At 45.0% G+C, this 57,671-nt stretch carries 48 protein-coding genes and 2 tRNA genes; 31 read left to right on the forward strand and 19 right to left on the reverse strand.

What is annotated here, in order from left to right:
* Nucleotides 1-123: 123 nt before the first annotated feature.
* The 11 genes from R7O03_RS10280 (at nucleotide 124) to luxS (ending at nucleotide 11,443) form a co-directional block, all read left to right on the forward strand.
* Nucleotides 124-200: transfer RNA gene (locus R7O03_RS10280), tRNA-Arg, on the forward strand.
* Nucleotides 201-252: 52 nt separating this feature from the next.
* A tRNA-Arg gene (locus R7O03_RS10285) sits at nucleotides 253-329 on the forward strand.
* A gap of 561 nt (nucleotides 330-890) precedes the next feature.
* On the forward strand, nucleotides 891-1,148 hold the full coding sequence (locus R7O03_RS10290; RefSeq protein WP_005379932.1) for an oxaloacetate decarboxylase subunit gamma: 258 nt from the start codon (nucleotides 891-893) through the stop codon (nucleotides 1,146-1,148).
* A gap of 31 nt (nucleotides 1,149-1,179) precedes the next feature.
* Nucleotides 1,180-2,964, forward strand: coding sequence for a sodium-extruding oxaloacetate decarboxylase subunit alpha (gene oadA, locus R7O03_RS10295; protein ID WP_053349862.1), 1,785 nt, complete (start codon nucleotides 1,180-1,182; stop codon nucleotides 2,962-2,964).
* Between the two features lie 9 nt (nucleotides 2,965-2,973).
* The gene (locus R7O03_RS10300) at nucleotides 2,974-4,104 is read left to right on the forward strand and encodes a sodium ion-translocating decarboxylase subunit beta (protein WP_005379935.1); all 1,131 of its coding nucleotides are present in this window, start codon (nucleotides 2,974-2,976) and stop codon (nucleotides 4,102-4,104) included.
* A gap of 123 nt (nucleotides 4,105-4,227) precedes the next feature.
* On the forward strand, nucleotides 4,228-5,178 hold the full coding sequence (locus tag R7O03_RS10305; RefSeq protein ID WP_137282360.1) for an NADP-dependent oxidoreductase: 951 nt from the start codon (nucleotides 4,228-4,230) through the stop codon (nucleotides 5,176-5,178).
* On the forward strand, nucleotides 5,172-5,633 hold the full coding sequence (locus R7O03_RS10310; protein ID WP_005379938.1) for a YqaA family protein: 462 nt from the start codon (nucleotides 5,172-5,174) through the stop codon (nucleotides 5,631-5,633). Before R7O03_RS10305 ends, R7O03_RS10310 begins: the two co-directional genes overlap by 7 nt.
* 9 nt (nucleotides 5,634-5,642) lie before the next feature.
* Nucleotides 5,643-8,486 carry a M16 family metallopeptidase gene (locus R7O03_RS10315; protein ID WP_047102663.1) on the forward strand — a complete coding sequence of 948 codons (2,844 nt, stop codon included), beginning with the start codon at nucleotides 5,643-5,645 and terminating at the stop codon, nucleotides 8,484-8,486.
* A 156-nt stretch (nucleotides 8,487-8,642) separates the two neighbouring features.
* Entirely contained in the window at nucleotides 8,643-10,211 is a 1,569-nt protein-coding gene (gene gshA, locus R7O03_RS10320) for a glutamate--cysteine ligase (protein WP_025768181.1), read from the forward strand.
* 23 nt (nucleotides 10,212-10,234) lie between these two features.
* Nucleotides 10,235-10,840 carry a hypothetical protein gene (locus tag R7O03_RS10325; protein WP_005379943.1) on the forward strand — a complete coding sequence of 202 codons (606 nt, stop codon included), beginning with the start codon at nucleotides 10,235-10,237 and terminating at the stop codon, nucleotides 10,838-10,840.
* 84 nt (nucleotides 10,841-10,924) lie between these two features.
* The gene (gene luxS, locus R7O03_RS10330; RefSeq protein WP_017820391.1) at nucleotides 10,925-11,443 is read left to right on the forward strand and encodes an S-ribosylhomocysteine lyase; all 519 of its coding nucleotides are present in this window, start codon (nucleotides 10,925-10,927) and stop codon (nucleotides 11,441-11,443) included.
* A gap of 67 nt (nucleotides 11,444-11,510) precedes the next feature.
* Here the strand turns inward: luxS and R7O03_RS10335 are convergent, their stop codons facing one another.
* Both R7O03_RS10335 and R7O03_RS10340 read right to left on the reverse strand, forming a co-directional pair.
* Nucleotides 11,511-12,791: an HlyC/CorC family transporter gene (locus R7O03_RS10335; RefSeq protein ID WP_005379948.1), complete on the reverse strand. Its 1,281-nt coding sequence runs from the start codon at nucleotides 12,789-12,791 to the stop codon at nucleotides 11,511-11,513.
* 124 nt (nucleotides 12,792-12,915) lie between these two features.
* On the reverse strand, nucleotides 12,916-13,710 hold the full coding sequence (locus tag R7O03_RS10340) for an inner membrane protein YpjD (protein ID WP_005379950.1): 795 nt from the start codon (nucleotides 13,708-13,710) through the stop codon (nucleotides 12,916-12,918).
* A 224-nt stretch (nucleotides 13,711-13,934) separates the two neighbouring features.
* On the opposite strand from R7O03_RS10340, the gene ffh reads away from it, so the two are divergent.
* The 5 genes from ffh to rplS all read left to right on the forward strand — a co-directional run bounded on the left by ffh (nucleotide 13,935) and on the right by rplS (nucleotide 17,537).
* Complete coding sequence (gene ffh, locus R7O03_RS10345; protein WP_005385423.1) at nucleotides 13,935-15,317, forward strand: signal recognition particle protein; 1,383 nt, start codon at nucleotides 13,935-13,937, stop codon at nucleotides 15,315-15,317.
* A gap of 209 nt (nucleotides 15,318-15,526) precedes the next feature.
* Entirely contained in the window at nucleotides 15,527-15,775 is a 249-nt protein-coding gene (gene rpsP, locus R7O03_RS10350) for a 30S ribosomal protein S16 (RefSeq protein WP_005379962.1), read from the forward strand.
* Between the two features lie 29 nt (nucleotides 15,776-15,804).
* Nucleotides 15,805-16,353 (forward strand): ribosome maturation factor RimM, encoded by a 549-nt coding sequence (gene rimM, locus R7O03_RS10355; protein WP_005379964.1) that lies wholly within the window; start codon nucleotides 15,805-15,807, stop codon nucleotides 16,351-16,353.
* A 27-nt stretch (nucleotides 16,354-16,380) separates the two neighbouring features.
* On the forward strand, nucleotides 16,381-17,142 hold the full coding sequence (gene trmD, locus R7O03_RS10360; protein ID WP_318131696.1) for a tRNA (guanosine(37)-N1)-methyltransferase TrmD: 762 nt from the start codon (nucleotides 16,381-16,383) through the stop codon (nucleotides 17,140-17,142).
* Between the two features lie 41 nt (nucleotides 17,143-17,183).
* Nucleotides 17,184-17,537 (forward strand): 50S ribosomal protein L19, encoded by a 354-nt coding sequence (gene rplS, locus R7O03_RS10365; RefSeq protein WP_005379971.1) that lies wholly within the window; start codon nucleotides 17,184-17,186, stop codon nucleotides 17,535-17,537.
* A gap of 655 nt (nucleotides 17,538-18,192) precedes the next feature.
* Here rplS and yacG read toward each other — a convergent pair.
* The 8 genes from yacG to nadC all read right to left on the reverse strand — a co-directional run bounded on the left by yacG (nucleotide 18,193) and on the right by nadC (nucleotide 25,406).
* Complete coding sequence (gene yacG / locus R7O03_RS10370) at nucleotides 18,193-18,387, reverse strand: DNA gyrase inhibitor YacG (RefSeq protein ID WP_017635922.1); 195 nt, start codon at nucleotides 18,385-18,387, stop codon at nucleotides 18,193-18,195.
* 158 nt (nucleotides 18,388-18,545) lie between these two features.
* Nucleotides 18,546-19,286, reverse strand: a complete 741-nt coding sequence (zapD, locus tag R7O03_RS10375) for a cell division protein ZapD (RefSeq protein WP_005373086.1) — start codon at nucleotides 19,284-19,286, stop codon at nucleotides 18,546-18,548.
* Nucleotides 19,287-19,313: 27 nt separating this feature from the next.
* Nucleotides 19,314-19,928, reverse strand: coding sequence for a dephospho-CoA kinase (coaE, locus tag R7O03_RS10380; RefSeq protein WP_017635920.1), 615 nt, complete (start codon nucleotides 19,926-19,928; stop codon nucleotides 19,314-19,316).
* Nucleotides 19,929-20,798, reverse strand: coding sequence for a prepilin peptidase (locus tag R7O03_RS10385; RefSeq protein WP_012841418.1), 870 nt, complete (start codon nucleotides 20,796-20,798; stop codon nucleotides 19,929-19,931). It lies immediately after the preceding gene.
* 63 nt (nucleotides 20,799-20,861) lie between these two features.
* Entirely contained in the window at nucleotides 20,862-22,085 is a 1,224-nt protein-coding gene (locus R7O03_RS10390; RefSeq protein WP_062730449.1) for a type II secretion system F family protein, read from the reverse strand.
* A 23-nt stretch (nucleotides 22,086-22,108) separates the two neighbouring features.
* Entirely contained in the window at nucleotides 22,109-23,794 is a 1,686-nt protein-coding gene (gene pilB, locus R7O03_RS10395; RefSeq protein WP_318131697.1) for a type IV-A pilus assembly ATPase PilB, read from the reverse strand.
* Nucleotides 23,794-24,255, reverse strand: a complete 462-nt coding sequence (locus tag R7O03_RS10400; protein ID WP_318131698.1) for a prepilin-type N-terminal cleavage/methylation domain-containing protein — start codon at nucleotides 24,253-24,255, stop codon at nucleotides 23,794-23,796. The genes pilB and R7O03_RS10400 overlap by 1 nt, the downstream gene beginning before the upstream one ends.
* A gap of 263 nt (nucleotides 24,256-24,518) precedes the next feature.
* Entirely contained in the window at nucleotides 24,519-25,406 is an 888-nt protein-coding gene (gene nadC, locus R7O03_RS10405; RefSeq protein WP_318131699.1) for a carboxylating nicotinate-nucleotide diphosphorylase, read from the reverse strand.
* Nucleotides 25,407-25,498: 92 nt separating this feature from the next.
* Here nadC and ampD point away from each other — a divergent pair, with 92 nt between their 5' ends.
* The 5 genes from ampD (at nucleotide 25,499) to lpdA (ending at nucleotide 33,542) form a co-directional block, all read left to right on the forward strand.
* Nucleotides 25,499-26,050 (forward strand): 1,6-anhydro-N-acetylmuramyl-L-alanine amidase AmpD, encoded by a 552-nt coding sequence (ampD, locus tag R7O03_RS10410; protein WP_042521337.1) that lies wholly within the window; start codon nucleotides 25,499-25,501, stop codon nucleotides 26,048-26,050.
* 405 nt (nucleotides 26,051-26,455) lie between these two features.
* The gene (gene pdhR, locus R7O03_RS10415; protein ID WP_005379989.1) at nucleotides 26,456-27,223 is read left to right on the forward strand and encodes a pyruvate dehydrogenase complex transcriptional repressor PdhR; all 768 of its coding nucleotides are present in this window, start codon (nucleotides 26,456-26,458) and stop codon (nucleotides 27,221-27,223) included.
* Nucleotides 27,224-27,271: 48 nt separating this feature from the next.
* Nucleotides 27,272-29,935, forward strand: coding sequence for a pyruvate dehydrogenase (acetyl-transferring), homodimeric type (gene aceE, locus R7O03_RS10420; protein WP_005386612.1), 2,664 nt, complete (start codon nucleotides 27,272-27,274; stop codon nucleotides 29,933-29,935).
* Nucleotides 29,936-29,954: 19 nt separating this feature from the next.
* Nucleotides 29,955-31,847 (forward strand): pyruvate dehydrogenase complex dihydrolipoyllysine-residue acetyltransferase, encoded by a 1,893-nt coding sequence (aceF, locus tag R7O03_RS10425; RefSeq protein WP_005396678.1) that lies wholly within the window; start codon nucleotides 29,955-29,957, stop codon nucleotides 31,845-31,847.
* Between the two features lie 267 nt (nucleotides 31,848-32,114).
* On the forward strand, nucleotides 32,115-33,542 hold the full coding sequence (lpdA, locus tag R7O03_RS10430) for a dihydrolipoyl dehydrogenase (RefSeq protein ID WP_005379993.1): 1,428 nt from the start codon (nucleotides 32,115-32,117) through the stop codon (nucleotides 33,540-33,542).
* Nucleotides 33,543-33,687: 145 nt separating this feature from the next.
* Here lpdA and opaR read toward each other — a convergent pair whose 3' ends face one another.
* Nucleotides 33,688-34,302, reverse strand: coding sequence for a transcriptional regulator OpaR (gene opaR, locus R7O03_RS10435; RefSeq protein WP_005379994.1), 615 nt, complete (start codon nucleotides 34,300-34,302; stop codon nucleotides 33,688-33,690).
* 320 nt (nucleotides 34,303-34,622) lie between these two features.
* Between opaR and hpt the strand changes: the two genes are divergently transcribed.
* Nucleotides 34,623-35,153 carry a hypoxanthine phosphoribosyltransferase gene (hpt, locus tag R7O03_RS10440; RefSeq protein ID WP_005379995.1) on the forward strand — a complete coding sequence of 177 codons (531 nt, stop codon included), beginning with the start codon at nucleotides 34,623-34,625 and terminating at the stop codon, nucleotides 35,151-35,153.
* A 78-nt stretch (nucleotides 35,154-35,231) separates the two neighbouring features.
* Here hpt and can read toward each other — a convergent pair whose 3' ends face one another.
* Nucleotides 35,232-35,900, reverse strand: a complete 669-nt coding sequence (can, locus tag R7O03_RS10445; protein ID WP_005379996.1) for a carbonate dehydratase — start codon at nucleotides 35,898-35,900, stop codon at nucleotides 35,232-35,234.
* A gap of 281 nt (nucleotides 35,901-36,181) precedes the next feature.
* Between can and R7O03_RS10450 the strand changes: the two genes are divergently transcribed.
* From R7O03_RS10450 to R7O03_RS10465, 4 genes are all read left to right on the forward strand, one after another.
* The gene (locus R7O03_RS10450; RefSeq protein WP_005379997.1) at nucleotides 36,182-37,852 is read left to right on the forward strand and encodes a SulP family inorganic anion transporter; all 1,671 of its coding nucleotides are present in this window, start codon (nucleotides 36,182-36,184) and stop codon (nucleotides 37,850-37,852) included.
* A gap of 250 nt (nucleotides 37,853-38,102) precedes the next feature.
* Nucleotides 38,103-39,020, forward strand: coding sequence for an ABC transporter ATP-binding protein (locus R7O03_RS10455; RefSeq protein ID WP_005380000.1), 918 nt, complete (start codon nucleotides 38,103-38,105; stop codon nucleotides 39,018-39,020).
* On the forward strand, nucleotides 39,021-39,791 hold the full coding sequence (locus tag R7O03_RS10460; protein ID WP_005386598.1) for an ABC transporter permease: 771 nt from the start codon (nucleotides 39,021-39,023) through the stop codon (nucleotides 39,789-39,791). It abuts the gene before it with no gap.
* Between the two features lie 127 nt (nucleotides 39,792-39,918).
* Complete coding sequence (locus R7O03_RS10465; RefSeq protein ID WP_053304122.1) at nucleotides 39,919-40,848, forward strand: Kdo(2)-lipid IV(A) acyltransferase; 930 nt, start codon at nucleotides 39,919-39,921, stop codon at nucleotides 40,846-40,848.
* A 53-nt stretch (nucleotides 40,849-40,901) separates the two neighbouring features.
* Here R7O03_RS10465 and panC read toward each other — a convergent pair whose 3' ends face one another.
* From panC to sfsA, 7 genes are all read right to left on the reverse strand, one after another.
* The gene (gene panC / locus R7O03_RS10470; protein WP_318131700.1) at nucleotides 40,902-41,807 is read right to left on the reverse strand and encodes a pantoate--beta-alanine ligase; all 906 of its coding nucleotides are present in this window, start codon (nucleotides 41,805-41,807) and stop codon (nucleotides 40,902-40,904) included.
* Nucleotides 41,808-41,818: 11 nt separating this feature from the next.
* Nucleotides 41,819-42,613, reverse strand: a complete 795-nt coding sequence (gene panB, locus R7O03_RS10475; protein ID WP_005386592.1) for a 3-methyl-2-oxobutanoate hydroxymethyltransferase — start codon at nucleotides 42,611-42,613, stop codon at nucleotides 41,819-41,821.
* A 24-nt stretch (nucleotides 42,614-42,637) separates the two neighbouring features.
* Nucleotides 42,638-43,123 carry a 2-amino-4-hydroxy-6-hydroxymethyldihydropteridine diphosphokinase gene (gene folK, locus R7O03_RS10480; protein WP_017635910.1) on the reverse strand — a complete coding sequence of 162 codons (486 nt, stop codon included), beginning with the start codon at nucleotides 43,121-43,123 and terminating at the stop codon, nucleotides 42,638-42,640.
* Nucleotides 43,120-44,487, reverse strand: a complete 1,368-nt coding sequence (pcnB, locus tag R7O03_RS10485) for a polynucleotide adenylyltransferase PcnB (RefSeq protein WP_005386589.1) — start codon at nucleotides 44,485-44,487, stop codon at nucleotides 43,120-43,122. The genes folK and pcnB overlap by 4 nt, the downstream gene beginning before the upstream one ends.
* A gap of 102 nt (nucleotides 44,488-44,589) precedes the next feature.
* Entirely contained in the window at nucleotides 44,590-45,453 is an 864-nt protein-coding gene (gene gluQRS, locus R7O03_RS10490) for a tRNA glutamyl-Q(34) synthetase GluQRS (protein ID WP_005386586.1), read from the reverse strand.
* A 95-nt stretch (nucleotides 45,454-45,548) separates the two neighbouring features.
* The gene (gene dksA / locus R7O03_RS10495; RefSeq protein WP_005386584.1) at nucleotides 45,549-45,995 is read right to left on the reverse strand and encodes an RNA polymerase-binding protein DksA; all 447 of its coding nucleotides are present in this window, start codon (nucleotides 45,993-45,995) and stop codon (nucleotides 45,549-45,551) included.
* A gap of 136 nt (nucleotides 45,996-46,131) precedes the next feature.
* Nucleotides 46,132-46,848, reverse strand: coding sequence for a DNA/RNA nuclease SfsA (gene sfsA, locus R7O03_RS10500; protein ID WP_017635909.1), 717 nt, complete (start codon nucleotides 46,846-46,848; stop codon nucleotides 46,132-46,134).
* 66 nt (nucleotides 46,849-46,914) lie between these two features.
* Here sfsA and hrpB point away from each other — a divergent pair, with 66 nt between their 5' ends.
* From hrpB to R7O03_RS10525, 5 genes are all read left to right on the forward strand, one after another.
* Nucleotides 46,915-49,383: an ATP-dependent helicase HrpB gene (gene hrpB / locus R7O03_RS10505; protein ID WP_318131701.1), complete on the forward strand. Its 2,469-nt coding sequence runs from the start codon at nucleotides 46,915-46,917 to the stop codon at nucleotides 49,381-49,383.
* A complete protein-coding gene (mrcB, locus tag R7O03_RS10510; protein ID WP_005380020.1) occupies nucleotides 49,376-51,748 on the forward strand; it encodes a penicillin-binding protein 1B in 2,373 nt (790 codons plus the stop codon). The genes hrpB and mrcB overlap by 8 nt, the downstream gene beginning before the upstream one ends.
* A 122-nt stretch (nucleotides 51,749-51,870) precedes the next feature.
* Complete coding sequence (locus tag R7O03_RS10515) at nucleotides 51,871-54,201, forward strand: patatin-like phospholipase family protein (RefSeq protein ID WP_005380018.1); 2,331 nt, start codon at nucleotides 51,871-51,873, stop codon at nucleotides 54,199-54,201.
* Between the two features lie 268 nt (nucleotides 54,202-54,469).
* Nucleotides 54,470-57,067 (forward strand): bifunctional aconitate hydratase 2/2-methylisocitrate dehydratase, encoded by a 2,598-nt coding sequence (gene acnB, locus R7O03_RS10520; protein WP_047102649.1) that lies wholly within the window; start codon nucleotides 54,470-54,472, stop codon nucleotides 57,065-57,067.
* Nucleotides 57,068-57,166: 99 nt separating this feature from the next.
* Nucleotides 57,167-57,535, forward strand: coding sequence for a YacL family protein (locus R7O03_RS10525; protein WP_054579081.1), 369 nt, complete (start codon nucleotides 57,167-57,169; stop codon nucleotides 57,533-57,535).
* Nucleotides 57,536-57,671: the final 136 nt, after the last annotated feature.

A 57,671-nucleotide genomic window follows, 5' to 3' on the forward strand; every position in this document is an offset into this window, starting at 1 on the left:
TTAGCTCAGCTGGATAGAGTACCTGGCTACGAACCAGGCGGTCGGAGGTTCGAATCCTCCAGGACGCGCCACTTATTAAAGGGTAATGCCCTGATGTTGACGAAAGTCGATATCGAAAACTGCGCGTCCTTAGCTCAGCTGGATAGAGTACCTGGCTACGAACCAGGCGGTCGGAGGTTCGAATCCTCCAGGACGCGCCACTTATTAAAGGGTAATGCCCTGATGTTGACGAAAGTCGATATCGAAAACTGCGCGTCCTTAGCTCAGCTGGATAGAGTACCTGGCTACGAACCAGGCGGTCGGAGGTTCGAATCCTCCAGGACGCGCCACTTATTGAAAAGCCTCGCAATTGCGAGGCTTTTTTGTATCTAGACATCTGGAATATGGCGTAGGATCACTAGAGCCTATGTTCCTCTTTTTAAAAGCGAATATGTGCGTATCTAAGCAATTTGCTATCAAGCTTCTGTCGCATCGTGTGAATCATCCTGATTATCCCTCCTATACACTGACTTCCATTTTTCATTTCAATTACTATCATGTAGTTACTTTGTTTGTTATTTGTTTGTTATTTGTTTATTGATTGTTAATTTTGTTCATCTTTTTGTTTTTGTTGGTTTTTACTGCGTGAGTCCCGATTTGATTTTGAAATCTAAATCGCAGTTTTTATTTATGTCCTCCTTTACTCTGTTCGTAAGGTGATAGCGATTTGAAGTGATTATTTTGTCATGAACTGTGATCTGGGTAGTGAATAAATAATCATTTATCAGGATTACTACAAACCTTCCTTAAACAAAATTGACAAAATTTAACCAATCGAGATAATCCATGGGTCGGGATTTGACACTATTAAAGTCCTGCACGTTGTCAGGATGACAAAGAAAGGAAGCAACATGACTAATATAGGAAGCCTGCTAGTAGATGCGGCCACCCTGATGCTAACGGGGATGGCGGTCGTATTTATTTTCCTCACTATTCTTGTTTATCTCGTTCGGTTAATGTCGAAATTGGTACCAGAAGAAGTACCAGAGCCGATCGCAGCACCAAAAACAAACACTAATATTCAATCAACCTCTTCAGCTGTTAGTCCACAAGTAGTGGCGGCGATCTCGGCTGCGATTCATAAACATCGCGCCTCATTCGCGAAGTAGCCGAACTAGGATTAAAAAGGAGTTTAAGAGCATGTCTAAACCACTAGCTATTACTGATGTGGTCCTTCGTGATGCCCATCAATCACTATTTGCTACGCGTATGCGTATTGAGGATATGCTGCCTATCGCAGCTGAGTTGGATAAGGTTGGTTACTGGTCTCTAGAGACTTGGGGTGGTGCAACATTTGATTCTTGTATTCGATTCTTAGGGGAAGACCCTTGGGAGCGTTTACGTGAACTAAAAAAAGCGATGCCTAATACACCAATGCAAATGCTACTGCGTGGTCAAAACCTTTTAGGATACCGCCATTATGCCGACGACGTAGTAGAGAAGTTTGTGGAACGCGCGCATGCTAACGGCATGGATGTATTCCGTATTTTTGATGCAATGAATGACGTGCGAAACTTCCAGAAAGCCGTTAAAGCAACGGTTGATGTTGGTGCGCATGCTCAAGGTACGTTGTCTTACACAACGAGCCCAGTGCATAACGCAGACACTTGGGTTGACTTGGCAAAACGCCTAGAGGATTTAGGTTGTCACTCGCTGTGTATTAAAGATATGTCTGGCTTACTTAAGCCTTATGAAGCGGAAGAGCTTATCACGCGTATCAAAGCGTCTTGTGATGTGCCATTGGCACTTCATTGTCATGCAACAACGGGGCTGTCTACAGCAACAGCGGTAAAAGCAGTGGAAGCGGGTATTGATATTCTCGATACTGCGATTTCTTCAATGAGTTGTACTTACGGTCATACACCGACTGAAACGGTAGTCGCTATGCTAGAAGGCACCGAGCGAGATACCAATTTAAAACTCGAGCAACTGGAACCTATCGCCGCATATTTCCGTGAGGTACGTAAGAAGTATGCGAAGTGGGAAGGCCAGTTAAAAGGAGTCGATTCACGCATCCTGATTGCTCAAGTGCCTGGTGGTATGCTGACCAATATGGAAGGCCAGTTGAAAGAGCAGGGCGCTGCGGATCGCATTGATGAAGTATTAGAAGAGATCCCTCGTGTACGTGAAGATCTTGGTTTCATTCCATTGGTGACTCCAACTTCACAGATCGTCGGTACGCAAGCGGTGATTAACGTTCTTACTGGCGAGCGCTATAAGAGTATTACCAAGGAAACCGCTGGTCTATTGAAAGGTGAGTACGGTCAAGCGCCAGCCGAGTTAAATGCAGAACTGCAAGCGAAAGTACTTGATGGTAAAGAGCCAATTACCTGTCGTCCTGCCGATTTACTTGAGCCTGAAATGGAGACGCTTACGGTTGATCTGATGGAGAAAGCGAAATCAGAAGGCATTAAGCTAGCAAGTGAGCGTGTTGATGACGTACTCACTTATGCACTTTTCCCTCAAGTTGGGCTTAAGTTCCTTAAGAATCGTGAAAACCCAGAAGCATTTGAGCCTGCACCAACGCTAGAAGCTGCGAAGCCTGCTGTACCTGTAGCTCAACCGGCAACTGGTGGTGTAGAAACTTATAGTGTACGTGTTGACGGGCAGGTGTATGAGGTGGAAGTTGGCCCTCAAGGTGAACTGACATCTGTTGCTCCTTCTAATGCACCGGCAAAATCGGCTACACCTAGCGCACCTTCTAATGCTTCAGCAGAAGCGGTACCTGCTCCTCTTGCAGGTAACATCTTCAAAGTGAATGTTCAACCTGGTGCTGAGGTAGCTGAAGGCGATGTATTGCTCATCCTTGAAGCGATGAAAATGGAAACTGAAGTACGAGCGGCGCGTGGTGGTGTGGTTCAAGAGCTGAACGTTAAAGAAGGCGATGCTGTCACAGTAGGTGCGCCTCTGTTGAGCCTGGCGTAAGGGAGTATCATGGACGGATTGTTAACCCTTTGGGCAGAAACAGGGATCGCTAACTTCGAGTTCGGCCAAATCTGTATGATGCTGGTTGGTTGTACCTTGCTGTTTTTGGCAATTAAAAAAGGATTTGAACCTTTACTGTTATTGCCGATTGGTTTCGGTGCTATTTTGGCGAATATTCCAAATGCTGGCTTTACTGAGCCTGGTGGCTTGCTCTACTACGTTTACTACATTGGGATTGAATCGGGTGTGTTCCCGCTATTGATCTTCATGGGTGTGGGCGCGATGACCGACTTTGGTGCTTTGATCGCAAACCCAAAAACGTTGTGGTTAGGTGCGGCTGCGCAGTTTGGTATTTTTGCAACACTGTTTGGCGCTATTTTACTCAACTATGTACCTGGCATGGAGTTTTCCATGGCGGATGCATCGTCTATCGCGATCATCGGTGGTGCTGATGGGCCAACAGCGATTTTCTTAGCGAGTAAGCTCTCTCCAGATCTGCTAGGTGCGATTGCAGTCGCGGCATACAGCTATATGGCATTGGTGCCGATCATCCAGCCACCAATCATGAAAGCACTGACAACCAAGGAAGAGCGTCAAATCAAGATGGCTCAGCTTCGTCATGTTGGTAAATGGGAGAAAGTCATCTTCCCGCTTGCTGTATTACTGATGACGATTCTGTTCTTACCTTCAGCTACGCCATTGGTTGGTATGTTCTGTTTGGGTAACTTGATGCGTGAAGCTGGTGTGGTCGATCGTTTATCGAAAACTGCTCAAAATGAATTGATCAACATAGTGACTATCTTTTTAGGTCTTGGTGTTGGTTCTAAGCTGCAAGCTGAGCAGTTCTTGAACCTAGAAACGTTAGGTATCTTGGGGTTAGGCGCAGTTGCATTTAGTATCGGTACTGGTGCGGGCGTCCTGATGGCGAAACTGCTTAACAAGTTCTCGAAAGAAGACATCAACCCACTTATTGGTGCGGCTGGCGTTTCTGCGGTACCAATGGCCGCGCGAGTCGTAAACAAAGTTGGTTTACAAGCTAACCCGCAAAACTTCTTGTTAATGCATGCGATGGGACCAAACGTTGCTGGTGTGCTGGGTTCAGCCGTTGCGGCAGGTATATTGTTAGCACTTGTTGGTTAGACATTATTGAAAATGGAATGATCAACCAATTTACAAAATCACGATTAACTTAGGTTAACAAAATGGTTTATAGTCAAAGGGATGCTTTCGCATCCCTTTTTGTTTTCTTGCAGGGAATGGTTTATGGAACACAAACAGATCGTTATCACTGAGTTTGGTGATGCCAACGTACTCGCGATTCAACATGCTTCTACACCATCACCACAGCCTGGTGAAGTCTTAGTAAAAGTCGCTTTTTCAGGCGTAAATCCTATTGATGTCAAAACTCGAGCTGGGCTCGGTTGGGCGGCAGCGCAGAATAAGGATAATTTACCTTGGGTGCCAGGTTACGACATCTCAGGAAAAGTGATGTCTTGTGGAGAGGGGGTATCACGTTTTAATGAAGGTGATGAGGTGGCTGGATTTATTGGTTTCCCAGTTCGAGGCGGTGGTTACAGTCAATACATATGTGTTCCAGAAACTGAGTTAAGTCATGTTCCTAGCTCTGTCACTTTGGAGGCAGCTGCTGCATTACCGTTGGCGGGACAAACTGCGGCACAAGCTCTCAGTAAGGCTAATGTGAATGAAAACGATCGCGTACTTATCCTCGCTGGTGCCGGTGGTGTTGGACACCTCGCGGTACAAATTGCGATCGCGACGAAAGCGGAAGTCTTTACAACCTGCAGTGAACGAAATTTAGATTACCTTGCGACGCTCGGTGCTCATGCAGTGAACTATCAATTTGCACCAGTGTCAGAACGTGTTGAAGATGTTGATGTTTTGATTGATTTAGTAGGCGGAGATGCTGCGTTAGATGCGCTTAAATGCCTGAAAGACAATGCGAGAGTCATCACCGTTCCAACCATAACTGCTGAGCTGATTTGTGAAAAAGCCAAACTCCTAGGCTTTGAGGCTAGTGGCATGTTGGTTGAACCAGACCCTGCGCAGTTAGATACCTTGTTGTACATGGTGGGCGTTGGCTTACTGAAGACTGAAATTCAACAGGTTTATCCTATGAGTGATGTCATTGGTGCTCACCAGCAGGTCGAATCAGGAAGAACCAGAGGCAAGGTGTTGCTTGATATGACATGCTAGAAGCATTTAACACGAGTTTTGAAAGTTTAGCGCTTTGGTTTTCAGATTCAGCATTATGGGTGCTTTTCATGACCGGTTTTCTCAGTGCCACGTTGTTGCCTGGTGGTTCTGAGGCGGGCTTAGTTGCCACTCTCTCATTAAATCAATACTCCGTTTCTTCAATTGTTATGGTCGCTACTATCGGTAATACGCTTGGTGGCTTAACAAATTATTGGCTTGGCTTGTGGATTCCCAACAAAGCACAAGAGGAAAAGCACGGTCATACCGCATTAAAGTGGCTCTCTAAGTATGGCTATTGGGGGTTGTTTTTTAGCTGGTTACCTGTAATAGGAGACCCGCTGTGTTTAGCCGCAGGGTGGCTAAGAATGAAGTTTCTGCCTTGCGTGATTTTAATATTTTTAGGAAAGGCTGCTAGGTATAGCTTACTTGCGGCCATCTATCTCGGATTATTTTAAGGAAAGTACATGAAGATGTTTTGGGTTGGCGCGTGTTCACTGTTGGTGATCACGGGCTGTGCATCAAATACGCCAGTTTCATCACTGCCGAAAGGGGTAACTTTCGTTGAGTCATCGAAAGCTGAAGAAGGCAAAGTTAAGATTCCATACCAAAAGTACAAACTCGATAATGGTTTAACGGTGATCTTAGCTCCTGAAGATTCTGACCCATTGGTCCATGTGGATGTGACTTACCATGTTGGTTCAGCTCGTGAAGAAGTGGGTAAGTCTGGTTTTGCGCATTTCTTTGAGCACATGATGTTCCAAGGCTCAGAGAACGTTGGTGACCAAGAGCACTTCAGAATCATCACAGAGGCTGGCGGCACGTTAAATGGTACAACAAACCGCGATCGTACTAACTACTTTGAAACTGTCCCTGCTAACCAGCTCGAGAAAATGCTGTGGTTAGAGTCTGACCGTATGGGCTTTTTGCTGGATGCGGTTTCTCAACGCAAATTTGAAATTCAGCGTTCGACTGTAAAAAATGAGCGAGCTCAGCGTTACGATAATCGTCCTTATGGCTTGATTTGGGAGCGCATGTCCGAAGCGCTATATCCTGAAGGTCATCCGTATTCGTGGCAAACCATTGGTTATGTTGAAGATCTTGATCGTGTTGATGTGAACGACCTCAAAGCGTTTTTCTTGCGTTGGTATGGCCCAAACAATGCGACTATCACGATCGGTGGTGACTTAGACGTTGAACAGACTCTAGAGTGGGTAAATAAGTACTTCGGTTCGATTCCTCGTGGTCCTGAGGTTGAAAATGCGCCGAAACAACCTGCAAAACTGCAAGAAGACAAATACATCACGCTAGAAGATCGTATTCAACAACCTATGGTGATGATCGCGTGGCCAACAACCTACAACGGCGAAGAAAGCCAAGCGTCTCTCGACACGTTATCAGAAGTATTGGGTGGCGGTACCAACAGCGTGCTCTATCAAGACCTAGTGAAGACTCAAAAAGCGGTCGATGCTGGTTCATTCCATGACTGTGCTGAACTGGCGTGTAACTTTTACGTTTACGCAATGGGTGATTCTGGAGACAAAGGCGACCTATCAAAACTGTACGACGAGCTTTTACAATCACTGAATCAGTTTGCGGAAAAAGGCGTGACAGAAGATCGCCTTGAGCAGTTGAAGGGTAAAGCGGAAGCGGATGCTATTTTTGCGCTAGAAAGCGTTAAAGGTAAAGTGACTCAGTTGGCTTCCAACGAGACATTTTTCGGCGATCCTGATCGTCTTGAGCAACAGCTTGAACAAATCCGTGCAGTTACGCCGACTTCGGTAGAAAAAGCGTATACGGACTTTATCCAAGGTAAGAACAAAGTGACCCTAAGCGTGGTCCCAAAAGGAAAAACAGACCTTGTCGTAAAACCTGCGACCTTTGTGACACCAAAGCGTACGCTGCCAGAATATGAGAAGATTTCCGATGACCAATTGGCGTATCGTCGTGCGACCGATAACTTCGATCGCTCAGTGCAACCGCCAGTAGGAGAACCAGTGAAAGCGACGATGCCAGAGCTGTACGAGTTACATTTCAAGAATGGCTCAGAGCTGCTTGGTGCAGTTAGCGATGAAACGCCGACGGTGATGATGCAATTTAGTCTACCTGCAGGGACACGTTTTGTTGAAAAGGGTAAAGAAGGTCTTGCCCAATTGACCGCTGCGATGTTGCAAGAAGGTACAACGAAACGCAGTGTCGAAGAGATTCAAGCTGAGCTTGATAAACTGGGTAGTGTTATCTCTGTTAATGCCACAGGTTATACAACAAACATCAGTGTTTCTGCTCTAGAAAAGAACTTAGAGCCGACGTTAAAAATTGTCGAAGAGATGTTGCTGTCTCCTGCATTTAATCAAGATGATTTCGAGCGTGTAAAAATGCAAGCTCTAGAAGGCCTGGTATATGAGCACCAAAATCCAAGTTGGATGGCGTCACAAGCGAGTCGCCAGGTGCTCTATGGGGATTCGGTTTTTGCTCGACCAAAAGACGGCACGCAAGCAGGTGTCAGTGCATTAACGTTGGATGATGTCCGTGAATTCTACTCGAAGCATTACACGCCACAAAGTGCGCAAATCGTCGTTGTTGGTGACATTGATCAACAGGAAATTGAGCAGCAACTGACGTTCTGGAAAAACTGGCAAGATGAAGCTGCGCCATTGTATGCACCGCAAAGCATTGCTGCATTAGGTGAGCAAAAGATCCATCTTGTTGATAAACCAGGAGCGCCGCAAAGTGTGGTCATGATGGTTCGTCAAGGTATGCCTTACGACGCAACGGGCGATTTTTACCTAAGCCAACTGGCAAACTTCAACTTAGCTGGGAACTTCAATAGCCGCATTAACCAAAATCTACGTGAAGACAAGGGTTACACATACGGTGCTTACGGATATTTCTCTGGTAATCCAGAAACAGGCTCGGTGGTTTTCACCGCGCAAGTACGAGCGGATGCAACGGTTGCTTCGATCATTGAGATGGAAAATGAGCTAAATGAATACTCGCAGTCAGGTATTACTGATGAAGAGATGAAATTTATGCGTCAAGCGGTCGGTCAAAAAGATGCACTGAAATATGAAACGCCAACACAAAAAGCGGAGCTCATCAGTGATATTCTTAAGTACAACCTCGATCATGATTACTTGCAGCAAAGAAACGCTATCGTAGAAAAAGTCGATAAGCAGACGTTGAATGCGCTGGCTCAGAAATGGTTTGATCCAAATGACTATCAAATTATCGTCGTTGGTGATGCTAAATCGTTGCGTCCTCAATTAGAAAAGTTGGGGAAAGACGTAGAAGAGCTTGAAATCATTCGATAGAGTACACATTTAATAGCGGAGAAACGTTTCTCCGCTATTCATCTAGATAAGCAACTTTTCGTGGGTTATTTATCTAGATGCATTAACTATCAATAACTTAGCTTACACTTGTGTTATGTAACAAGTGTCCTGCTCCCAATATAAGCGAACCTCATTTTGACTGATTTTGCTGCGCGACTAAAAAAAGTTGCATCAAACCCCGAAGTATTTAAGCAGTTTGGACGCGGTGTTGAGCGAGAAACTTTGCGCTATCGTCAGGATGGACATCTAGCTACAACTCCTCATCCTGAAGGGTTAGGCTCTGCGTTCACAAATCAATGGATCACAACGGATTTTTCGGAATCATTGTTAGAGTTCATTACGCCTGTGTCACATGAAATTCCAGAACTGATGGCACAGCTGAAAGATATCCATCATTTCACTCAAACCAAAATGGGTGAAGAGAAAATGTGGCCACTATCAATGCCTTGCTACGTAGGCTCAGAGGATGATATTCAGTTAGCCCAGTATGGCTCTTCGAATGCAGCGAAAATGAAAACGCTGTACCGAGAAGGTCTAAAGCGTCGCTATGGCAGCCTGATGCAAATTATTTCAGGTGTCCATTTTAACTTCTCGTTTCCTGAAACATTTTGGGATGCGCTCTATGGCGAGCAAGATGAACAAGCCCGCCAAGATGCTAAGTCTGATGCGTACTTTGCGTTGATCCGTAATTACTACCGCTTTGGCTGGATGATTCCCTACTTCTTTGGTGCATCACCAGCGTTATGTGGCTCTTTTATTCAAGGTCGTGAAACCGATCTGCCATTCGAGAAGATTGGCGGGACATTATATTTGCCGAAGTCGACGTCTTTGCGTTTGAGCGATCTTGGCTATACCAATAGTGCTCAAAGTGTGCTGAAAATTGGTTTTAACAGCATTGACCAATACCTCGATGGTTTGAGTGATGCGATTCGCCACCCATCAGAAGAGTTTGCGAAAATTGGGGTAAAAGTGGATGGTGAATACCGCCAGCTTAATTCCAATATCTTACAAATTGAGAATGAACTGTACGCTCCGATTCGTCCAAAACGTGTATCGAAAAGTGGTGAGAAGCCTTCAGATGCGTTACGACGCGGTGGTGTCGAATACATTGAAGTTCGTTCTCTAGATGTTAACCCATTCAGCGCAGTGGGCTTAAATGAAGATCAAGTACGATTCTTGGATCTCTTCCTTACCTGGGCGGCCTTGTCAGACTCAGACCCTATGGATAACTGTGAATTAGAGTGTTGGCGCGATAACTGGAATAAAGTCATTGTTTCTGGCCGTGAAAAAGGTCTAATGCTGCAAATTGGTTGTCAAGGTGAACGTCTATCTCTACAAGATTGGGCACACCGAGTTTTCGTCGAGTTACGTCAAATAGCACAGCAAATGGATATGACCGCTGGTGGCAGTGCATACCAAGATGTGTGTAATCAACTCGAGACATGGATTGATAACCCAGAACTAACGATCTCTGGTCAACTATTAGAGCTAACGAAAGAGCTGGGTGGGCTAGGTAAAGTTGGTTGTACTCTTGGTATGAAGTACCGTGATGAAAACCTAGCTCACGGTTATCAGTACTATTCACAAGATACGATGGAAACGGAAGTAGCGTCGTCCGTGGAAAAACAAAAGCAAGCAGAGCAGAGTGACACGCTTTCTTTTGATGATTTTTTGGAAGATTACTTTGCTTACCTGAAGCAGTAATGACTAACTAAGGATTGGTGTGGTTGAACATTAAGTCGTCAGTAGTAGCGGTACTTGGAAGCGTGTTACTTGCAGGTTGTGCTACGGCACCGCCAAAGCAGCAGAATAACTTATGCGAGATATTCCGAGAGAAATCCGGTTGGTACGATGATGCCAAAGATATGGAAGATGAATGGGGGACCCCTATTCATGTCGCTATGGCCATCATTAAACAAGAAAGCAGCTTTCGGCACGATGCAAAACCACCTAAAGATTATTTGCTAGGGTTTATTCCTTGGGGACGAGTCAGCAGTGCGTATGGTTACGCTCAAGCTCAAGACCCTGCTTGGGAAGACTTCCAAGATGCCACAGGCCAGGGTGGCTCTCGTACCAACTTCGATGATTCTATGATGTTTGTCGGTTGGTACACTCATGAAACACGGCGTCAGCTAGGGATTTCATTATGGGATCCCTATAACCAGTATCTGGCTTATCATGAAGGGCGAGGTGGGTATAAGCGAGGCACTTATAATCGAAAACCTAGTTTAATCAAAGTCGCTCGACGTGTTGAACAAACAGCGAAAACTTATGGCTGGCAGCTGAAGCAATGTCGTCAGGAATTAGAAGACAACAGCAGCTGGTTCTTTTAGCCCACAGTCAGTTCATGTGCTGTAGGGATGAATGACATTTATCCATTACCGAAAGGTACTGGAGTTACAATCAGGAGAGATGTAATGCCTTTACTCGATAGTTTTACCGTGGACCACACTCGTATGAATGCACCCGCTGTACGAGTGGCGAAAACCATGCAGACCCCAAAAGGGGATACGATTACTGTTTTCGACTTACGCTTTACTGCGCCAAACAAAGACATTCTTTCTGAAAAAGGTATTCACACCCTAGAGCACCTTTATGCAGGCTTTATGCGTAATCACCTAAACGGTGATTCTGTTGAGATCATCGATATTTCGCCTATGGGTTGCCGCACAGGTTTTTACATGAGCCTGATTGGCACACCATCAGAGCAGCAAGTCGCAGATGCTTGGATTGCAGCAATGGAAGATGTGCTGAAGGTAGAAAGTCAGAATAAGATCCCTGAACTTAACGAATACCAATGCGGCACGGCAGCAATGCACTCTTTAAAAGAAGCACAACAGATCGCAAAGAACATTTTGGATGCTGGTGTTTCGGTGAACAAAAATGATGAACTTGCTTTGCCTGAGTCGATGTTAAAAGAGTTGCGCATCGACTAGGTGCTCATTAAGAAGCATATTGCCCCAATAAGTAAAAAGCCTGACATGAGTCAGGCTTTTCTTTTGGTTATTTGGATGTCGACTTTTTCTTCTTCGGATAAACACGAACGAGCTTGATTCGGTTCTCTTCAATCTCAACAAGTTCCATTGGGTGACCCGCTACTCTCACACTTAGATGGCTCTCAGGAATATCTTCCAAGTGTTCTAAAATGAGCCCGTTTAGCGTTCTCGGGCCATCCGTTGGTAAATCCCATTTCAGGCCTTTGTTGATATCTCGGATATTGGTGCTGCCTTCAATAAGAAAGCTTCCGTCACCTTGAGGACTGATTTCATCAGAGAGGCTTGGAGAAATGGATGTCGTGAACTCACCAATGATCTCTTCCAGAATATCTTCAAGAGTGATTAGACCGATGATATCACCGTACTCATCCACGATCAGACCGATACGTTGCTTGTTACGTTGGAATTTCAACATTTGCACGTTCAGTGGTGTGCCTTCTGGGATGTAATAGACCTCATCAGCAGCACGTAATAGCGTTTCTTTGTTGAATTCGTTCTTTTCCAACATCAGACGATAAGCCTCGCGCAAGCGCAGCATGCCAACCACTTCATCAATTTGGTCACGATAGAAAACTATGCGTCCATGTGGCGAGTGGGTTAGCTGGCGAACAATGGATTTCCAGTCGTCGTTAATATCGATACCAGTAATTTCATTGCGTGGGACCATAATGTCGTTCACGGTGACGTGCTCAAGATCCAAAATCGACACCAGCATGTCTTGGTGTCGGCGAGGAATCAAACCGCCAGCTTCATTTACCACCGTACGCAGCTCATCGGAGCTAAGATGATCTTCTGCTGAGTGATCCGCTCTTACGCCAAGTAAGCGGATAAAGCCATTCGTAATAAAGTTAACAAGCATCACTAAAGGCGACAGTAACTTCATCAGTATGGTCAATAATATACTGCTCGCGTAGGACACGCGTTCAGGGTAAAGCGCTGCAATTGTTTTAGGGGTAACCTCGGCAAAAACCAGTACAACCATAGTTAGTGCACCGGTTGCGATAGCGACACCTAAATCACCATACAAACGCATACCAATAATGGTCGCGATAGCAGACGCGAGAATATTAACGAGGTTGTTGCCGATAAGAATAAGACCAATCAAACGATCTGGACGGTCTAATAGTCTTTCGACTCGCTTAGCACCCTTATGCCCGTTTTTGGCTAAGTGTTTTAAGCGATAACGATTCAGAGACATCATCCCTGTTTCTGAACCGGAAAAGTAACCTGATATGACGATAAGACACGCGAGTAGCGCAAACAAGATACCCGTAGAGATGTCGTCCAAAACGTTGCTGTTCCTTGTAAGTATTGGGTTATATAACGGTTGAGTAAGTCCGTTAAGTCAAAGAGTTAAGGCGTACTGTATTTTATCTAGCCTAAAATATAAAGGATAGGAGCCCTAGAGCTCCTTAATTCAAGATGATTTCTTTTACAAAGCGACTGCCAAAATATGCCAGAGTCAACAGTGTTGCTCCTGCAACAGCGAACCATGTGACTTTTCTACCACGCCAGCCTTTTTGATAGTGACCCCAAAGTAGTATTGAGTACACCACCCAAGCGATGAAAGAAAGAATGCCCTTATGTGCCTTACCTTGGGCAAACATATCCTGCACAAAGACAAAGCCAGTAATGAGCGTGGCAGTTAACAATAAGTTACCGATCAAAATAATTTTGAAGAGTTGACGCTCCACCATTAATAGAGGCGGCAGGTTTGGGTTAATCGCCAAAGATTTTTTTGCTTTCAGTTTGTGATCCAGCCAAGCCAACTGAAGCGCATAGAGTGCCCCGATAGTTAAAGTCGCGTATGAGAAGAGCGCAAATGAAATATGAATGAGTAGCTTAGGGTCATTCTCTAGGTGCTTTATAAACGTGCTTGGCAAAAATGTGGCAGCAGATAAATTGATGGCAGCAAAGCTATAAACGACAGGCAATAAAAACCACAGTCGGTTTTTCAACATAGCAAGGCTCATGACCAGAGAAATAATAAAACTGATCAAAGAAGCCACGTTGAGAATACTCAGGTTTTGACCTGAACCATCAAAAATCAGATCACTCAAAATCCACGCATGAAAAACAAGCGCACAGGCAGCACTAGCAAACACTGTTTTTGCTTTGATTCCTGACTGTTGTGAGAGTCCGGGTATGATGGTCGCAATCGCCAAGACATAAAGTATGGCGGCCGCGATGGCTATTAAGCTATCCATGAATCCTAAATATTATTGTGCACGATGGAGAAATTATACCTTGCATTACACTTTGGGGCTACGTTATATCCGACATCAATCGTGAGAGATGAGATATTGAAATTAATAAGTTACCGCACCATATATAAATAGAGACAAGAATAGGACAGCGGTACGGGTATGACTCAGACCTTGGCTAATGTATACTCACACTAATTAATCGCCATTTTAGCGAAGAGACAAAGATGTTTGAGAATTTAACGGATCGATTATCCAAAACGCTGAAAAATATCAGTGGCAAAGGTCGTCTGACCGAAGACAACATTAAAGAAACCCTACGTGAAGTCCGAATGGCTCTACTTGAAGCTGACGTTGCGCTTCCGGTCGTTCGTGAATTTGTGAACCGCGTTAAAGAAAAAGCGGTGGGCGTAGAAGTTTCTAAATCTCTGACTCCAGGTCAGGAATTTATCAAGATCGTTCAAACAGAACTTGAAGCCGTAATGGGTGAGTCGAATGAGGCGCTAAACCTTGCAGCTCAACCACCTGCTGTGCTTCTTATGGCAGGTCTACAAGGTGCGGGTAAAACCACATCGGTAGGTAAGTTATCTAAGCTTCTAAAAGAACGTGACAAGAAGAAAGTTTTGGTTGTGTCTGCCGACGTTTACCGTCCTGCGGCAATCAAGCAGCTTGAAACACTGGCATCAGACATCGGTGTTGACTTCTTCCCATCATCACCAGACCAAAAGCCTATTGATATCGCCAATGCAGCGATTGACCATGCGAAGAAAAAATTCTACGACGTACTTATTGTCGATACCGCAGGTCGTTTGGCAATTGATGAAGAGATGATGGGGGAGATCAAAGATCTTCACGCAGCTATCAACCCAGTAGAAACGCTATTTGTTGTTGACGCCATGACGGGTCAAGACGCAGCAAATACAGCAAAAGCCTTTGGCGATGCGCTACCTCTTACCGGTGTAGTTCTAACTAAGGTTGATGGTGATGCTCGTGGTGGTGCGGCACTTTCAGTACGCCATGTCACGGGCAAGCCAATCAAATTCTTGGGTGTCGGTGAAAAAACTGACGCGCTAGAACCGTTCCACCCAGATCGTGTTGCTTCACGTATTCTTGGCATGGGTGACGTTTTGTCTTTGATTGAAGACCTACAACGCAACGTTGACCAAGAAAAGGCAGAAAAGTTAGCGAAGAAGTTCAAAGAGAAGAAAGGTTTCGACCTTGAAGATTTCCGTGAACAGCTAGGCCAGATGCAAAACATGGGCGGCATGATGGGGATGATGGATAAGCTTCCAGGAATGTCCCAGCTACCAGACAATGTAAAAGACAAAGTCGATGACAAGATGTTCAAACAGATGGAAGCGATCATCAGCTCCATGACAATGAAAGAACGTCAACGCCCAGAAATTATCAAGGGCTCGCGCAAGAAGCGTATCGCGGCTGGTTCTGGTGTGCAGGTTCAAGATGTAAACCGCTTACTAAAACAGTTCACCCAAATGCAGAAAATGATGAAAAAGATGCAAAAAGGTGGAATGAAAGGCATGATGCGCAATATGCAAGGCATGATGGGCGGCATGGGTGGTGGCGGTGGCTTCAATCCATTTGGTCGTTAATTAATCGATCACGCATAGATTCAGGGTGTTAGGTACGTCACAAACTTTAAATTCAATTTATGTTGGTGAAAAAGTAACTAAACTCCTTGCATTGCTCCGGGAGAAGAGTAAAATTCTGGAGCTTTATTTTGGCACGAGACCCCAAACTGTTTAATTTCTTGAATGGTTTTTGGGGTTAATTTTATTTTTGAGAAAGCAAAGAGGACGACATGGTAACCATTCGTTTGGCACGTCACGGCGCTAAAAAGCGTCCATTTTATCAAATCGTAGTAGCGGACAGCCGCAACGCTGCAACTGGCCGTTTCATCGAGAAAGTTGGTTTCTTCAACCCAACTGCTAAAGGTCAAGAAGAAGGTCTACGTCTAGACCTAGACCGCGTTAACCACTGGGTTGGTCAAGGCGCGTCAGTATCTGACCGTGTTGCTAAGCTAGTTAAAGACGCTCAAAAAGCGGCTTAATTTTTTACTTGAAAAGTAGAAACTAGTTTATGTCGATGAAAGGTAAAGAAACAATGAGCAACGAAAAGATTGTTGTAGGCAAGTTTGGTGCTACTTACGGCATTCGTGGTTGGCTTAAGGTTTTTTCCTACACAGACAATGCTGAAAGCATTTTCGATTACAGCCCTTGGTACATTAACCAAAAGGGCAAGTGGGTTGAGTACAAAGTAGAAAGCTGGAAGCGCCATAACAAAGGTATGGTGGCTAAGCTGGAAGGCATGGATGTTCGTGAAGACGCGCATCTAATGACGAACTTTGAAATTGCTATTGACCCTGCGGTACTTCCTGAATTGTCAGAAGATGAGTTCTACTGGCGCGAATTGTTTGGGATGCAAGTTGTAACTACTAAAGGTTACGATCTAGGTGTCGTTACTGACATGCTAGAAACTGGCTCAAACGATGTTCTGGTTGTTAAAGCAAATCTTAAAGATGCTTTCGGGCAGAAGGAACGATTAATCCCGTTCCTTGAAGAGCAAGTGATCATTAATGTTGATCGCGAAGCTCAACGGATCGAAGTTGACTGGGATCCTGGATTCTAATCTCCAAAATTACAGAGCGAGATAAACATGTGGGTTGGCGTTATTAGCCTTTTTCCAGAAATGTTCCGTTCTGTTACTGATTTTGGAGTAACAGGTCAAGCGGTTAAAAAAGGTCTTTTGTCGATTGAGACTTGGAATCCTAGAGATTTCACTCACGACAAACATCGCACAGTCGATGACCGACCTTACGGTGGTGGCCCTGGTATGTTAATGATGGTTCAGCCTTTGCGCGATGCCATTCATATCGCGAAAGCAGCCTCACCGGGCAAGACGAAAGTCATCTACCTTTCTCCTCAAGGTCGCAAGCTCGACCAGAAAGGAGTGGAAGAACTGGCAACGAATGAGAACTTGCTTCTGATTTGTGGTCGTTATGAAGGGGTAGATGAGCGCATCATTCAATCTGAAGTCGACGAAGAATGGTCGATTGGTGATTTTGTGATGACGGGTGGTGAGATACCAGCCATGACGTTAATCGACGCTGTCTCTCGGTTTGTTCCGGGTGTACTAGGGGATTTCGCGTCAGCAGAAGAAGACTCTTTTGCAAATGGCTTGTTAGATTGCCCTCACTATACGCGTCCAGAAGTATTGGATGACAAAGAGGTACCAGCGGTACTGATGTCAGGCAATCACAAGGACATTCGTCAATGGCGACTCAAGCAGTCGTTGGGCCGTACTTGGCTTAGAAGACCAGAGCTCCTGGAAAACCTAGCTCTGACTGACGAACAGGAACAATTACTTGCTGAGTTTGTTAATGAGCATAAAGCCATTAAAGAACATAACGCAAAGTAACCTAATTTATTTAGTATCAGTTTATTCTAGGAATTTAAAAAATGAGTAACATCATCAAAGCTCTTGAAGAAGAGCAAATGAAATCAGACCTACCTAAATTTGCACCAGGTGACACTGTTGTAGTTCAAGTTAAGGTAAAAGAAGGTGACCGTGAGCGTCTACAGGCTTTCGAAGGCGTTGTAATCGCAATCCGTAACCGTGGTCTACACTCTGCTTTCACTGTACGTAAGATCTCTAACGGTGAAGGTGTTGAGCGTACGTTCCAAACACACTCTCCAATCGTTGATAGCATCGAAGTTAAACGCCGTGGTGCAGTACGTCGTGCCAAGTTGTACTACCTACGTGAGCGTTCTGGTAAGTCTGCTCGTATCAAAGAGAAACTTGCTAAGAAGTAATGCTATAACTAGCGTTCTCATCTTAAACGGAGTCCTTTTAGGGCTCCGTTTTTTTATTTGTGTAATTAGCTTGCTCGTTTCTTTTCACCCGACCTGCACTGTCGATGCTCATGCACTGACGTACACTCCACGCCTCTGTCTTGTTGTGAATAGATTCCTGATGTCGCTATGGCTCCTCGGAATGACGGGAAATGATGATCAAATATTACTGGGTACTGTGGTTAAAATTCGTCATTCTGGATAGCGACGAAGGACCGTGATTCAGAATCTACTAGTTGAGAATGTAAGTGTTTAAGTTGTTAGCTTCATCCTTGCTGTTAGTTGATTCTTAATGTCGCTATAGCTTCTCTGAATGATGGGAATTGATAGCCAAAGATTACAGGGTACCGCGGTTGAAATTCGTCATTCTGGACAGCGACGAAGGAGCGTGGTTAAAAATCTACTCGCTGAGAATGCTAGTTTTTAAGTTGTTAGCTTCAATCCTTGCTGTTAGTAGATTCCTGATGTCGCTATGGCTCCTCGGAATGACAGGAAATGATGGTCAAAGATTACAGAGTACCGTGGTTAAAATTCGTCATTCTGGACAGCGACGAAGGAGCGTGATTCAGATTCCCCAAGAAGGAACCTAGGATCTTCCTTTACCCTAGGTCTCAATTTAATACTGATCTTCAGACCAGCCATCACTATCGGACATATCGGGTGCGCCTGGGATGGTGTTTTCTTCATCTGCCCATTCACCAAAATCAATCATTTGGCATTGTTTACTGCAGAAAGGGCGATGAGGACTTTGTTCTCCCCATTCTACGTCGGCGCCACATTGTGGACATTGAACGATGGTAACTTTAGACATAGTTGAGCGTCCCATTACTAATTGGTGTTAAAGGGTAGTATACCTAAACGAATTAAAGATGGCTTATTCAACGCGCTATTGCTGCTACGAAATTTTATCAAATATAAGCGCAATAAAGCGTTGAATTTTAGATTATGGAGGCGAGGCGTAGTGTCGTCTTAGCTGCACACAGCAAGTTCAAATTCAATATCTTGTGTGCACGCTTGACCGTTTTCAAACGACATGAACTTGATCGCAAAGCGGTTTTTATGGCCTGAAATCATAGGATACACGCCATATTCCATTGGGATGTGAAGTCTTAGAATGTTGGCTTCATCAGCGTCACTTTGGAAGAAACCTGCACGACCGATTTGAGCTTTGAAATGTCCGGTCTCTCTAGTGAGCTTTAACCATAACGAAAGCGCATCAGATAAGGGCTTTAAGCTTGCTTGCCACTGTTGTGCATCACGCTTTTTACGTTCAATAGGTAGATGAAGCCAGTAGTGTAATGCTGGCAGATCAAAACAGCATGAACCACCCGGTAGATTAAAGCGTTGGCGGATAGAGCTTAGGAAGCGATCTTCTTTTAATGCTTGGCCAAAACGTTCAGCACCCATTAGTTGGCTATGAACGACATCTATCTCTTGTAGTAGGGTATTTAATGCGTCTTGATCGACACCATCAACATTTAGCCAATGGCGGTACGACAGCCGTTGCTTCTCAAGATCTTTAGCCAGTTCACTTTTCAGTTGGATTTGTTCGAAGATCTCAACCATATCGAATAACGCACGGAAAAACAGTTGATACTGATGATTTTCGCTAAACCCAGAGGCCAAGTGAGCCTGACGCAGCAGAGACTCCACTCTTAGATAAATACGAGTTTTCTCATTTAACGGATGTTCAAATTTGTGCGTGGTCATCGACATAAGCCTTTGTGAGTTTCGTTCCTATTTTCGCAGATTTTTCTTACACATGGCTAGGTACTTTTCGTGCAAATCTGTGATTTGAAGCAAAAGATCAGGGTCACTTGGATTATTCTTAACCACATCGTCTGCAAGCGCGAGCCTTTGCTCTCTTGATGCTTGAGAGGCAAGGATGGCGCGAACTTGATCTTCACTCACATTGTCTCGTTTCATCGTGCGAGATATCTGTGTATTCGGTTCTACATCGACGACAAGAACGCGATCACACAAACTATCTAGCTTGTTTTCTACGAGCAACGGCACCACAAGTAACGCATACTCTGAAGTGACTTGCTGCAAATCTTCGATCATCTTTTCACGAATTATCGGGTGCAACAGTGCGTTGAGCCATGCTTTTTCATCTGAATTCGAAAAGATTTTTTCTCTCAGCTTTGCGCGATCTAAAGTTTGGTCTTCACGAACTATATCGTGACCAAAATGTTCAATAATCGCGTTTAGGCCGGGAGTACCTGGTTCGACAACTTCTCTTGCTACAATGTCGGCATCGACGATATCGATTTTAAATTGTTGTTTGAACAGATTCGCGACGGTTGTTTTTCCACTAGCGATACCACCTGTTAAACCAATAACCAAAGCCATTTACACTCCTAGAACTGAAGTAAAGTACCAGTTTAAAATCTGGTCGCCCCAAATTAAGCTTATCCAACCAGCAATTGCTAAGTAAGGACCGAAAGGGAAAGCTTTTTCAATTCCCTGCTTTTGCAAGCGTAGTTGAATGATGCCAAATACGATGCCAACCACAGAAGAAAGTAGAATGATCATCGGCAGTGACTGCCAACCTAGCCAAGCTCCTAGTGCCGCTAGTAGTTTAAAATCACCATACCCCATTCCTTCTTTACCAGTAAGTAACTTAAAGCCCCAGTAAACGGACCAGAGACATAGGTAACCAGCAATAGCACCAATGACAGAATCTTGTAGAGTAACAGGACTTATTTCGACTAATGCTAAGGCAATGCCAGCCCAAGTTAATGGTAATGTTAATTGGTCAGGTAACAACATAGTATCGAGATCGATAAATGTTGCGGCGATTAAGATAAAAGTGAAAAAGAGTAGGGCAACGGTAAAGTAACTAAAACCAAAGTGGTAAGCGACAAAGCCTGAGCAGAACGCAGTGAGCAGTTCAATCAGTGGATAGCGTGCGCTAATGGCTGTCTGACAGTTGTGGCATTTGCCTTTTAAAAGCAGCCAGCTAATCACAGGAATGTTGTCGCGAATACGTATCGGTGTTGCGCATTTCTGGCAGGAGGAGCGTGGGACGCTCAAGGTCAGCACTTCTTTAGGAGGTTCTATTTTGTATTCAGGAAATGACTCGGCACATTCGCGTCGCCATTCTAGTTCCATGATTTTAGGTAGTCGATAAATAACCACATTGAGGAAGCTACCCACGATCAGACCGAAGATGGTGGCAAACACAACGAATAGCCAAGGGTAGTACTGGAATACTTCCATATTTGTCTCTTGAGCGATGAGTGAAATCAGCAAGTGCTGTTTTAAAGGAGTTAACAGCTCATTCTAGCCCAATACACTCATTAAGTTAAAGATTGGCAAGTACATTGCTGTCACTAATCCGCCAACAACGATACCTAAAAAAACGATAATTAGTGGCTCTAGAATTTTACTAAGGTTGTCGACGGTGTTGTCGACTTCAAACTCGTAGATCGTTGCAACTTTATTGAGCATATCGTCAAGTCGACCAGACTCTTCACCGATCATAACCATTTGTAACACCAATTCAGGGAACACATTACAATTACGCATGGCAACATACATTGGCATACCTGCGGCGGTATCACGGTAAACTTCTTCTATAGCGAGTTGATAGTGTAAGTTTCCTGAGGTTTTTGATGTGGTTTTTAAACTGGTTAGAATTGGAATACCCGCTGTAAAGCTTGTGGCGAGTGTTCGACTAAATTTGGCGATAGCGGCTTTTGATAATACAGGGCCCAGAACAGGAAATTTAAGCACAGAGCGGTTGAGCATTAAGCGAAAAGAATCTGAACGCTTAGAGAGGATTCTCGCCGAGATGAATAAACTAATGGAGCCTAGTGCGATAAACGGACTCCAGTTTTGTGTCCAGGCGGAAAGATCTAATACTTGCCTGGTAAACCACGGTAAGTCAGCACCAAAACCAACAAACATTTTTTCAAACTCGGGAATGACTTTGGTGAGCATGATAAACGACACGCCTAACGCTACTAGAACTACCATGGCTGGGTAGATCAGTGCTTTGATCACTTTCGCACGAAGCTGCTCATTTTTTTCTCGGTAGGTGGCTAAGCGCTCGAACACTTCTGCTAAGTTACCGGATTGCTCACCTGTTGCGATAAGGTCGGTATAGAGTGGGTCAAAGTGTTCACTTGCAGTGCGCATGGCTTTTGACATAGGCGTACCCGCTTCGACGGCGCGTGTTACGCTCATCAAAATGGATTTCATCTCTGCTTTTTTGTGATTTTCTGATACCAATTTTAAAGCCTGAACTAAGGGGACACCGGTTATCAACATCGTCGAAATTTGACGGGTAAACACCGTGATGTCTCTGCCTTTTACGCGATGGCTGAGTTTAGTGAGAAACGAGATACTGCTTTTCTTTAACTTCTTGATCTTGATATGCTGTGCGTTTAGGCGTTCGCGTACTTCAATTTCTGTCATCGCGAGGGTTTGTCCAGACGTCTTTTTGCCTGAACTGTTGATGCCTTTCCAGCGGAAGTTTTTAAGTTGTGGTGTAGTGCTTTTCATAGAGGTGACTGCTGATTAAAGGATTAAAAATAAAGTACGCGCTGTAGTTCACTAAAACTTGTGATCCCTTGTTTGAGTTTTTCTATGCCCGACATTTGTAACGTGCTCATCCCGTTTGCGATGGCGAGTTTTTCTAGTTCATGTACCGAGGCGCCTTTAATAAGCGCTTCGGAAAGAAATTCATCAAAGCGCATCACTTCATAAATCCCCGTTCGGCCGGAATAACCATGGGTACACTCATTGCATCCATCGGGATTGGCTTTAAAAATGTTGTCGCTTGCTTGAATTCCAAGATGTTGTAGCTGAACGGTAAGCTCTTGTGATTGTTTGCAGTGCGAGCACAGTTTACGGGCTAAGCGCTGGGCAATAATCAAACTAAGAGATGAGGCCAAGTTAAAGCTTTCTACGCCCATGTTTGATAAACGAATAACCGTTTCAGCCGCAGAATTGGTATGCAAGGTTGAAAGTACTAAGTGACCGGTTTGCGATGCTTTTATGGCGATTTCCGCAGTGTCTAAGTCACGAATCTCACCGACCATGACCACATCGGGGTCTTGACGAAGAAAAGAGCGCAGGGCTTCGGCAAAACCAAAACCAATCTTAGGCTGAACTTGAACTTGGTTAATGCCCGATAAGTTAATTTCTACTGGGTCTTCTGCCGTGGAAATGTTAATTTCTGGTTTATTGAGAATACTCAGCCCAGTGTACAGAGAAACGGTTTTCCCGCTCCCAGTTGGGCCTGTCATCAGAATCATGCCTTGTGGGCGACGCAGCGCATCCAAGTACAATTGTTTTTGTTGTTCGCTATAACCAAGCTTGTCGATATCCAGTGACGCAGAGCTGCTGTCGAGCAGTCGTAATACAATTTTCTCTCCGAATAGAGTAGGTAGCGTGGATACACGCATATCAATCGCGGTGTCTTGATTCAACTTGAGCTTAATACGCCCATCTTGTGGTAAACGTCGCTCTGCAATATCAAGCTTAGAGAGGATTTTGATACGAGCGGATAAGCGGCGACTTAAGTGGCTTGGCGGCTGCTGTGTTTCAATTAAGATGCCATCGCAACGTAGGCGCACGCGGTACATCTTTTCATAAGGTTCAAAGTGGATATCGGATGCGCCTTTGCGCACAGCGTCCAACAGAATTTGGTTTATGTAACGGCTAACAGGAGACTCATCTTGGCTCAAGTCTTCAATGTTGTCGATTTCATCTGCGCCCACGTCAACCAGATTGGCTAACTCTTCTTGGTTGATCTCTTTTAACCCGGACTTCTCATGACTCAATGAACGACCATATAAGCGCCGAATCGCAGCGGTCAGCTCGCGAAAATCAACGAGAACAAGTTCTACTTGCAACCCTGTCGCAAAACGAAAGTCGTCTTCTGCTTGAAGGTTGGTTGGATCTGCAACAGCAAGAATTAAAGTTGAAGACGTACGCTGGAGTGGGAGTGCGTTATGTCGTGTGATTAATTCACGTAGACCGAGTTGTTGACAAAGCGAAGCGTACTCGTACTGAGATAACTCGGGCTGATTTAAACCAAAGAGAGAACTTAAGTGATCAGCGAGCTCACTTGACGTGAAGAATCCAGAACTGAGTAAAGCTTCCGGCATCGAAACGCCAGAAGCTTTGACTTGCTCTATTAACGATTCTTCTTGGGAAAATGTTAGTAACCCTTTTTGGCGAAGAACGGTGGAGAGGTTGGTGTGCATTAGTTTTTCGGGCACCAATCAGCAACGTTAGCTGTCTGACTACCGCCATTAGCGCAATCTACAGTCCAAGTTACTCCAGCCGTTGTCAAGGACGGGGTGATTTCAATTGTATCACCTGCAACTAGTTTTCCTTTTGTTTTACCTGTATCTACAATTGCTTTTATCGTAGGCAGAGCACTACTAGTACCACCATCAGCTTTAACAGTGAAGCTGCCTAGGTTTTGGGCTAAAGGTACACCACCATTACCTGAGTTACAGTTTGAACTGCCATTTATAATACAGATACCTAACGATGTTTTCATCGCTGAGGAAGCGCTTAGCATTTCACTAGCATGCGCTTTCATGGTGTAATTTTGATATGCAGGCACGGCAAATGCGGCCAAAATACCGATAATCGCCACCACAATCATCAATTCAATCAAGGTAAAACCTTGCTGTTTTTTCTGTTTACTGTGTTTCATTTTCTTTCCTTCTTAATGAAATAAATAATGCCCTTGCATTAGCGAAGGATTATGGAGACTTCATAAAGGTTGAAAATGGGGAAGATATGGGGTCTCGAGTGAGGTAAAACTCTTTGGTAGAAAGTTGCATATCGTATGCAGAGTTTTGCGAGTAGTACTATTTTTTTAGTGGATAAAAAGAAAGGGCCAATTGGCCCTTTTAAATGATGAGTTACTCACAACTCACTGAGTTAGTTGAAGTAATTGAGATTGTGTTGCTTTTATTATTTGAAGCGCATCGAAAGATCCATCGCTTTTAAATGCTTAGTCAACGCGCCTACCGAAATGTAATCGACACCGGTTTCTGCGTATTCTGCGATAGTCTCTAGCGTAATGTTGCCGGAGTTCTCTAAAGCGGCACGACCTGCGTTAATCGCTACGGCTTCACGCATCATTTCTTTTGTGAAGTTATCGAGCATGATGATGTCGGCACCAGCCTCTATCGCTTGTTTCAACTCTTCTAAGCTTTCCGTTTCTACTTCTACCGGTTTGCCTGGGTTAAGCTCTTTCGCTTTTTGGATGGCTTGAGTGATGCCACCACAAGCAATAATGTGGTTTTCTTTAATGAGGTAAGCGTCGAACACGCCGATGCGATGGTTAAAGCCACCACCACACGTCACGGCGTATTTTAGTGCGCTACGCAGACCAGGAATGGTTTTGCGTGTGTCTAGTAGACGACACTCAGTATGCGCGATTTTTTCAGCGTACTCTGCGGTAACTGTTGCGCAGCCAGACAACGTTTGGATGAAATTCATTGCGTTACGCTCACCAGTTAACAAGTCACGAGCAGGGCCTGTCAGCGTGCAAAGGGTTTGGTTAGGTTCGACTTTATCTCCGTCCTTTACGTGCCATTCAATGCTGACCTTGCCACTGAGCTGTTTAAAAACTTCATCAGCCCATGCTTGACCACAGAACACACCATGCTCACGAGTAATAATCGTTGCGGCATTAACCGCATCGGCAGGGATCAAAGATGCAGTAATGTCGTTATCTGCGTCGACACTGCCACCTAGATCTTCTTTTAAGGTATCAGCGACAGAGCGAGTGATCTCTAAAGGGAGTTGTTGTTTAAGGTATTCTAGGCGTTCTTGAATGTTGTGTGTGTTCTTCATCGCAAATCTTGTCTTGAAAGGGAGATGGCAACGAATGATACTCTCCGGTGTCAATAATTTCAGCAGTTAATTTGCAAAGTAGAGAGGTTGATATGCGCCCAATTATCGAGAATGGCTGGCTGACACAGGCAAAGCATGTTCCGTCACCATTTTTTGATGCCCGCTCTGATATAAACGACATCTCTCTGCTGGTGGTACACAACATCAGTTTGCCTCCTGGGCAGTTTGGTGGACCATATATAGAGGACTTCTTCACTGGCAAGCTAGACCCAAATGAACATCCATTTTTTGAAGTTATTCACAAAATGGGCGTTTCTGCACATTGCTTGATTAAAAGAAACGGCGAGGTTGTTCAATTTGTTTCTTTTCTTGATAGAGCATGGCATGCCGGTCAATCCAGTTTCGCGGGCAGGGAGCGTTGTAATGACTATTCCATTGGTATCGAGCTTGAAGGGACAGAATTTACTGCCTACACAGAAGCGCAATATCAATCACTTGCAGAGATCACTGAGGTGATTATGCAGTCTTATCCTCAAATCACCCCGCCACGAATTACCGGTCATCAATATATTGCGCCCTTGAGAAAAAGCGATCCTGGTCTAAGCTTTGATTGGGTGAAATATAGACTGCTTATACAGCGTTGATTTGTAGCGAAAGTGTAAATTCAAAAAAGCGAAATAAATAAGGCATACGATCAGGTATGCCTTTTTTTGATACCAGAAATATTAATGATTGTTAAAAGTTAACTACACTTTTACGCTCGTACATGCCGTTTTGGTGAATAAATAGACTGATAATTTTGTCATTTTCTGTATTTCTTTTCCAAAACTGCTAGCACGTCGACTTCCCATTTGTATGCTTTATGTAATTGGTCATACCAATTCTATTGCTGTTTTAACAGTCGATTGTTATCAGAGTGTTGGAAGTAAGCTCGTTCTATGATTTAGGTCAATTTTCGGCTGGACAGTGGCGTTTTAATTATGTTAATTTCTGCACCAACTTAAAATTGGTATTACCAATTACCTGCAAGAGTAGAAGAACAATAAATTATGGCTTATCAAAGGATTCGTCAGCCAAAACTCTCTGATGTTATAGAACAAGAGTTAGAAAGGTTGATAGTGGAAGGAACATTGTCTCCGGGGCAACAACTGCCTCCAGAGCGTGAACTGGCAAAACAGTTCGATGTGTCTCGTCCTTCAGTCCGAGAAGCCATTCAACGCTTGGAAGCGAAGCGTTTGTTGACTCGTCGCCAAGGTGGCGGAACATTCGTAAGTGAGAATATCTGGAAGAGCTTTTCAGATCCCTTGTTGAATTTGTTGTCTAGTCATTCTGAAACCCAGCTTGATGTGCTTGAGTCTCGTCATGCGATGGAAGGAATTTCAGCCTACTTTGCAGCTTTACGTGGTACCGAAGAAGATTTTGCGCGTATTCAAGGTTGCCTTGAGCGCATTAGCCAAGAGCAAGCAAACAACGATATCGAAGCTGAATCTGCGGAAGTGATGCAATTTTTGATCGCTTTGACAGAAGCCGCGCACAACGTGGTTCTGTTGCACATTGTTCGAAGCTTAGCGCCTTTGCTTGAGCAAAATATTCTACAAAATTTTAAATTACTACGTCGCCGCCCAGAAGCGGTCGAGAAAGTCAGTAAACACCGAGCCAATATCGTGGATGCGATTGTTTCTGGTCAGCCTGAAAAGGCGCGAGAAATGTCCCACTCGCACTTGGCTTACATCGAAGAAACATTGTTGGATTTGACTCGAGAAGAGTCTCGACGAGAGCGTTCTCTACGTCGAATTCAGCAGGGTAATGACTCGTAAGAGCGTTACTTAAATAAGTAGATCCAACCAACAGAAGGATAGATCGCCATGTCTGATATGAAGCATGACGTAGATGCACTGGAAACTCAAGAATGGCTACAAGCGCTTGAGTCAGTTGTACGTGAAGAAGGTCTAGAGCGTGCTCAATTCCTATTAGAGCAAGTTCTAGATAAAGCACGTCTAGACGGTGTTGATATGCCAACAGGTATCACAACTAACTACATCAACACGATTCCTGCAGACCAAGAACCAGCATACCCAGGTGACACAACACTTGAGCGTCGTATTCGCTCAATTATTCGTTGGAACGCTATCATGATCGTTCTACGTGCATCTAAGAAAGACCTAGAGCTAGGCGGCCACATGGCGTCTTTCCAGTCTTCTGCTGCGTTCTACGAGACATGTTTCAACCACTTCTTCCGTGCGCCAAACGAGAAGGATGGTGGCGACCTAGTTTACTACCAAGGTCACATTTCACCAGGTATCTACTCACGTGCATTCGTTGAAGGTCGTCTAACTGAAGAGCAGCTAGACAACTTCCGTCAAGAAGTAGACGGAAAAGGTATTCCTTCATACCCGCACCCTAAACTGATGCCTGAATTCTGGCAGTTCCCGACAGTATCGATGGGCCTAGGTCCAATCGCTTCTATCTACCAAGCTCGTTTCCTTAAGTACCTAGAAGGCCGTGGTCTTAAAGATACTTCAGAGCAGCGCGTTTACGCGTTCCTAGGTGACGGTGAGATGGATGAGCCAGAATCACGTGGTGCTATCTCTTTCGCTGCGCGTGAGAAACTAGACAACCTATGCTTCCTAATCAACTGTAACCTACAGCGTCTAGATGGCCCTGTAATGGGTAACGGTAAGATCATTCAAGAACTTGAAGGTCTGTTCAAAGGTGCTGGTTGGAACGTAGTGAAGGTAATCTGGGGTAACAACTGGGATTCACTACTAGCTAAAGATACGACTGGTAAGCTTCTACAGCTTATGAATGAAACGATCGACGGCGACTACCAAACATTCAAATCAAAAGATGGCGCGTACGTACGTGAGCACTTCTTTGGTAAGTACCCAGAGACAGCTGCACTTGTTGCTGACATGACTGATGACGAAATCTTCGCACTTAAGCGTGGTGGTCACGAGTCTTCTAAGCTATACGCGGCATACAAAAACGCGGCAGAAACTAAAGGTCGTCCAACAGTAATCCTAGCTAAGACTGTTAAAGGTTACGGCATGGGTGAAGCGGCTGAAGGTAAGAACATCGCGCACCAAGTTAAGAAGATGGACATGACTCACGTACTACACCTACGTGACCGTCTAGGTCTTCAAGACATCCTAACTGACGAAGCAGTGAAAGAACTTCCGTACCTGAAACTTGAAGAAGGTTCAAAAGAGTACGAATACCTACACGCTCGTCGTAAAGCGCTACACGGCTACACGCCACAGCGTCTACCAAAATTCACTCAAGAATTCATCGTTCCTGAGCTAGAAGAATTCAAGCCACTACTAGAAGAACAGAAGCGTGATATCTCTTCTACTATGGCATTCGTACGTGCACTAAACGTTCTACTTAAGAACAAGAACATTGGTAAGAACATCGTTCCTATCATTGCTGACGAAGCACGTACATTCGGTATGGAAGGTCTGTTCCGTCAAATCGGTATCTACAACCCGCACGGTCAAACTTACACACCAGAAGACCGTGGCGTTGTTTCTTACTACAAAGAAGCGACTTCAGGTCAGGTTCTACAAGAAGGTATCAACGAGCTAGGTGCTATGTCTTCATGGGTTGCTGCTGCGACTTCATACTCGACAAACGACCTACCAATGATCCCGTTCTACATCTACTACTCAATGTTCGGCTTCCAACGTGTTGGCGACATGGCGTGGATGGCTGGTGACCAACAAGCACGTGGTTTCCTACTAGGTGCAACTGCGGGTCGTACAACGTTGAACGGTGAAGGTCTACAGCACGAAGACGGCCACTCGCACATTTTGGCGGGTACGGTTCCTAACTGTATTTCTTACGACCCAACATTCGCGTACGAAGTAGCAGTAATCATGCAAGACGGTATCCGTCGCATGTACGGTCCAGAACAAGAAAACGTGTTCTACTACCTAACGCTAATGAACGAAAACTACGCAATGCCAGCAATGCCAGAAGGCGCTGAAGAAGGCATCCGTAAAGGTATCTACAAGCTAGAAACTTACACGGGCGACAAAGCGAAAGTTCAGCTAATGAGCTCTGGTACTATCATGAATGAAGTACGTAAAGCAGCTCAAATCCTAAGCGAAGATTACGGTGTTGCTTCTGATGTTTACTCTGTAACGTCATTCAACGAACTAACTCGCGATGGCCAAGATGCAGAGCGTTTCAACATGCTTCACCCAGAAGCGGAAGCGAAAGTACCTTACATCCAAACAGTAATGGGTACTGAACCTGCTATCGCAGCAACTGACTACATGAAGAACTACGCAGAGCAGGTTCGTGCATACATTCCTGCTGAGTCTTTCAAAGTTCTTGGTACTGATGGCTTCGGTCGTTCAGACAGCCGTGAAAACCTACGTCGTCACTTCGAAGTGAACGCAGGTTACGTAGTAGTAGCAGCGCTAACTGAACTAGCGAAACGTGGCGAAGTTGAGAAATCTGTAGTTGCAGAAGCAATTAAGAAATTCGACATCGACACAGAGAAAACAAACCCGCTATACGCTTAATTAAGAAGGTAGATAAGAAATGGCAATCGAAATTAATGTACCAGACATCGGTGCGGATGAGGTTGAAGTTACTGAGATTCTTGTAAGCGTTGGCGACAAGGTTGAAGAAGAGCAATCTCTGATCACAGTTGAAGGCGATAAAGCTTCTATGGAAGTTCCTGCTTCTCAAGCGGGTATCGTTAAAGAAATCAAAGTTGCAGAAGGCGACAAGGTTTCTACTGGTTCTCTAATCATGATTTTCGAAGCCGAGGGTGCAGCTGACGCTGCACCTGCTCCTGCGGCAGAAGCAGCTCCAGCAGCAGCTCCAGCTCCAGCAGCAGCGGCAGAACTAAAAGAAGTTCACGTACCAGACATCGGTGGTGATGAAGTAGAAGTTACTGAAATCATGGTTGCCGTTGGCGACAGCATCGAAGAAGAGCAATCTCTTCTAACTGTTGAAGGCGACAAAGCTTCTATGGAAGTTCCAGCGCCATTCGCAGGTACTCTAAAAGAGATCAAAGTTGCAGCAGGCGATAAAGTATCGACTGGCTCACTTATCATGGTATTCGAAACCGCAGGTTCAGGCGCTCCAGCAGCACCAGCGGCAGCTGAAGCTCCTGCGGCAGCAGCTCCAGCAGCGTCTGCGGCAAAAGAAGTGAACGTACCAGATATCGGCGGCGACGAAGTTGAAGTTACTGAGATCATGGTTGCGGTTGGCGACACAGTGGAAGAAGAGCAATCTCTAATCACTGTTGAAGGTGACAAAGCTTCTATGGAAGTTCCTGCACCATTCGCTGGCACAGTTAAAGAAATCAAGATTGCAGCTGGCGACAAAGTGTCTACTGGCTCACTAATCATGGTATTCGAAGTGGCGGGCGCAGCACCTGCTCCTGCAGCAGCTCCAGCTCAAGCGGCAGCACCTGCAGCTCCAGCTCCTAAAGCAGAAGCTCCAGCGGCAGCAGCTCCAGCAGCGACTGGCGATTTCAAAGAAAACGATGAGTACGCTCACGCGTCTCCAGTTGTTCGTCGTCTAGCGCGTGAATTTGGCGTTAATCTTTCTAAGGTTAAAGGTTCTGGTCGTAAGAGCCGTATCCTAAAAGAAGACGTTCAAGCTTACGTGAAAGATGCACTTAAGCGTCTTGAGTCTGGCGCAGGTGCAGCAGCATCTGGCAAAGGCGACGGCGCGGCTCTTGGTCTACTACCATGGCCAAAAGTGGACTTCAGCAAGTTTGGTGAGACAGAAGTTCAACCGCTATCTCGCATTAAGAAGATCTCTGGCGCAAACCTACACCGTAACTGGGTAATGATCCCGCACGTTACACAGTGGGATAACGCAGACATCACGGCTCTTGAAGCATTCCGTAAAGAGCAAAACGCGATTGAAGCGAAGAAAGACACTGGCATGAAGATCACACCACTTGTGTTCATCATGAAAGCGGTAGCTAAAGCGCTTGAAGCGTTCCCAGCGTTCAACTCTTCTCTATCAGAAGACGGTGAGAGCCTAATTCTGAAGAAATACGTGAATGTTGGTATCGCGGTAGATACACCAAACGGTCTAGTTGTTCCTGTATTTAAAGACGTGAACAAGAAAGGCATCTACGAGCTATCTGAAGAGCTAATGGCGGTTTCTAAGAAAGCACGTGCTGGTAAGCTAACTGCGGCTGACATGCAAGGTGGCTGTTTCACTATCTCTAGCCTAGGCGGTATCGGCGGTACAGCGTTTACTCCAATCGTAAACGCACCAGAAGTTGGTATCCTAGGTGTGTCTAAGTCAGAAATGAAACCGGTATGGAACGGTAAAGAGTTCGAACCGCGTCTACAACTTCCACTGTCTCTATCATACGACCACCGTGTGATCGATGGTGCTGAAGGTGCGCGCTTCATCACTTACCTAAACTCATGTCTATCTGACATTCGTCGTCTAGTTCTGTAATAGAAATTAGATGAATGAGAGGCGGCAACTTAGCCGCCTCTGCTAATCATAATTACCGACAATTTGGTTATCAGCCTTGCTTCGTTCAGGGTTTTCACAATCGAATTGTTGTCTAGCTCACAGGCTAAATTGATTTACTTTTCACACCATTAACATCTCTGTAAACTGTTAGCGGTCTGAAAATAACTGTTTAAAACAAATCTCTCTTAAACATAAAAAATCGATACCCACTCAGCCTGTTAGGGATAATGACTACAAGAGGTCAAAATGAGCAAAGAAATTAAAGCCCAAGTTGTTGTACTTGGTTCTGGTCCTGCTGGTTACTCCGCTGCATTCCGTTGTGCGGACTTAGGTCTTGAAACTGTACTAGTTGAACGTTACAGCACGCTTGGCGGTGTATGTCTGAACGTGGGTTGTATCCCATCTAAAGCACTGCTTCACGTTTCTAAAGTAATTGAAGAAGCGAAAGCGATGGCTGACCACGGCGTTGTGTTCGGTGAGCCTCAAACAGACATCAGCAAAATCCGCATCTGGAAAGAAAAAGTTGTTAACCAACTAACTGGCGGCCTAAGCGGTATGGCTAAGATGCGTAACGTAACAGTAGTTAACGGTTACGGTAAGTTCACTGGCCCTAACTCTATCCTTGTAGAAGGCGAAGGTGAGCCAACAGTTGTTAACTTTGACAACGCAATCGTTGCGGCTGGTTCTCGTCCAATCAAACTGCCATTTATCCCGCATGAAGACCCACGTATTTGGGACTCTACTGACGCTCTAGAACTAAAAGAAGTGCCAGAAAAACTGCTTATCATGGGCGGTGGTATCATCGGTCTAGAAATGGGTACGGTTTACCACTCTCTAGGTTCTAAAGTTGAAGTTGTTGAAATGTTTGACCAGGTAATTCCTGCAGCAGACAAAGATATCGTGAAAGTATTTACTAAGCGTATCAAAGACAAGTTCAAGCTAATGCTAGAAACGAAAGTAACAGCAGTTGAAGCAAAAGAAGACGGTATCTACGTTTCAATGGAAGGCAAGAAAGCGCCAGCTGAAGCTGAGCGTTACGATGCGGTTCTAGTTGCTATCGGTCGTGTACCAAATGGTAAGCTAATCGACGGTGAAAAAGCGGGTCTAGAAATTGACGAGCGCGGCTTCATCAACGTTGATAAGCAAATGCGTACTAACGTTCCTCACATCTTCGCGATCGGTGATATCGTTGGTCAACCAATGCTTGCTCACAAAGGTGTGCATGAAGGTCACGTAGCTGCTGAAGTTATCTCTGGTAAGAAGCACTACTTTGACCCTAAAGTTATCCCTTCAATTGCGTACACTGAGCCAGAAGTGGCTTGGGTTGGTAAGACTGAAAAAGAAGCGAAAGAAGAAGGCATCAAGTACGAAGTAGCAACATTCCCATGGGCAGCATCAGGTCGTGCAATCGCATCTGACTGTGCAGACGGTATGACTAAGCTAATCTTCGACAAAGAAACTCACCGCGTAATCGGTGGTGCTATCGTTGGTACTAACGGTGGTGAACTACTTGGTGAAATCGGCCTTGCAATTGAGATGGGCTGTGATGCAGAAGATATCGCTCTGACTATCCACGCTCACCCAACTCTACACGAGTCTGTAGGTCTAGCTGCTGAAGTATTTGAAGGTTCAATCACTGACCTGCCAAACAAAAAAGCAGTTAAGAAGAAGTAAGCTTTTTCTGACTGAATGATAGAAGCCGCTGCATTGCAGCGGTTTTTTTATGCTTGTTACATAGGAATATAAATGTGTGCTTAGCTGACAGCAGACAATAAAAAGCCCACCAAACGGTGGGCTGACATATATTACTAGTTAAGCTTTAGTGTTCACGGTTGTAAATGCAAAGCATATCTAAGTATGAATTCACTAGATGTTTCAGTTCCGCTTCACCTTTAGCGCGGTTCGCTTGGACAAACAGTGAGTAACAAATACCGTGGAACAGGTTTGCCAAGTGTTCTGAATCGTGCTGGTCACACACCTCACCGCGTTCAATTGCTTTAATGAACATGTTTTGTACCAGCAACTGGTTAGTACGGTTAGTTGAAACAAACAATGGCCATACTTCATCACGTGTTGAAGCACTCCACTCGAACCATACTTTTAGCCAGTGACAGTCTTGGCTGACAAGCTCGATCATCGCATTAGTAATATTGGCGATGTTTTCACGTGCATGTAAGTCTAGGTCTATGTTATCCGATAGGAAGTTTGAGAACTGACGTACGACGTGATTGAGAACTTCATCCACCAAGTCTTCGCGTGTAGGGAAGTAGTTAAAAACAGTCGCTACAGAAACTTGAGCAATTTCTGCGATATCTGCGTGACCACCACGACCGATGCCGCGGCGCGCAAATACTTCCAATGCGATTTCCATTAACTGTTGCTTACGCTTAATTGGAGAAAGCCTAGTTCTAGGTCTCTTTGCAATTGAGTCCATATCCATTTTCCTTGCCATTTGAGTTGATATTGGGGGTAACCCCCCTAATTGATTATTTTAATAGTTGCTTAAAGCAGTGATGAGTGTAATGGTGCATATGCACAAGGTCAACATCTGTAGAACAATTTATATACAGTAATGTCATTATTATTGATAAATTTAGCTATGAACTTTATAAAACTAAGACCTTCTTCCAAGATTTTTTGGCAACAGGATGCGACTTTCAACCCAATGAACGTGGTGATACACTACACGCCGTAAGATTAGGTGATCGTTTGCGTGCGACTTACCTCAACCCACAAATTTAGATTGAGCACAGTATGAAACATACAATAGAAGTCATGATTTCTGAGCAAGAAGTTCAGGAGCGAGTTCGTGAATTAGGCAAACAAATTACAGAGCGTTATCAAGGTAGTGAAGATCTTGTGTTGGTAGGCTTATTGCGAGGCTCATTTGTATTTATGGCAGACTTGGCACGTGCTATCGAACTGACTCACCAAGTTGATTTTATGACTGCGTCAAGCTACGGCAATACGATGGAAAGCTCACGTGACGTTCGTATCTTGAAAGATTTGGATGATGACATCAAAGGTAAAGATATTCTGCTTGTTGAAGACATCATTGACACTGGTAACACACTAAATAAAATCCGTGAGATTCTTTCGCTACGTGAGCCGAAGTCTATCGCGATTTGTACGCTCCTAGATAAACCATCTCGTCGTGAAGTGAATGTTCCTGTGGATTGGATTGGTTTCGAAATCCCAGATGAGTTTGTCGTTGGGGTGGGTATTGATTACGCGCAGAAATACCGCCACTTACCATACATCGGTAAAGTTGTACCTCAAGAATAATCATTGAGAGCAGCATTAAAAATATAAAAAAAACGCCCATCTAAGATGGGCGTTTTTTGTTCAACTTTTAGATATGACTTAGCGACAAAGCAGCTTGTTATCTGTATTTAGAATCGTCGAAAGAGCTTTCTGGTAAGACGCTTCTACGGTTTCCTTAGAGTTAGAACGAATGCCTAAGTACTCTAAGCGACCATCTTCAATTCCGTATACCACACCATGAATTTCAACATCTTGCCCACGCTCCCAAGCGTTTTGCAGGATGGTTGAGTTACCCAAGTTGTACACTTGCTCTGCAACATTAAGCTCGCCTAGTTTATCCGCTCGATCTTGTTGCGGCATTTGATCTAGGTAAGTGCGGTGTTTGAAATAGATATCTCTGATATGTAACAGCCAATTATTAATAAGACCTAGCTTAGGGTTATCAATGGCTGCGTTTACGCCACCACATCCATAGTGTCCACAGACAATGATGTGTTTAACCTTAAGAACGTCTACAGCGTACTGGACGACCGATAGACAGTTGAGATCAGTATGGATAACTTGGTTTGCAACATTCCGATGAACAAAGAGTTCACCTGAGTATAGCCCGGTTAGTCGCTCGGCAGGAACGCGGCTATCAGAGCAGCCAATCCAAAGAAAATCAGGCTTTTGCCCCTCAGCGAGTTTTGCGAAGTATTCAGGTCGATCAGATTTGATCTCTTGAGACCATTTCGAATTGTTTTCAAATAACTGTTTTATTTCCGGCATTTTGCAAACTACTTCCCTTAAAAGACAAAATCGCTGCCGCTGTTTGTGTGCACATGCAAGCGATCAGTGTTGTAACTATACACAATGTTACAATTTCGATCTCGTTAAATATTCGTCAGATAGGACTCATCTGACTAGTTTTCATTAAGAAAAAAGTAAAATCTGGTGAAACTATTTGTGGTGTGAATTTAGCCTTAATCTATTTATGGTTTAAATTTTCGCCTAGCTCGTTAAAGTAGTGATATTTTACTTTTTAAAATTGAATGCAGGGAAAATCAGCAGTGTTCGGTAGTCGTTTTGAAGATATCAATTTCAAAGGGGATGTATTTGGCGGGGTAACCACAGCGATTATCTCTCTCCCTCTGGCGTTAGCGTTTGGTGTTGCATCCGGAGCCGGTGCTGAGGCCGGCCTTTGGGGGGCAATAATGGTCGGTTTGTTTGCCTCGTTATTTGGTGGTTCTAATACGTTAATATCAGAACCGACAGGGCCAATGACGGTAATCATGACCGCAGTATTAACCAGTATGATGGCGAAATACCCAGAAACGGGCATGGCTATGACTTTCACGGTTGTCATGATGGCTGGCGCGTTCCAAATCCTATTGGGGACGTTAAAACTGGGTAAATACGTTACCTTGATGCCTTACAGCGTTATTTCCGGGTTTATGTCTGGCATTGGTGTGATTCTTATCATTCTACAGTTATCGCCTTTGATGGGGCATGCTGCGCCTTCAGGGGGAGTACTCGGAACGTTATCTGCTTTGCCGGAGACCATTTCTAACCTTAAGTTCAGTGAGTTGTTTTTGGGACTACTGACTTTGGGGATTCTTTTTTTCTTCCCTAAGCAATATCGTAAATACGTTCCTGCACAGCTCGTGGCATTGGTCGCGGTGACTTTATTGTCTGTGATTCTCTTTGATACAGAAGATATTCGTCGTATCGGTGAAATTCCTGCTGGGTTACCTTCTCTCGTCGCCCCTTATATTGACACAGATATGTTTGTCGAGATGGTCATTGATGCATTAGTGCTAGGCACATTAGGTTGTATTGATACTTTGTTAACGGCGGTTATCGGTGACTCATTAACTCGTAAAGAACACGACTCAGATAAAGAGCTGCGAGGTCAAGGGTTAGCTAACATGATCTCAGGCTTGTTTGGTGCGCTGCCGGGGGCGGGGGCTACCATGGGGACGGTAACGAATATCCAAGTTGGGGCTCGTTCGCCATTATCTGGTGTGATTCGTGCACTAATGTTGGCGTTGGTTGTACTGGTTGCTGGCGGGTTAACAGAGCCAATCCCGATGGCTGTGTTAGCAGGCATTGCGGTGTATGTTGGCTTTAACATCCTAGACTGGAGCTTTATTCAGAGGGCACATAAGGTAAGCTTTTCCGGAATGGCGGTGATGTATGGCGTTATGTTGCTTACAGTATTCGTTGATCTTATCGTTGCGGTGGGTTTAGGCGTCTTTATCTCGAACATTATCATCATCGAGCGTTTGAGCCGAGAGCAGGCGCGACAAGTAAAAGCGATCAGCGACGCGGATGAAGATGATGTGCCGCTGACTGACAGCGAGCGTGGTTTGTTGGATCGTGCTAATGGTAAAGTGCTGTTCTTTTATCTTTCCGGTCCGATGATCTTTAGTGTTTCTAAAGCCATTTCACGTCAGCACTCTAGTATTTCGGACTATGACGTGATGATTCTCGATCTTACGGATGTACCAATGATTGATGTGACCGTCGGTTTGGCGTTAGAGAATGCGATTAAGGATGCTCTCGATGCCAATTGTGCCGTGTATTTATTATGCCCGAATGAGCGAACACGAGAACAGCTAGAGAAATTCCATGTGATTGACCTTGTGCCTGATGAAAATATGTACCAATTCCGTTACGAAGCATTGAATGCGGCGGTGGCACATGTTGAGGCAGACCAGTATCAGCGCATAACGGCGTAATCATTCTGACAGTTAAAAACGCAACAGTGTCCTGTTGCGTTTTTTTATGCTCTATTTTGTCTTACTCAGAGATAACCTTTACGAGGTAAGGGTTATATTTCCAATATTATCGAAAGGTTTATTTGTAATCATCGTTATTCAACGATAAACTGATGGACCTCCAATACGATACCCAAGGCGATTTTGTAGTAAACCGCTGCTAAATATGAGTCGGTATTAGTAATCACAAACAAACGGCAATCAAGACCTTATGTACGCATTAGAAATTGAACAACTGCGCAAGACGTATGCAGGTGGCTTTGAGGCGTTAAAAGGTATAAGTCTCCAAGTGAAAAAGGGTGACTTCTACGCGCTTCTGGGTCCCAATGGTGCAGGAAAATCGACCACGATTGGCATCATCTCCTCCTTAGTGAATAAAACCTCCGGAACGACGAAAGTTTTCGGTTATGACATTGATACCGACCTCGAATTGGCCAAGCAGAATTTAGGCTTGGTGCCACAAGAGTTCAACTTCAACCAGTTTGAAACCGTTGAGCAAATTGTGATGCAGCAAGCTGGCTATTACGGTGTGTCTAAAGTGTTAGCCAAAGAAAGAGCAGAAAAATACCTGAAAAAATTGGATTTATGGGAAAAACGCCAAGAGCGTGCTCGTAACCTATCCGGTGGGATGAAGCGTCGTTTAATGATCGCAAGAGCTTTGATGCACGAGCCGCAATTACTCATTTTAGATGAACCAACGGCTGGAGTGGATATTGAACTACGCCGCTCAATGTGGGGGTTTCTGAAAGAGATCAACCAAGAGCAAGGAATTACGATTATTTTAACGACACACTACCTAGAAGAAGCGGAGATGCTGTGTCGAAATATCGGCATTATTAATCGTGGTGAGCTGATTGAAAATACCACCATGAAGGCGTTACTAGGTAAGCTAAGCGTCGAGACATTTATCTTGGATATTGAGTCAGAAGTCGAGGTGCCTGAGCTTGAAGGTGTTAATCGACAAAGTATTGTTGATGGCTCTTTAGAGATAGAACTAGATAAAAGCCAAGGATTGAATTCGGTATTCAGTCAGTTAACAGAGCATGGCATTAAAGTTCTCTCAATGCGTAACAAAGCCAACCGACTTGAAGAGTTGTTTGTCAGCATTGTAAGAGAGGGGAGTAATTAAATGTACGGTTTATATTGGACGGCATTTCGCAGCTTGCTGAGCAAAGAAGTCACTCGTTTTACACGTATTTGGGTGCAAACCTTAGTGCCGCCAGCCATTACGATGACGTTGTACTTCATCATTTTCGGCAATCTTATTGGCTCTCGAATTGGTGAGATGAGCGGCTTTAGTTACATGGAGTACATTGTTCCAGGTTTGATCATGATGTCGGTGATCACTAACTCATACTCGAACGTGGCGTCGTCATTCTTTAGTGCAAAGCTACAGAAGAATATTGAAGAACTGCTGGTGGCACCGGTACCAAACTATGTGATTATTGCTGGCTATGTGATGGGCGGCGTGACTCGAGGTTTGTTGGTCGGTGCAATTGTTACTTGTGTGTCACTTTTGTTCGTTGATTTGCAAGTGGAGCACTGGGGCATTATTGTCGCGACTGTCTTCATGACGTCGGTTGTATTTGCTCTCGGTGGCTTGATCAATGCGGTTTACGCAAAAACGTTTGATGATATTTCGATCATCCCTACGTTTGTATTGACTCCTTTAACTTACTTGGGAGGAGTCTTTTATTCGATCAGTCTGCTGCCTGAATTTTGGCAAGGCGTTTCTAAGATCAACCCAATCGTCTACATGGTGAATGCGTTCCGCTACGGCTTTTTAGGTGTCTCGGATGTGGGCATTGTCACTTCATTTAGTGTACTTGCAGTGTTTGTTGTTGCACTGTATGCCATTGCGCATTATCTAGTAACCAAAGGGATTGGGCTAAGAAGCTAAGCCATTCTCATAAAGCAAAGAGCGGCGATTCACGCTGCTCTTTCGCGTGCATAACAATACATACCCATACAATTTTTCGGTTTTTATCATGGTAGGTTTCAATCATTTGTAATAAATGAGTGATCCTATGAATATTGTCCCGCCGCCGCCTTTCTCCTATCAGTTACTTAAGCCCAAATATTGGTCTGTATGGTTGGCATTTGGATCTTTAGCGATTCTTGTTAATGTACTGCCATACGTAGTATTGCGAATCTTAGGTAGAAGCATCGGCTGTATTGCGATGCATGTAATGAAGCGCCGACACAAGATCGCTCTGCGTAATCTCCAGCTGTGTTTCCCTGATTTTACGGATTGGCAATGTAAGGACGTAGTACGAAAAAACTTTCAATATACTGGAATGGCGATCATCGAAACCGGTATCGCTTGGTTTTGGCCAGATTGGCGGATACGTCGGATAACCTCTATTGTTGGAAAAGATCGTTTACTCGCTGAGGAAAAGAATGGACGTGGTGTGTTGGTGGTGTGCAGTCACCATTTAAACTTGGAGATAACCGCTCGTATTTTTAGCCAGTTTGCCCAAGGTTATGGCGTTTATCGCCCAAATTCGAATCCTGCTTATGAGTTTATTCAACATCGAGGTCGAACTCGTTTTGGACATCAAATGATTGATCGAAAAGACGTGAAATCAATGCTCAAAGTTCTGAAGAATGGTCATCGACTTTGGTATTTGCCCGACCATGATTATGGCGTTAGCCATTCTGTTTTTGCGCCGTTTTTTGCTGTTGAACAAGCGGCGAGTACCGTCGGGTCTAGTGTTCTCATTGATGCAACAAAGTGCGCGGTTATATCTGGCGTTACAGTGAGTAAAAATCACCATTACACGCTGTACATTGGAAAAGACATTAGCGAGCGTTTCGAGAGACGTAATGCGGTTAAAGCGGCAAGCATCTTGAACCAAGAGCTTGAGAAAATGATAAAACGTGATATTCCAGCGTGGATGTGGCTGCACAAGCGGTTTAAAACTCGCCCTGAAGGGTTAGATTGCGTCTATACGTAGAGTATAAAAAAGGTCGACTAAGAGTCGACCTTTTTACTTTTATGACTCAGAGCTTACTCTGCGCTCTCTGAGTTTGTATTGTTAGATTCAGCTTCTTCCTTCGCTTCGACAACCATATCTACCGTTTGGTTATCGATAAGACGAGCTTTGCCTAGGAACGCAGACATCAGAATGACAGCTTGTGTCGTTTCTGGTGTGATCACTTGTAATGTACGAGCATCACGAATGAAGATCTCATCAGGGTGCAGACCTGCAGCTCGAAGTTGGTCGCTTGCATCTTCGATGATCGATGCGTAGTCATCGCGGCCACCGCGAATGGCACTACTGATCCAACGCATTGTACGAGCAAGTACAGGAGCACGTTGACGCTCGTCCAGCGTAAGCAAGCCATTGCGTGAACTCATTGCTAAACCGTCCATTTCACGTACGGTTGGTACTCCGATGATTTCAATGTCCATTGCTAGGTCATCAACCATCTTGCGGATAACAGCAAGTTGTTGGAAGTCCTTCTCGCCGAAGCACGCGACATCCGGTTGTACGATGTTAAACAGCTTATTCACAATCGTCGTCACGCCACGGAAATGACCTGGTCGAGACGTGCCTTCGAGAATTGTTGATAGGCCAGGGACATCAACGAAGGTTTGCTTATCCAGACCTTCTGGGTAGATAACTTCTGGTGTTGGCGTAAATACCACATCGACCCCTTCAGAGGTTAACTTGCTTAAGTCTTCCTCTAGCGTACGCGGGTAATTATTTAAATCGTCTGCACGATCAAACTGCATCGGATTAACAAAGATGCTTACGACAACGATATCAGCGTATTCGCGTGCTTTACGCACTAAGGTTAAGTGGCCTTCGTGAAGGTTGCCCATGGTAGGGACAAACGCCACTTTACGACCTTCACGTTTAAAGGTTTTAAGGTGTTCACGAACTGCTGAGATTTCCGCAAAAGTTTGCATGCATTTATCCTCTAGGCAATGGTATGAGCGTCGTCTGGGAATACACCGTTGGCTACATCTTCAATGTATTTAGTAACGGCTTTGCGCATATCACCTGTTTCAGCAAGAAAGTTTTTGGAGAATTTCGGCATGTAGTTGGCAGAAATACCAAACATATCATGCATTACGAGAATTTGACCATCTGTTACGTTACCAGCACCAATACCGATAACAGGAACGTCAAGCACTTGCGTAATACGTTCAGCAAGCTCAGCTGGTACGCATTCTAGTAAGACGATTTGAGCGCCTGCTTCTTGTAGCGCTAATGCGTCTTTTACCATGCGGTCTGCTTTTTCTTGATCGCGACCTTGGATTTTGTAACCACCAAAAATATTAACAGCTTGAGGAGTTAAACCAAGATGAGCACAAACTGGAACTGATCGTTCAGTGAGCATTTTCACCGTGTCGACAAGCCAGTCACCACCTTCAATTTTTACCATATTGGCACCAGCACGCATCAGTTTAGCCGCATTTTCGCAAGCTTGCTCTGGCGTGGTGTAGCTCATGAATGGCATGTCTGCCATCAACAAACAATTTGGGCTACCAGCGCGTACGCAACGAGTATGGTAAGCGATATCATCGACCGTTACTGGCAGAGTATCGTTGTGACCTTGCAAAACCATACCTAGAGAATCACCAACAAGAAGTACTGGCATTTCTTGGCTTTCAAACAGTTGGGCAAAGCTCGCATCATAAGCGGTTGAAGTAGCAAATTTACGACCTTCTTGCTTCCACTTGATTAGGTCGTTGATGGTCATTTTTTTCATGGTTTTATCCTTACTAGGAGTTGGCTATGACTGCCAGATACTGAGGCCGTTTCTATCTACTTGTTCCAGTAGTTCAGAGACCTCGGTCCCATCAGGGAGTTGTAAACTTGGTGCAATTTCCGCAAGAGGGTAGAGTACGAATTCACGTTCTTTCATTCCATAATGAGGAACGATCAGCCTCTCGGAATTAATCACCTCATTGCCATAAAGCACAATGTCGAGGTCCAAGGTTCTTGGTCCCCAGCGTTCGTCTTTACGGACACGCCCTTGTTCTTGCTCTATAGCTTGTGTGCAATTGAGCAATTCAATAGGCGTCAAACTGGTGTTAATAGACACAACCGCATTGATGTAATCCGGTTGGTTTTGTGGCCCCATTGGCGTGCTGCTGTATAGCGAAGAAGCTTGAACAAACTCTGATTTAGGCAGCGTTTTTAATGCTTCAATCGCTTGCTTCGCTTGGCTGACAGGATCAGCCAAGTTACTGCCTACCGCAATGTACGCTGTAATCATGATTTGGGCTTACTCTTTTTCTTGCGATAAGTTTTACGGCGGCGCTGGCCTGTTTTCGGTGATTGACCGTCTAAGTCGGCAGCCATTGCTTGACGCATTTCTCGGCCTGCATTTTGAAAAGTTTCCCACCACTTGGCAAGCTTCTGAGTGTCACCACCTTCAATTTCACCGCGCATTTCAAGAAAATCAAAGCCAGCTCTAAATTTATTGAGCTCCATAAGACGGAATGCACGTTTACCGTTACGTCGTGGAAGACGAAGCTGTAACTGCCAAATCTCGCGAATGGTTGCGGTGTGGCGTCTTGGAATGGCAATTGTGCGAACTTGCTCGTCAAGAATGATGTTGCTCGCTTCCATAATGGCGTCGTAATGGCCTAAGTTGCGCTCTTCCATCAGTTCATCGGCTTTCGCACACAGTGGGTACCACAGCATTGCAGCAAACATAAATGCTGGATTGATGCGTTTCCCATCTTCGATGCGCATGTCGGTAGAATCTAGGACAAGATCCAACATCTGCTCAGTGTGAGAGGAGTAATCTTCTGTAAAGTGCGCTGCAATCGTCGGGAATAGTTGCTGGAATAGGTTGTACTCACGCAGTAGGTGGTAGGTTTCTAAGCCATGACCGGATTGCAATAATTTGAGTGACTCTTCAAAAAGACGCGCTGACGGAATGTCACCGAGCAACGGTGCCATGTGTTCGATTGGCGCTGCGGTGTCTTCTTCAATATCAAAGTCTAGTTTTACCGCGAAACGAACCGCACGCAGCATGCGCACAGGGTCTTCACGGTAGCGTGTTTCTGGATCACCAATCAGTCGAATTAGGCGATCTTCTAAATCTTCAATACCACGTGCGTAGTCGTGAATCGAGTAATCTGCGATGTTGTAGTACATCGAGTTAATCGTGAAATCACGGCGCTCAGCATCTTCATCGATGGTGCCGTAGACGTTGTCACGCAGCAGCATACCCTCTTTTGATTGCTGAGAAATGCTCTTATTCTTTTGCTCTTGGTGGTGACCACGGAATGTCGCAACCTCAATGATGTCTCGGCCAAACATAATATGAGCCAAGCGGAAGCGGCGACCAATCAAACGGCAGTTACGAAATAGCTGTTTGATCTGTTCCGGCGTTGCGTTGGTCGCAATGTCAAAATCTTTTGGTTTTTGTCCAAGCAGTAAGTCTCGAACCCCGCCACCCACAAGAAAAGCATCGAAACCAGCACCATTTAGGCGGTACAGTACCTTCAGCGCATTATCACTGATCTGCTTACGCGAAATGTTGTGCTCTTCACGAGTTATTACATTGAGAGCGAGCTCTGGAATTGTGGCAGGTTCGCTTGGTGTATAGTCGTTTGTATTCATGTGCATCTGGCAATAACTGGGTTTAATCCAATCTTGCTTTGGTTAGTTTTATACGCCTCTAGGGCCTAATTTGCGGCTAATGATAGCCTACACAATGCCATTTGAGAATCACGGTGTGATCTCGATCTCTGCTGGAAGCTGTTCCAAGCGCCAGTTTTCGCAGCCCCAACGAAGAATATCTTCTATGTTGGCCGCCCTTACGGTTTCAGGTATCTCGAAACCTAAAAATGTCATGGCGCGCAATAGAGTAGGTTTTGGTGTATCTATATCAATAGCCGTCGCGTGATTTTGTTTCGACAATTTATTGCCGTTGTTGTCCATCGCCAATGGTAAATGCAAGTAGCTAACTTCAGGCTGACCAAGTATTTGGTACAGGCTAATTTGACGCCCTGTCGGCTCGATTAAGTCTGCACCTCGCACGACTTCTGTGACGCCTTGGTCGATGTCGTCCAATACTACCGCAAGATTATAAGCAAATAATCCATCTCGACGTTTAATAATGAAATCTTCATTAACGAGCTGCTCTGGAATAGTAATGGTTCCCCGCTTTTGGTCGAGGAAATGAGCGACAGGCTTGGTCATTTTTAGGCGAATCGCGCCGTCTTTCAAGTTTTTATCGCGGCAAGTGCCAGGATAAAAACCGCCATGCTCTTTAATTTGCTTACGAGTACATTGGCAATAATAGGCTTCTCCATTTTCGAGCCATTTGTTTATTTGAGCTTGGTAAAGGTCGTGACGTTCGCTCTGGTATACCACTTCTCCATCCCAATGCAGCTGATAGGCCTTGAGTGCCTCTAGGATAAGTTGCGCTGCACCTGGCATTTCTCTTGGTGGGTCTAAGTCCTCAATACGTACTAACCAAGCTCCGTTTTGTGCTTTCGCTTGAAAATAACTGCCAAGAGCGGCAATCAGTGAACCAAAATGCAGTGGACCAGAAGGAGATGGGGCGAATCGACCTACATAGCGTGTCATGCGTGTATCTCGAATTTAGTAAACAAATAGGGTGCGAAGATAGCCAAAACAAAAAGGGAGCCTGAGCTCCCTTCAACAATCATAATGCTGGGTGATTAACCTTGCATTTGCTTCTCTTTGATTTCTGCAAGTGTTTTACAGTCAATACAAAGGTCAGCGGTTGGACGTGCTTCAAGACGGCGAACGCCAATCTCTACGCCACAAGACTCACAGAAGCCAAAATCGTCTTCTTTGATTTTATCCAAAGTCTTTTCAATCTTCTTGATCAAACGGCGTTCGCGGTCACGGTTACGCAGTTCTAGGCTGAACTCTTCCTCTTGAGAGGCGCGGTCAACTGGATCTGGGAAGTTTGCTGCTTCGTCCTGCATGTGGTGAACAGTACGATCCACTTCAGCTCTTAGCTGGTCGCGCCAAGCTGTTAAGATTTTCGTAAAGTGTTCAACCTGCTCTGGTGACATGTACTCTTCACCAGGTTTTTCCTGATATGGCTCCACGCCGGCAATGGCTAGGATGCCTATCGTTTTCTTCTTTGATTCTGGCATACAGCATCTCCTACTTACACCTAGTCAACTGCTACGCAGTCAATTTAAGGCGGGTATCTATAGCAAAAAGAGGCGGTGCAAGCAAATACTGAATCGCAAAGTTATCGTCAATGTGAAGACGACATCATTTTTTCTCTTAATTGATAAAATCAATAGCGGAAATCAGCTTCATTCCAGTATCGCTCAGTTCAGCTTTGTAGCAGAGAACTTCCACTCCAGCGTCTTGTGCTTGTTTGAGTAATAGTGAATATTTCGCGTCTATATGGTGCGCCGCGGATACTTTTTCAATACCTGAATGTAAAACAGTGAATAAAAGTATGGCTCTACTTCCATTTTGTGCCATTTCTGTGAGCTCTCTCAGGTGTTTTTGTCCCCGAGTCGTGACCGCATCTGGGAAGTATCCTTGTCCAGTAGAGTCGGTCTCATCAAGAAGAGTGACGCTTTTCACTTCTATATAGCACTTTGGCTTGTCGTCTGCGCTGAGCAAGATATCAATTCGGCTATTTTCATTGCCGTATTTCACCTCAGTTTGAAGTGTGTCATAACCACAAAGCTCTGAAATGACGTTATTTTCAATAGCCTCTACGGCTAATTGATTGGCGCGCGCGGTATTGATACAAATACGGTGGCCTTGTTCGGTTTCACTCAACTCCCAACTATTGGGGTATTTTCGTTTCGGGTTGTCGGAAGTAGAAAACCAAACCTTGTTTCCGGGCGTTGCACAACCCGTCATTGCACCTGTATTTGCGCAGTGGATTGTACGGATTTCACCAGTATCGAGCTCGATATCGGCAAGAAAGCGTTTATAACGTTTGAGTAGAGTGGCGGACTCTAAAGCGGGTGTGAAATGCATTTGCTTATTTAGACAAAAAATTTTTTATGTACAATGTTGCCACCATTACACCATAAGGTATTTTCTTTGTCACAATTGCCGATTGAAGCCGTGATGCCTGAGTTGCTGACGGCGGTCAAAAATCAACATCAAGTGATCTTAAAAGCGGCGCCTGGTGCCGGTAAGTCGACTTACTTCCCTTTGCAGTTACTCTTAAATCATTCGGTTGCTGGAAAAATCATCATGCTTGAGCCAAGACGACTCGCTGCGCGTAACATTGCCCGTTATCTTGCTGAGCAATTGGGAGAACAAGTTGGTCAACGCGTGGGTTATCGAGTTCGTGGCGAGGCAAAGGTAAGTTCTGCAACGCAGCTGGAGATCGTGACCGAAGGGATCATGACCAGGATGATCCAAACTGACCCTGAACTGGATGGGGTTGATCTACTGATCTTTGATGAGTTTCATGAACGCAGCATTCATGCCGATACCGCTTTGGCATTCAGTTTAGAAGTTCAAGAGGCATTGCGAGACGATCTCAAGCTGGTGGTAATGTCGGCAACGCTTGACCAACAAGCATTACAATCGTTGTTGCCGGAAGCCAGTTACATTGAATCTGAAGGGCGCAGCTTTGATGTGGCAATGCGCTACCAGCCGTTAGGTGTGAACGAGCATTTACCTACGAGTATGGCAAAAACAATAGAAAGTCTTATGAACAAAGAGTCCGGATCTTTGTTGGCTTTCCTGCCGGGTGTTGGTGCCATAAAACAAGTTGAAGAGCGGTTGTCTCATTTAGCGGATGATATCGACATATGCCCACTTTATGGTCAACTGAGTTTTGCAGATCAACAAAAAGCGATTACGCCAGCAGAACAAGGTAAGCGTAAAGTCGTTCTAGCGACCAACATTGCAGAAACTTCACTAACGATTGAAGGCATTCGCCTCGTCGTTGATTCTGGGTTAGAGCGTATTGCCCGCTTTGATTTGAAAAACGGTTTAACACGCTTAGAGCAAACACGCATTGCACAGTCTTCAGCGATTCAGCGTGCAGGACGAGCGGGACGAATAGAAGAGGGCATTTGTGTTCGTCTTTATTCTGAAAACCAGTTCAAGCAGCAACCGCTGGTTCCCCAACCCGAAATTTTGCATTCCGATTTAGCTAGTTTAGTTATGGAGCTTGCCTTTTGGGGAGCGAGTGATATCCACGATCTAAAGTGGCTTGATGTTCCCGCTAATGCGTCATTGGAACAAGCGAAGCAGCTATTGGTGTCATTGGGACTACTGACGGAAAAAGGGCAATTAACGTCCGAAGGAAAACAGGCGCATGAACTAGGCGTTGAGCCTCGTGCGGCTGCGATGCTAATTAAAGCGCAATCTTACAGTGATAAGATGTTAAATGCTGCTTTGGCGGCGGTCGCACTGATTGAAGAGCCAGAGAGAAATGTTACCAATATCGCTCATAGCTTGCATCGTTGGCTTGTTGGTACTCATCCAAAAAAGTCGATGTTGTTCAAGCGTGCTCAATCTCTGGCGTACAAATTGGATACGGTATTTGACCTGAAAGGCGTGGATGAAGATGCATTACCGCTGGTGTTAAGTTTGGCATTTCCAGATCGCATTGCGCAGCAGCGCACAAATCAATTTGGGCGATTTACTTTGGCTAATGGTCATGGTGCAGAATGTCATCAGGAAGACATGCTAGGTGGCTGTGAGTATTTGGTTGCCGTTGACTTAATGCGTTCTCATTCTAATTCAAGTCAAATTCATTCGGCATGTGAATTGGATGTCAATATATTGCGAACGACCTTTGATACGCTATTTTCGTCTGAAGAAGTAGTGGACTGGGATGAAAAAAGAGGCCGTCTAATAGCTGAGCGACAAACAAAACTCGGTCTGCTGGTCGTTGAACGCGAGCCGTTGCCAAGCCCGGGCAAAGAAAAAATGACACAAGCTTTACTCACGTATGTCCGCCGCCAGGGCTTACAGAGTCTAAACTGGACACCGGCAGCGGAGAGCTTGTTGGCTCGGATTCGTTGTGCGGTGGAATGGTTACCTGAGCAGTCATGGCCAGTGTTTGATGAAGCCAGTTTGCTGGATTCATTAGAGGAGTGGTTAGAACCATACATGACGTCTGTCAGCTCGGTTAAAGACCTGAGCAAGATAAACTTGGTCGAAGCGCTTAATGCTCTATTAGGTTGGCCACTCAATCAACAACTGGATGAATGGTTACCTGAGCATTACCAACTACCCACAGGTTCAAAGAAGCGTATCCGTTACCAATATGGCCACGAGCCGATATTATCGGTGCCTATGCAAGAAGTATTTGGGGAGAGTGGTTCCCCAACGGTGGCTCTTGGCCGCAAGCGTTTGGTGCTTGAACTGCTTTCACCGGCACAACGTCCATTGCAAGTAACGTCGGACTTGGCGGCTTTCTGGAACGGAAGCTACAAAGACGTTCAAAAAGAGATGAAAGGGCGCTACCCAAAACACGTTTGGCCAGATGATCCTGCCAATCATGTAGCAACAACGAAAACAAAAAGACAATTGAATAATGACTGACAGCAAGAAGCCTAGCGCGAAAAAAGCGCCAGCGAAGAAAAGTACAACCAATAAAGGAACCGCAAAACAGACTCGACGTACGCCGAGTAAAAAGCCGACTAACGAGAAACGTTCGTGGTTGAAAGTTCTGTGGTCGTTTAGCTGGAAAGCTGGCGTTGCACTTGCCGCTGTTTTGCTGTTTGTTGGGATTTACTTAGATAGTGTGGTGAAAGAACGCTTTGAAGGCCAGCTGTTTGAGCTGCCAACGGTGGTTTATGCCCGTATCTTGAATCTAAGCCCTGGTGAGAATATCACCATCCAAGAACTGCGCAACGAGCTAGATGTTTTGAATTACCGTAAAGTGAGTCAACCTCGTTACCCAGGCGAATATTCCTCTTCTTCCACTCGGATTGAATTGATTCGTCGTCCATTCGAGTTTGCCGATGGTCCCGAGCCGGATCGTCACATTATGCTGCATTTCTCTGATTCCGGCTTGCAACGTATTCAGTCTTTAGAATCTCGAGGAGACCTTGGTTACTTGCGCCTAGAACCGAAGATGTTGGGCATGCTGGAGAAAGACCGTGATGAACAGCGCCTTTTCTTACGTCGTGATCAGTTCCCTGAAATTTTGGTGGATGCACTGCTTGCGACCGAAGACCGGGATTTTTATCAACATGACGGGGTGTCACCGCTCGCGATTGCACGTGCATTGGTTGCGAACATTAAGGCGGGTCGTACTGTTCAAGGTGGTAGTACGCTGACTCAGCAATTGGCAAAAAACCTGTTTTTGACTCGTGATAAAACACTGTGGCGTAAAGTTCGAGAAGCGTATATCGCGCTAATTTTGGATTACCGTTACAGCAAAGATCGTATCTTAGAAGCCTACCTAAACGAAGTGTACCTAGGTCAAAGTGGAGGTGAAGCGATCCACGGGTTTGGCTTGGCGTCGCGTTACTATTTTGGGCAGCCAATTCAGGAGTTGCGAATCGATCAATTGGCGATGTTAGTTGGGATGGTAAAAGGACCGTCTTACTACAACCCAATTCGTTACCCTGAGAGAACGAAAGAGCGTCGTGATCTCGTTCTGCGCCTGTTAATGCAGCAAAACATGTTGACTTCAGAGCAGTATGAACAAGCTGTAAGTCGTCCACTCGATACGCAAAGCAAGCCACGTATTGCGAGCCGTCAGCCAGCTTATTTCCAACAATTGAGCATTGAATTAAAAGAAAAAGTTGGGGAGCGATTTAAAGCAGAGACCGGACTGCGCGTGTTTACGTCTCTGGACCCAGTATCGCAAAGCAAAATGGAACAAGCTATCGCGAAAAAGATCCCAGAACTAGCTAAACGGGGTGGTAAAGAGTTAGAAGCCGCTGCTGTGGCCGTTGATCGCCATAGTGGTGAAATCCGTGCGATGGTTGGTGGTAAACGTGTCGGTTATGAAGGCTTTAACCGCGCGCTCAATGCCAGTCGTCCAATTGGTTCTTTAGTGAAACCAGCGATTTACTTAACGGCTCTAGAACAACCGGATAAATACAACCTAGGCACGACGCTACACGACACGCCGTTAAGTCTGAAGAGCAGTAAAGGTAACGTGTGGACGCCGCGCAACTACGATAGAAAATATCGTGGTGATGTGCCACTTTACATTGCTTTAGCGAAATCACTTAACGTACCAACCGTGCGCTTAGGTATGGCACTTGGCATTCCTGAAGTCTCCAATACTTTAGAGCGTTTGGGCGTGAACAAAGACGAAATTCGCCCAGTGCCTTCGATGTTTTTGGGTTCGTTTTCTTTGACGCCATTCGAAGTCGCACAGATGTATCAGACTCTGACGAATTCAGGTAAGCGTGCAAAACTGACCGCTCTGCGCTCAGTCATGGATATGGAAGGTAATGTGCTGTATCAATCCTTGCCTCGTTCATCAAGAGCCGTGGATGAACAAGCTGCATGGCTAACGACCTACGCGATGAAACAAGGGGTTGCTCAAGGCACTGGCCGCTTCTTACAAAGCCAGTTTGGTTGGGCTGCATTGGCAGGAAAAACGGGTACCAGTAATGACAACCGCGATAGTTGGTTTGTCGGTGTTGATGGTCGTGAGGTGACGACAATTTGGCTAGGCCGCGACGATAATAAACCCGTGAATCTAACGGGGTCGAGTGGTGCATTACGAGTGTACGCAGAGTACTTGAAGCAGCGTATTCCTGAGCGCTTAGAGCTCCCATGGCCAAGAGAAATCACCACATTAGGGTTCAAGCCTACATCTGATGGAGGTTTAGAAATGAACTGCCGTAGTGATTACAAACTGCCGGTTTGGGATAAAACCGGTCAGATAAAGCAACAGTGTGAGAAGAAATCAAACTGGTTAAATAGCATATTTGATTGGTAGCATCGCCAAATCAACAACATTAGCTTGTTTATCTGATTAATTCTTAGTACATATTAGGGCGTGTTAGTACAGTACTGCTAGCACGCCCTACTTGATCAGATATTCAATAAAGGAAGAAGTGAATGTTCAAAAAGCTGTTATCAAGCCCATCGGTTCGCAACTTTGCGCTTTGGGTTAGTACCTTTTTGATGATCACTCCTTCTGTTTCCCTCGCAAACTCTCTAACAAAAACGGATGACTTGGAACCTCGACCAAAGGTGGCGGTTGTGCTCGCTGGTGGCGGAGCGAAAGGGGCGGCACACATTGGGGTTTTAAAAGCATTGGAAGAAATGCAGATCCCTGTCGATATTGTGACCGGTACCAGTATGGGCGCCTATGTGGGTGGGCTCTATGCCACGGGGATGAGTGCTGATGAAATTGAGAGTTTTATCTACACCGTCGATTGGGGCAGCGGTTATCGAGATCGTGTTGACCGTAGCCAACGTCGAGTTCGTGACAAAGAGTATGAAGACCGCTATCAAATTAATACCGATCTCGGCTTAAGGTTCGGTGAGGTACGAGCACCAACGGGTGTGGTGCAAGGCCAGAACATGTTGCGAGTATTGCGTGAGACTACAGGGAACTTAGGGCGATTCGATTCTTTTGATGATCTTGCCATTCCCTATCGTTCTGTTGCGACAGATATTCTTGCCCTAGAAGAAGTCGTACTGGGCAATGGTTACCTTGTGGACGCCATGATGGCTAGCATGTCTGTACCAGGAGCGCTTCCTCCCTATAAGCTCAATGGCCATATGCTTGTCGATGGCGGTGTCGTCAATAACATGCCTGTCGATGTGGCTCGCGCCATGGGGGCTGATGTCGTTATTGCCGTCGATATTAGCACCGACTACAAAACCGAAGATGAATTTACGGGGCTGTTTACTGTCGCGGACCAACTCTCTAACTATCTCGTTCGTCGTAGTACACAACAGCAAGTGGACGAGCTTGAACCTCAAGATATCTATATTCGTCCCAATGTGGGCACCATGGAAACTGTCGAGTTCGACAAAATGCCTTGGGCTTTTCAAGCTGGGTACGATATTACCAAGCAGTTAAAAGACAAGCTGAAAGGGTTGCGCTTGTCCAATGCGGACTATCAAAAATACATCGATCGCAAACAAGAAGTTCGTAAAACTTTGATTTATGGCGATCAGCGTGTGGTTGATGACATAGTGATTGTTAATAACACGCACTACAGCGATGTGTTGTTGACGAATCGTATTGAATTAGAAACCGGACGTCGTATTTCAACGGCCGAAATTGAGAAAGCCGTTGAAAACCTCTACGCGTTAGATCGGTTCGAGCTCATCACTTATCACTTTGAAGAGGTTGATGGTGAGACATTGTTGGTTTTTGATGTTAACGAGAAGTCGTGGGGGCCTAATTATCTCAACTTCCGATTTTTTCTTGAAGATGACTTCGATACAGATAGCCAGTACGGCATAGGAATATCGACCAACTTTACCAATTTAAACTCTCATGGCGCGGAGTTGGCGTTCAACGTAGAAATGGGCACGGATAAGCTGATTGAAGCTGAGTTGTATTCCCCTGTTTTATCTAGCCAAGAACTTTTTGTATCGGGGCGAATTTCCTATGGTAGTGAGAGCCGAAACTTACCTTTAACAGAGCCTCAAGCACCAGATTTAGAGTCAGTAAATGACTTTTTTCCGGTCACTTACGATGATTTTACAACAGAGTTAGCGATAGGTATCCAACCCACATTGTGGCAAGAACTTCGATTTGGCGCTCGCTACTCAACCGGAGATATTGAGCTTTCTACTTTGGCTTCTGCTGGTAAATTGGATTTTGAACGTCGTGGCCTGTTTGCCAATTATCGCCTAGATACACTTGATGATTTCGCATTTCCGACTCGTGGGCTTTTAGTCGATCTCGAATATTTAGTGTCTCATGATCAAAGTCCTCAAGGCGTTAGCCTTTTAGAAACTGACAAAATTATTGAAGATACCGTTTATGAAATCTCTGCACGATTTAAAGGTGCAGTGAGTCATCAGCGTCATACTTTAGTCGGACATGCTGAATATAGTTTTGTAGAGAGTAAAAACTCATCTTTACCGCTTGATCCCAGAGAGTTGGGCGGCTTCTTAAGCCTATCGGGAATCCCAAGAAATAGCCTGATCGGACAGAACTTATTTTTCAGCAGTTTGGTGTACCGATATAAGTGGTTTGATAATGATTTCGGATTGTTTGAAGCTCCAGTCTACCTGGGCGCATCGGTCGAATATGGCGGTGTTTGGTCTGATAATGATCTGAAACTAAACGAAGCGCCGCTTTACAATGCTGGCTCCATCTTCTTTGGTGTTGACTCACCAATAGGACCAATAATGTTGGCATACGGTCGTACCGAGCAAGATTTGGATGCTGTGTATTTGATCGTAGGAACATCGTTTAATTAATCGGGTATGAGAAAGCAAAAACTTGGCATATTTGGTCAAAATTAGCAGAACTTTAGTCGTAAGTTGCTATGTTGGTCAAAATGATAAGATTTTAATTTAAGGTTAAATTTGCTATTATTTTGCCCACAGTTTGGCCTCTACGGCGCTGTTTCTCAATCATAATTGAATGAAAACAAGGGCAATGGAGAGCCAAGTTTCCAAGGATGTTCACTCCTTTACTTTAACAATAGTAATAATAGAGGAGGAACCGCAATGAGAGGAAAAAGTCGTGCTTGAAGCCTACCGTAAACACGTCGAAGAGCGTGCTGCTGAAGGAGTTGTTCCTAAACCGCTAGACGCAGAACAAGTTGCTGGACTTGTAGAACTTCTGAAAAATCCCCCGCAAGGTGAAGAAAAAGTCATTCTTGACCTACTTGAAAACCGTATCCCTCCAGGTGTTGATGAAGCTGCTTATGTAAAAGCGGGTTTCCTAACAGCAGTAGCAAAAGGTGAAGTTAAATCACCATTAGTGAGTCGTGAAAAAGCGGCTGAACTGCTAGGCACTATGCAAGGTGGTTACAACATCGAACCGCTAGTTGAGCTATTGGATGATGAAGCACTGGCAGAGATCGCAGTAAAAGCGCTGTCTCATACGCTGCTAATGTTTGATGCTTTCTATGACGTAGAAGAGAAAGCAAAAGCAGGCAATGCGCATGCACAGAAAGTACTTCAATCATGGGCTGATGCTGAGTGGTTCCTTTCTAAGCCTAAGCTTGAAGAAAAAGTCACTCTAACCGTATTTAAAGTAACAGGTGAAACGAACACGGATGACCTTTCACCTGCACCTGACGCTTGGTCTCGTCCTGATATCCCAGTACACGCACTGGCGATGCTTAAAAACGAGCGTGAAGGAATAAACCCTGATCAACCGGGTACTATTGGTCCGATCAAGCAAATTGAAGAGTTAAAAGACAAAGGTCATCAATTGGTTTACGTTGGTGATGTTGTTGGTACTGGCTCTTCACGTAAATCTGCAACCAACTCAGTGCTTTGGTTTATGGGTGATGATATCCCTTACGTTCCAAACAAACGAGCTGGTGGGTATGTGCTTGGTGGCAAAATTGCCCCTATCTTCTTTAACACAATGGAAGATGCTGGCGCACTACCAATCGAAGTTGACGTAACTAAGCTCAACATGGGCGATGTTATCGATGTTTACCCATATGAAGGTAAAGTTTGCAACCACGAAACTGGTGAGGTTCTAGCTGAGTTCTCGCTAAAAACAGAAGTACTGATTGATGAAGTTCGTGCTGGTGGTCGTATCCCATTGATCATCGGTCGTGGTTTGACAGACAAAGCGCGTCAATCGCTAGGTCTTGAGCCTTCGGACGTATTCCGCAAACCTGGTGAAATCGCAGATTCTGGTAAAGGCTACACGCTTGCACAGAAAATGGTTGGTAAAGCATGTGGCGTAGAAGGCATCCGTCCTGGAACCTACTGTGAGCCGAAAATGACGACAGTAGGTTCGCAAGATACTACTGGCCCTATGACTCGTGATGAACTTAAAGACTTGGCGTGTCTCGGCTTCTCTGCTGATCTTGTCATGCAGTCTTTCTGTCACACATCGGCTTATCCAAAACCAGTAGACGTTAACACTCACCATACACTTCCGGACTTTATTATGAACCGCGGTGGTGTATCTCTTCGTCCTGGTGACGGTATTATCCACTCATGGCTAAACCGTATGCTACTACCGGATACTGTCGGTACGGGTGGGGACTCACATACTCGTTTCCCTCTGGGTATTTCATTCCCAGCAGGCTCGGGCTTGGTTGCCTTTGCAGCTGCGACAGGCGTTATGCCGCTAGACATGCCAGAGTCAATCTTGGTTCGTTTTAAAGGTGAAATGCAACCGGGTATTACACTGCGTGATCTTGTTCATGCCATCCCTTACTACGCGATTCAGCAAGGTCTACTAACGGTAGAGAAAGCGGGCAAGATCAACGAATTTTCTGGCCGTATCCTTGAGATTGAAGGCTTAGAAACGCTAACGGTTGAGCAAGCATTTGAGCTTTCTGATGCATCTGCAGAGCGTTCGGCGGCAGGTTGTACTGTGAAATTGTCTCAAGAGTCGATCGAAGAGTACTTAAACTCTAACATCGTGATGCTGAAGTGGATGATCTCTGAAGGCTACGGTGATCGCCGTACTATCGAGCGCCGCATTACAGCAATGCAAGAGTGGCTAGCAAACCCTGAGCTGATGCAAGCAGATAAAGACGCTGAATACGCACATGTGATTGAAATCGATATGGCTGAAATCAATGAGCCAGTACTATGTGCACCGAATGACCCAGATGACGCTCGTTTGTTGTCTGAAGTACAAGGCACAGCGATTGATGAAGTGTTCATCGGTTCTTGTATGACGAACATCGGTCACTTCCGCGCAGCAGGTAAATTGCTTGATAAGTTCAATGGCCAGTTAGCAACGCGCCTTTGGGTAGCGCCACCAACAAAGATGGATAAAGACCAACTGATTGAAGAAGGCTACTACGGTATCTTCGGACGTGCAGGGGTGCGTATTGAAACGCCAGGGTGTTCACTTTGTATGGGTAACCAAGCGCGTGTTGCAGATAAATCAACAGTAATGTCGACTTCAACGCGTAACTTCCCGAACCGTCTGGGTACTGGTGCGAATGTTTACCTATCGTCAGCTGAGCTAGCTGCAGTAGGTGCAATTCTAGGTAAGATTCCAACCAAAGAAGAATACCTAGAATACGCGAAGCAAATCGACGCTACGGCAACGGATACGTACCGCTACTTGAACTTCCATAAAATGGATCAATACACCAAGAAAGCGGACGAAGTGATCTTCCAAGAACCGGCATAATCAGAAATGCACAATTCAAAAGCACCTCACATGAGGTGCTTTTTTTATGGGAGCAATTCGCTATACTCGCACCAAATTGATACGAAATAGGCAATCTCGGTGGAATTTGAATTCATTCGTAACACGTTGATGGGCGAGTACTACGTAAAATGTAGCATGGGACATGAGATTGTAGGGCGCTGGTTGCAAGAAGAAATTGGCAAAGATCCGATGAAGATTGCACAGGTTGAAAAGCTAATTGAGCGGTCATTTTTAGCGCCTTCTCAGGAGCATAACCTAACAGGCACGGAAATTAGCTTGATGATTCAGGGCGACGAAGTTCTTGTACAAGAAAACGCATTAGCCCATGAATATGATGTCGAGATGGAAAGTGAGTTCGACTTCTACAATGCAGAAAGTACAGCAAGTTGTGGGATAGAGGATTTCATGGCACTTATCGAACAGTGGAAAGACTTTTTGAACATTTAATGCACAGTTTTGGGTAACTTCTCTGCCGTTGCTTTAAATTTGTGAAAAGGGCGCACCGATATGGTGCGCCCTTTTTGTTTATAGATATGTAAATTGAGGTTAGTTTTTATTATTCAATAACTTAAAAACTTGGCAC

It is taken from the genome of Vibrio sp. Vb2960 (assembly GCF_033337665.1).
In the GTDB taxonomy this organism is placed as follows: Bacteria; Pseudomonadota; Gammaproteobacteria; order Enterobacterales; family Vibrionaceae; genus Vibrio; species Vibrio alginolyticus.

Bases quoted from the DNA above. Each gene is read 5' to 3' on its own strand.
- R7O03_RS10290 (WP_005379932.1), top strand. From the start codon at position 891: ATGACTAATATAGGAAGCCTGCTAGTAGATGCGGCCACCCTGATGCTA.
- oadA (WP_053349862.1), top strand. From the start codon at position 1,180: ATGTCTAAACCACTAGCTATTACTGATGTGGTCCTTCGTGATGCCCAT.
- R7O03_RS10300 (WP_005379935.1), top strand. From the start codon at position 2,974: ATGGACGGATTGTTAACCCTTTGGGCAGAAACAGGGATCGCTAACTTC.
- R7O03_RS10305 (WP_137282360.1), top strand. From the start codon at position 4,228: ATGGAACACAAACAGATCGTTATCACTGAGTTTGGTGATGCCAACGTA.
- R7O03_RS10310 (WP_005379938.1), top strand. From the start codon at position 5,172: ATGCTAGAAGCATTTAACACGAGTTTTGAAAGTTTAGCGCTTTGGTTT.
- R7O03_RS10315 (WP_047102663.1), top strand. From the start codon at position 5,643: ATGAAGATGTTTTGGGTTGGCGCGTGTTCACTGTTGGTGATCACGGGC.
- luxS (WP_017820391.1), top strand. From the start codon at position 10,925: ATGCCTTTACTCGATAGTTTTACCGTGGACCACACTCGTATGAATGCA.
- R7O03_RS10340 (WP_005379950.1), bottom strand. From the start codon at position 13,710: ATGGATAGCTTAATAGCCATCGCGGCCGCCATACTTTATGTCTTGGCG.
- ffh (WP_005385423.1), top strand. From the start codon at position 13,935: ATGTTTGAGAATTTAACGGATCGATTATCCAAAACGCTGAAAAATATC.
- rpsP (WP_005379962.1), top strand. From the start codon at position 15,527: ATGGTAACCATTCGTTTGGCACGTCACGGCGCTAAAAAGCGTCCATTT.
- rimM (WP_005379964.1), top strand. From the start codon at position 15,805: ATGTCGATGAAAGGTAAAGAAACAATGAGCAACGAAAAGATTGTTGTA.
- trmD (WP_318131696.1), top strand. From the start codon at position 16,381: ATGTGGGTTGGCGTTATTAGCCTTTTTCCAGAAATGTTCCGTTCTGTT.
- rplS (WP_005379971.1), top strand. From the start codon at position 17,184: ATGAGTAACATCATCAAAGCTCTTGAAGAAGAGCAAATGAAATCAGAC.
- yacG (WP_017635922.1), bottom strand. From the start codon at position 18,387: ATGTCTAAAGTTACCATCGTTCAATGTCCACAATGTGGCGCCGACGTA.
- zapD (WP_005373086.1), bottom strand. From the start codon at position 19,286: ATGACCACGCACAAATTTGAACATCCGTTAAATGAGAAAACTCGTATT.
- coaE (WP_017635920.1), bottom strand. From the start codon at position 19,928: ATGGCTTTGGTTATTGGTTTAACAGGTGGTATCGCTAGTGGAAAAACA.
- R7O03_RS10385 (WP_012841418.1), bottom strand. From the start codon at position 20,798: ATGGAAGTATTCCAGTACTACCCTTGGCTATTCGTTGTGTTTGCCACC.
- R7O03_RS10390 (WP_062730449.1), bottom strand. From the start codon at position 22,085: ATGAAAAGCACTACACCACAACTTAAAAACTTCCGCTGGAAAGGCATC.
- pilB (WP_318131697.1), bottom strand. From the start codon at position 23,794: ATGCACACCAACCTCTCCACCGTTCTTCGCCAAAAAGGGTTACTAACA.
- R7O03_RS10400 (WP_318131698.1), bottom strand. From the start codon at position 24,255: ATGAAACACAGTAAACAGAAAAAACAGCAAGGTTTTACCTTGATTGAA.
- nadC (WP_318131699.1), bottom strand. From the start codon at position 25,406: ATGAAGAACACACACAACATTCAAGAACGCCTAGAATACCTTAAACAA.
- ampD (WP_042521337.1), top strand. From the start codon at position 25,499: ATGCGCCCAATTATCGAGAATGGCTGGCTGACACAGGCAAAGCATGTT.
- pdhR (WP_005379989.1), top strand. From the start codon at position 26,456: ATGGCTTATCAAAGGATTCGTCAGCCAAAACTCTCTGATGTTATAGAA.
- aceE (WP_005386612.1), top strand. From the start codon at position 27,272: ATGTCTGATATGAAGCATGACGTAGATGCACTGGAAACTCAAGAATGG.
- aceF (WP_005396678.1), top strand. From the start codon at position 29,955: ATGGCAATCGAAATTAATGTACCAGACATCGGTGCGGATGAGGTTGAA.
- lpdA (WP_005379993.1), top strand. From the start codon at position 32,115: ATGAGCAAAGAAATTAAAGCCCAAGTTGTTGTACTTGGTTCTGGTCCT.
- opaR (WP_005379994.1), bottom strand. From the start codon at position 34,302: ATGGACTCAATTGCAAAGAGACCTAGAACTAGGCTTTCTCCAATTAAG.
- hpt (WP_005379995.1), top strand. From the start codon at position 34,623: ATGAAACATACAATAGAAGTCATGATTTCTGAGCAAGAAGTTCAGGAG.
- can (WP_005379996.1), bottom strand. From the start codon at position 35,900: ATGCCGGAAATAAAACAGTTATTTGAAAACAATTCGAAATGGTCTCAA.
- R7O03_RS10455 (WP_005380000.1), top strand. From the start codon at position 38,103: ATGTACGCATTAGAAATTGAACAACTGCGCAAGACGTATGCAGGTGGC.
- R7O03_RS10460 (WP_005386598.1), top strand. From the start codon at position 39,021: ATGTACGGTTTATATTGGACGGCATTTCGCAGCTTGCTGAGCAAAGAA.
- R7O03_RS10465 (WP_053304122.1), top strand. From the start codon at position 39,919: ATGAATATTGTCCCGCCGCCGCCTTTCTCCTATCAGTTACTTAAGCCC.
- panC (WP_318131700.1), bottom strand. From the start codon at position 41,807: ATGCAAACTTTTGCGGAAATCTCAGCAGTTCGTGAACACCTTAAAACC.
- panB (WP_005386592.1), bottom strand. From the start codon at position 42,613: ATGAAAAAAATGACCATCAACGACCTAATCAAGTGGAAGCAAGAAGGT.
- folK (WP_017635910.1), bottom strand. From the start codon at position 43,123: ATGATTACAGCGTACATTGCGGTAGGCAGTAACTTGGCTGATCCTGTC.
- pcnB (WP_005386589.1), bottom strand. From the start codon at position 44,487: ATGCACATGAATACAAACGACTATACACCAAGCGAACCTGCCACAATT.
- gluQRS (WP_005386586.1), bottom strand. From the start codon at position 45,453: ATGACACGCTATGTAGGTCGATTCGCCCCATCTCCTTCTGGTCCACTG.
- dksA (WP_005386584.1), bottom strand. From the start codon at position 45,995: ATGCCAGAATCAAAGAAGAAAACGATAGGCATCCTAGCCATTGCCGGC.
- sfsA (WP_017635909.1), bottom strand. From the start codon at position 46,848: ATGCATTTCACACCCGCTTTAGAGTCCGCCACTCTACTCAAACGTTAT.
- mrcB (WP_005380020.1), top strand. From the start codon at position 49,376: ATGACTGACAGCAAGAAGCCTAGCGCGAAAAAAGCGCCAGCGAAGAAA.
- R7O03_RS10515 (WP_005380018.1), top strand. From the start codon at position 51,871: ATGTTCAAAAAGCTGTTATCAAGCCCATCGGTTCGCAACTTTGCGCTT.